This window comes from Armatimonadota bacterium (genome assembly GCA_025059775.1).
In the GTDB taxonomy this organism is placed as follows: Bacteria; Sysuimicrobiota; Sysuimicrobiia; order Sysuimicrobiales; family Sysuimicrobiaceae; genus Sysuimicrobium.
In genome coordinates this window covers 227,179-283,447 of record JANXCW010000001.1, presented here as the reverse complement: position 1 = coordinate 283,447, position 56,269 = coordinate 227,179, and the positions used below count along the sequence as shown (strand labels likewise).

At 69.5% G+C, this 56,269-nt stretch carries 56 protein-coding genes and 5 pseudogenes (2 of these 61 running past the window's edge); 56 read left to right on the top strand and 5 right to left on the bottom strand.

Going from position 1 to position 56,269, the window contains the following annotated elements; translation table 11 throughout:
• Positions 1-573, top strand: the 3' end of a protein-coding gene (locus N0A24_01455; protein MCS7172073.1) for a methyl-accepting chemotaxis protein. The gene continues 1,170 nt to the left of window position 1, outside the view; the window shows 573 of its 1,743 coding nt (coding positions 1,171-1,743); its start codon lies beyond the left edge, outside the window; its stop codon occupies positions 571-573.
• Positions 574-657: 84 nt separating this feature from the next.
• Positions 658-1,836, top strand: a complete 1,179-nt coding sequence (locus N0A24_01450) for a sigma-54 dependent transcriptional regulator (protein ID MCS7172072.1) — start codon at positions 658-660, stop codon at positions 1,834-1,836.
• A gap of 508 nt (positions 1,837-2,344) precedes the next feature.
• On the opposite strand, the pseudogene N0A24_01445 reads toward N0A24_01450, so the two are convergent.
• Positions 2,345-2,449, bottom strand: a pseudogene (locus tag N0A24_01445) (type III secretion effector protein).
• On the opposite strand from N0A24_01445, the gene N0A24_01440 reads away from it, so the two are divergent.
• From N0A24_01440 to cpaB, 8 genes are all read left to right on the top strand, one after another.
• Positions 2,401-3,264, top strand: a complete 864-nt coding sequence (locus tag N0A24_01440) for an HD-GYP domain-containing protein (protein MCS7172071.1) — start codon at positions 2,401-2,403, stop codon at positions 3,262-3,264. The pseudogene N0A24_01445 and the gene N0A24_01440 sit on opposite strands and share 49 nt — an antisense overlap.
• Positions 3,265-3,269: 5 nt before the next feature.
• Positions 3,270-3,782 (top strand): chemotaxis protein CheW, encoded by a 513-nt coding sequence (locus N0A24_01435; protein ID MCS7172070.1) that lies wholly within the window; start codon positions 3,270-3,272, stop codon positions 3,780-3,782.
• The gene (locus N0A24_01430; GenBank protein ID MCS7172069.1) at positions 3,769-5,697 is read left to right on the top strand and encodes a chemotaxis protein CheA; all 1,929 of its coding nucleotides are present in this window, start codon (positions 3,769-3,771) and stop codon (positions 5,695-5,697) included. The genes N0A24_01435 and N0A24_01430 overlap by 14 nt, the downstream gene beginning before the upstream one ends.
• Positions 5,687-6,049: a response regulator gene (locus N0A24_01425; GenBank protein ID MCS7172068.1), complete on the top strand. Its 363-nt coding sequence runs from the start codon at positions 5,687-5,689 to the stop codon at positions 6,047-6,049. Before N0A24_01430 ends, N0A24_01425 begins: the two co-directional genes overlap by 11 nt.
• Before the next feature lie 11 nt (positions 6,050-6,060).
• Positions 6,061-7,452: an RNA polymerase factor sigma-54 gene (rpoN, locus tag N0A24_01420; protein ID MCS7172067.1), complete on the top strand. Its 1,392-nt coding sequence runs from the start codon at positions 6,061-6,063 to the stop codon at positions 7,450-7,452.
• Positions 7,453-7,514: 62 nt separating this feature from the next.
• A complete protein-coding gene (locus N0A24_01415; GenBank protein ID MCS7172066.1) occupies positions 7,515-8,525 on the top strand; it encodes an Ig-like domain-containing protein in 1,011 nt (336 codons plus the stop codon).
• A 10-nt stretch (positions 8,526-8,535) separates the two neighbouring features.
• Positions 8,536-10,002, top strand: coding sequence for a hypothetical protein (locus N0A24_01410; GenBank protein MCS7172065.1), 1,467 nt, complete (start codon positions 8,536-8,538; stop codon positions 10,000-10,002).
• Positions 10,003-10,040: 38 nt separating this feature from the next.
• Positions 10,041-11,036 carry a Flp pilus assembly protein CpaB gene (gene cpaB / locus N0A24_01405; protein ID MCS7172064.1) on the top strand — a complete coding sequence of 332 codons (996 nt, stop codon included), beginning with the start codon at positions 10,041-10,043 and terminating at the stop codon, positions 11,034-11,036.
• Here cpaB and N0A24_01400 read toward each other — a convergent pair.
• Entirely contained in the window at positions 10,987-12,927 is a 1,941-nt protein-coding gene (locus tag N0A24_01400) for a diguanylate cyclase (GenBank protein ID MCS7172063.1), read from the bottom strand. The genes cpaB and N0A24_01400 overlap by 50 nt on opposite strands.
• A 118-nt stretch (positions 12,928-13,045) precedes the next feature.
• Here N0A24_01400 and N0A24_01395 point away from each other — a divergent pair, with 118 nt between their 5' ends.
• From N0A24_01395 to N0A24_01235, 33 genes and pseudogenes are all read left to right on the top strand, one after another.
• A complete protein-coding gene (locus tag N0A24_01395; protein ID MCS7172062.1) occupies positions 13,046-13,384 on the top strand; it encodes a hypothetical protein in 339 nt (112 codons plus the stop codon).
• 14 nt (positions 13,385-13,398) lie between these two features.
• Positions 13,399-13,830 carry a flagellar basal body rod protein FlgC gene (gene flgC / locus N0A24_01390; GenBank protein ID MCS7172061.1) on the top strand — a complete coding sequence of 144 codons (432 nt, stop codon included), beginning with the start codon at positions 13,399-13,401 and terminating at the stop codon, positions 13,828-13,830.
• A 2-nt stretch (positions 13,831-13,832) separates the two neighbouring features.
• On the top strand, positions 13,833-14,114 hold the full coding sequence (gene fliE, locus N0A24_01385; GenBank protein MCS7172060.1) for a flagellar hook-basal body complex protein FliE: 282 nt from the start codon (positions 13,833-13,835) through the stop codon (positions 14,112-14,114).
• A gap of 16 nt (positions 14,115-14,130) precedes the next feature.
• Positions 14,131-15,657, top strand: coding sequence for a flagellar basal-body MS-ring/collar protein FliF (fliF, locus tag N0A24_01380; GenBank protein ID MCS7172059.1), 1,527 nt, complete (start codon positions 14,131-14,133; stop codon positions 15,655-15,657).
• Positions 15,658-15,660: 3 nt separating this feature from the next.
• Positions 15,661-16,671, top strand: coding sequence for a flagellar motor switch protein FliG (fliG, locus tag N0A24_01375; GenBank protein ID MCS7172058.1), 1,011 nt, complete (start codon positions 15,661-15,663; stop codon positions 16,669-16,671).
• A 9-nt stretch (positions 16,672-16,680) separates the two neighbouring features.
• The gene (locus N0A24_01370; protein MCS7172057.1) at positions 16,681-17,337 is read left to right on the top strand and encodes a FliH/SctL family protein; all 657 of its coding nucleotides are present in this window, start codon (positions 16,681-16,683) and stop codon (positions 17,335-17,337) included.
• Positions 17,338-17,356: 19 nt separating this feature from the next.
• Positions 17,357-18,643: a FliI/YscN family ATPase gene (locus N0A24_01365; GenBank protein MCS7172056.1), complete on the top strand. Its 1,287-nt coding sequence runs from the start codon at positions 17,357-17,359 to the stop codon at positions 18,641-18,643.
• A 2-nt stretch (positions 18,644-18,645) separates the two neighbouring features.
• A complete protein-coding gene (fliJ, locus tag N0A24_01360; protein MCS7172055.1) occupies positions 18,646-19,077 on the top strand; it encodes a flagellar export protein FliJ in 432 nt (143 codons plus the stop codon).
• A 122-nt stretch (positions 19,078-19,199) separates the two neighbouring features.
• Positions 19,200-19,595, top strand: a pseudogene (locus N0A24_01355) (lytic transglycosylase domain-containing protein).
• Between the two features lie 1,115 nt (positions 19,596-20,710).
• On the top strand, positions 20,711-21,106 hold the full coding sequence (locus N0A24_01350) for a hypothetical protein (GenBank protein ID MCS7172054.1): 396 nt from the start codon (positions 20,711-20,713) through the stop codon (positions 21,104-21,106).
• 12 nt (positions 21,107-21,118) lie between these two features.
• On the top strand, positions 21,119-21,508 hold the full coding sequence (gene flgD, locus N0A24_01345) for a flagellar hook assembly protein FlgD (protein ID MCS7172053.1): 390 nt from the start codon (positions 21,119-21,121) through the stop codon (positions 21,506-21,508).
• Positions 21,509-21,535: 27 nt separating this feature from the next.
• Entirely contained in the window at positions 21,536-22,759 is a 1,224-nt protein-coding gene (locus N0A24_01340) for a flagellar hook protein FlgE (GenBank protein MCS7172052.1), read from the top strand.
• A 17-nt stretch (positions 22,760-22,776) separates the two neighbouring features.
• Complete coding sequence (locus tag N0A24_01335) at positions 22,777-22,998, top strand: flagellar FlbD family protein (protein MCS7172051.1); 222 nt, start codon at positions 22,777-22,779, stop codon at positions 22,996-22,998.
• A gap of 6 nt (positions 22,999-23,004) precedes the next feature.
• Positions 23,005-23,832, top strand: a complete 828-nt coding sequence (locus tag N0A24_01330; protein MCS7172050.1) for a flagellar motor protein — start codon at positions 23,005-23,007, stop codon at positions 23,830-23,832.
• Positions 23,829-24,578 carry a flagellar motor protein MotB gene (locus N0A24_01325; GenBank protein ID MCS7172049.1) on the top strand — a complete coding sequence of 250 codons (750 nt, stop codon included), beginning with the start codon at positions 23,829-23,831 and terminating at the stop codon, positions 24,576-24,578. The genes N0A24_01330 and N0A24_01325 overlap by 4 nt, the downstream gene beginning before the upstream one ends.
• A gap of 245 nt (positions 24,579-24,823) precedes the next feature.
• On the top strand, positions 24,824-25,804 hold the full coding sequence (locus N0A24_01320) for a hypothetical protein (GenBank protein ID MCS7172048.1): 981 nt from the start codon (positions 24,824-24,826) through the stop codon (positions 25,802-25,804).
• A 78-nt stretch (positions 25,805-25,882) separates the two neighbouring features.
• Entirely contained in the window at positions 25,883-26,326 is a 444-nt protein-coding gene (locus N0A24_01315) for a flagellar basal body-associated FliL family protein (GenBank protein ID MCS7172047.1), read from the top strand.
• Positions 26,323-27,303, top strand: a complete 981-nt coding sequence (gene fliM / locus N0A24_01310; GenBank protein MCS7172046.1) for a flagellar motor switch protein FliM — start codon at positions 26,323-26,325, stop codon at positions 27,301-27,303. The genes N0A24_01315 and fliM overlap by 4 nt, the downstream gene beginning before the upstream one ends.
• Positions 27,296-28,168: pseudogene (locus N0A24_01305) on the top strand (chemotaxis protein CheC). Before fliM ends, N0A24_01305 begins: the two are co-directional and overlap by 8 nt.
• 32 nt (positions 28,169-28,200) lie before the next feature.
• Positions 28,201-28,373, top strand: a pseudogene (locus tag N0A24_01300) (response regulator).
• Between the two features lie 25 nt (positions 28,374-28,398).
• Entirely contained in the window at positions 28,399-28,635 is a 237-nt protein-coding gene (locus tag N0A24_01295; GenBank protein ID MCS7172045.1) for a flagellar biosynthetic protein FliO, read from the top strand.
• The gene (gene fliP / locus N0A24_01290; GenBank protein ID MCS7172044.1) at positions 28,632-29,369 is read left to right on the top strand and encodes a flagellar type III secretion system pore protein FliP; all 738 of its coding nucleotides are present in this window, start codon (positions 28,632-28,634) and stop codon (positions 29,367-29,369) included. Before N0A24_01295 ends, fliP begins: the two co-directional genes overlap by 4 nt.
• Complete coding sequence (locus N0A24_01285) at positions 29,366-29,635, top strand: flagellar biosynthetic protein FliQ (protein ID MCS7172043.1); 270 nt, start codon at positions 29,366-29,368, stop codon at positions 29,633-29,635. The genes fliP and N0A24_01285 overlap by 4 nt, the downstream gene beginning before the upstream one ends.
• Positions 29,635-30,390, top strand: a complete 756-nt coding sequence (locus N0A24_01280; GenBank protein MCS7172042.1) for a flagellar biosynthetic protein FliR — start codon at positions 29,635-29,637, stop codon at positions 30,388-30,390. Before N0A24_01285 ends, N0A24_01280 begins: the two co-directional genes overlap by 1 nt.
• Positions 30,387-31,235: an HDOD domain-containing protein gene (locus N0A24_01275; GenBank protein MCS7172041.1), complete on the top strand. Its 849-nt coding sequence runs from the start codon at positions 30,387-30,389 to the stop codon at positions 31,233-31,235. Before N0A24_01280 ends, N0A24_01275 begins: the two co-directional genes overlap by 4 nt.
• Before the next feature lie 37 nt (positions 31,236-31,272).
• Positions 31,273-32,319 carry an EscU/YscU/HrcU family type III secretion system export apparatus switch protein gene (locus N0A24_01270; GenBank protein ID MCS7172040.1) on the top strand — a complete coding sequence of 349 codons (1,047 nt, stop codon included), beginning with the start codon at positions 31,273-31,275 and terminating at the stop codon, positions 32,317-32,319.
• On the top strand, positions 32,316-34,328 hold the full coding sequence (locus N0A24_01265; GenBank protein ID MCS7172039.1) for a flagellar biosynthesis protein FlhA: 2,013 nt from the start codon (positions 32,316-32,318) through the stop codon (positions 34,326-34,328). Before N0A24_01270 ends, N0A24_01265 begins: the two co-directional genes overlap by 4 nt.
• Positions 34,329-34,331: 3 nt before the next feature.
• Complete coding sequence (locus N0A24_01260) at positions 34,332-34,943, top strand: flagellar brake protein (protein MCS7172038.1); 612 nt, start codon at positions 34,332-34,334, stop codon at positions 34,941-34,943.
• Positions 34,940-35,917 (top strand): chemotaxis-specific protein-glutamate methyltransferase CheB, encoded by a 978-nt coding sequence (cheB, locus tag N0A24_01255; GenBank protein ID MCS7172037.1) that lies wholly within the window; start codon positions 34,940-34,942, stop codon positions 35,915-35,917. Before N0A24_01260 ends, cheB begins: the two co-directional genes overlap by 4 nt.
• Positions 35,914-36,321, top strand: coding sequence for a GAF domain-containing protein (locus tag N0A24_01250; GenBank protein MCS7172036.1), 408 nt, complete (start codon positions 35,914-35,916; stop codon positions 36,319-36,321). Before cheB ends, N0A24_01250 begins: the two co-directional genes overlap by 4 nt.
• Positions 36,314-37,105 (top strand): protein-glutamate O-methyltransferase CheR, encoded by a 792-nt coding sequence (locus N0A24_01245; protein ID MCS7172035.1) that lies wholly within the window; start codon positions 36,314-36,316, stop codon positions 37,103-37,105. The genes N0A24_01250 and N0A24_01245 overlap by 8 nt, the downstream gene beginning before the upstream one ends.
• A complete protein-coding gene (locus N0A24_01240; GenBank protein MCS7172034.1) occupies positions 37,098-37,583 on the top strand; it encodes a chemotaxis protein CheD in 486 nt (161 codons plus the stop codon). Before N0A24_01245 ends, N0A24_01240 begins: the two co-directional genes overlap by 8 nt.
• A gap of 2 nt (positions 37,584-37,585) precedes the next feature.
• Positions 37,586-38,296 carry a FliA/WhiG family RNA polymerase sigma factor gene (locus N0A24_01235; GenBank protein ID MCS7172033.1) on the top strand — a complete coding sequence of 237 codons (711 nt, stop codon included), beginning with the start codon at positions 37,586-37,588 and terminating at the stop codon, positions 38,294-38,296.
• A 28-nt stretch (positions 38,297-38,324) separates the two neighbouring features.
• On the opposite strand, the gene N0A24_01230 is transcribed toward N0A24_01235, so the two are convergent.
• The gene (locus tag N0A24_01230) at positions 38,325-38,621 is read right to left on the bottom strand and encodes a hypothetical protein (GenBank protein ID MCS7172032.1); all 297 of its coding nucleotides are present in this window, start codon (positions 38,619-38,621) and stop codon (positions 38,325-38,327) included.
• Between the two features lie 201 nt (positions 38,622-38,822).
• Between N0A24_01230 and N0A24_01225 the strand changes: the two genes are divergently transcribed.
• From N0A24_01225 to N0A24_01215, 3 genes are all read left to right on the top strand, one after another.
• On the top strand, positions 38,823-39,236 hold the full coding sequence (locus tag N0A24_01225; protein MCS7172031.1) for a DUF6069 family protein: 414 nt from the start codon (positions 38,823-38,825) through the stop codon (positions 39,234-39,236).
• Positions 39,237-39,411: 175 nt separating this feature from the next.
• Positions 39,412-40,794: a DNA photolyase family protein gene (locus N0A24_01220; protein ID MCS7172030.1), complete on the top strand. Its 1,383-nt coding sequence runs from the start codon at positions 39,412-39,414 to the stop codon at positions 40,792-40,794.
• Between the two features lie 607 nt (positions 40,795-41,401).
• Positions 41,402-42,415, top strand: coding sequence for an extracellular solute-binding protein (locus N0A24_01215; protein ID MCS7172029.1), 1,014 nt, complete (start codon positions 41,402-41,404; stop codon positions 42,413-42,415).
• A 229-nt stretch (positions 42,416-42,644) separates the two neighbouring features.
• Here N0A24_01215 and N0A24_01210 read toward each other — a convergent pair whose 3' ends face one another.
• The gene (locus N0A24_01210; protein MCS7172028.1) at positions 42,645-42,776 is read right to left on the bottom strand and encodes a hypothetical protein; all 132 of its coding nucleotides are present in this window, start codon (positions 42,774-42,776) and stop codon (positions 42,645-42,647) included.
• A 44-nt stretch (positions 42,777-42,820) separates the two neighbouring features.
• Between N0A24_01210 and N0A24_01205 the strand changes: the two genes are divergently transcribed.
• From N0A24_01205 to N0A24_01195, 3 genes and pseudogenes are all read left to right on the top strand, one after another.
• On the top strand, positions 42,821-43,372 hold the full coding sequence (locus N0A24_01205) for an ABC transporter permease subunit (GenBank protein MCS7172027.1): 552 nt from the start codon (positions 42,821-42,823) through the stop codon (positions 43,370-43,372).
• 103 nt (positions 43,373-43,475) lie between these two features.
• On the top strand, positions 43,476-43,847 hold the full coding sequence (locus tag N0A24_01200; protein MCS7172026.1) for an ABC transporter permease subunit: 372 nt from the start codon (positions 43,476-43,478) through the stop codon (positions 43,845-43,847).
• Between the two features lie 14 nt (positions 43,848-43,861).
• A pseudogene (locus N0A24_01195) lies at positions 43,862-44,900 on the top strand (ABC transporter ATP-binding protein).
• 41 nt (positions 44,901-44,941) lie between these two features.
• Here N0A24_01195 and N0A24_01190 read toward each other — a convergent pair.
• Entirely contained in the window at positions 44,942-46,303 is a 1,362-nt protein-coding gene (locus N0A24_01190; protein MCS7172025.1) for an FAD-binding oxidoreductase, read from the bottom strand.
• Between the two features lie 130 nt (positions 46,304-46,433).
• Here N0A24_01190 and N0A24_01185 point away from each other — a divergent pair, with 130 nt between their 5' ends.
• The 7 genes in view from N0A24_01185 to N0A24_01155 are tightly spaced (at most 13 nt apart) and all read left to right on the top strand, a layout consistent with a single transcriptional unit that may run on beyond the window.
• Complete coding sequence (locus N0A24_01185; protein MCS7172024.1) at positions 46,434-47,024, top strand: TetR/AcrR family transcriptional regulator; 591 nt, start codon at positions 46,434-46,436, stop codon at positions 47,022-47,024.
• A complete protein-coding gene (locus tag N0A24_01180) occupies positions 47,021-49,396 on the top strand; it encodes a 3-hydroxyacyl-CoA dehydrogenase/enoyl-CoA hydratase family protein (protein ID MCS7172023.1) in 2,376 nt (791 codons plus the stop codon). Before N0A24_01185 ends, N0A24_01180 begins: the two co-directional genes overlap by 4 nt.
• Positions 49,397-49,407: 11 nt before the next feature.
• Positions 49,408-50,583, top strand: a complete 1,176-nt coding sequence (locus N0A24_01175) for a thiolase family protein (GenBank protein ID MCS7172022.1) — start codon at positions 49,408-49,410, stop codon at positions 50,581-50,583.
• 12 nt (positions 50,584-50,595) lie between these two features.
• A complete protein-coding gene (locus N0A24_01170) occupies positions 50,596-52,356 on the top strand; it encodes an acyl-CoA dehydrogenase family protein (protein ID MCS7172021.1) in 1,761 nt (586 codons plus the stop codon).
• Positions 52,357-52,368: 12 nt separating this feature from the next.
• Positions 52,369-54,060 (top strand): long-chain fatty acid--CoA ligase, encoded by a 1,692-nt coding sequence (locus tag N0A24_01165; protein ID MCS7172020.1) that lies wholly within the window; start codon positions 52,369-52,371, stop codon positions 54,058-54,060.
• A 13-nt stretch (positions 54,061-54,073) separates the two neighbouring features.
• Entirely contained in the window at positions 54,074-55,807 is a 1,734-nt protein-coding gene (locus tag N0A24_01160) for an ABC transporter ATP-binding protein/permease (GenBank protein MCS7172019.1), read from the top strand.
• Positions 55,804-56,269, top strand: partial view of an ABC transporter ATP-binding protein/permease gene (locus tag N0A24_01155; GenBank protein MCS7172018.1) — the 5' end (the start) only. Its footprint extends 1,364 nt past the window's final position; the window shows 466 of its 1,830 coding nt (coding positions 1-466); its start codon is at positions 55,804-55,806; its stop codon lies beyond the right edge, outside the window. Before N0A24_01160 ends, N0A24_01155 begins: the two co-directional genes overlap by 4 nt.

The following is a 56,269-nucleotide window of genomic DNA, read 5'->3' as shown; positions in this document are numbered from 1 at the left end:
GAGCGAGGGCGGAACATCGGGCGGATCGTGAAGTTGATCACGGAGATTGCGTCGCAGACGAATCTTTTGGCGCTGAACGCGGCCATTGAGGCGGCGCGGGCTGGGGAGCAGGGGCGGGGGTTTGCGGTGGTGGCGGAGGAGGTGCGGAAGTTGGCGCAGGAGAGCGCGCAGGCAGCAGAGCAGATCGCGGGGATCCTGGAGGAGATCCAGGGGGAGACGGAGCGGGCTGTGCGAACCATGGAGCAGGGCGCGCGGGAGGTGGCGAGTGGGGTGAAACTCGTGGACGAGGCCGGGGAGGCCTTCCAGCGGATCCGCGCCAGCGTCCACGATGTCACCGCCCGGGTGGAGGGGATCTCCGCGGCCACCCAGCAGCTGGCGGCGAGCGCCCAGCAGATTGAGGGGATCGTGGCGCAGCTGCTGCAACTGGCGCAGCAGAACAGCGCCTCCGCGGAGGAGGGGAGTGCCGCCACGGAGCAGATCGCCAGCAGCACCCGGGAGGTCTCCCAAAGCGCTCAACGCCTGGCGCAGGCGGCCGGGGAGCTGGAGCGGCTCGTGGCCCGGTTCACCGTGTAGCGTCCGGACTTGCGGCACGGTTTTTGCATAATGTTCGGACGCGAGTCCCCTTGGGATCCTCGCAACCGGAACGGATCGGGCGCGATGCCGGCTGCCGCCATCACGAGCACCGCGGAATCCTTCGCGAGCCCCTTGCGGGGCCTCACCGTCCTCCTGGTGGACGGGCAGGGCCTGTTGGAGGCCGTGGGGGTGCGGTTGGAGCAGGAGGGGGCGGATGTTCTGATGAGCCGGGGGAAGGATCCGGGCTCGGCCCACGTGGTGGTCACCGTGGATCCGAGGGCGGTGCCGGAACTGGTGGCCGCCTTCCCGGGTTGCCCGGTGCTCGTGGTGCGTCCCGAAGGCACCGTGGAGGAGGCGGTGGTCGCGGTGCGCAACGGCGCCCTGGACTTCCTTGCCGGGCCCGGGTGGGAGGAGCGGCTCTTCGTCCGGGTACTGGAGCTGGCCCAGGAGCGGCGGCTGCGGGAGGAACGGGCCCGCCTGCAGGCGGATCTAGCTCGGGCGTACCGGTTCGACGGGGTGGTGGGGACGAGCCCTGCCATGCTGGAGGTCCTGCGGGTGGCCTCCATCGTGGCTCCCACGGACGCCACGGTGCTGCTGGTGGGTGAGAGCGGCACAGGCAAGGAGCTGGTGGCCCGGTCCATCCACCTGCAGAGCCGCAGAGCCAGCGGGCCGCTGGTGGTGATGCACTGCGGCGCCATCCCCGAAACCCTGCTGGAGACGGAGATCTTCGGCCACGAGAAAGGTGCCTACACCCATGCGCTCACCTCCCGACCGGGGAAGTTCGAGCAGGCCCATGGGGGCACCATTTTCCTGGACGAGGTGGGTGAGATGTCACCCCGGATGCAGGTGAAGCTGCTGCGGGTGCTGCAGGAACGGGTGGTGGAACGGGTGGGCGGCACCCGACCCATCAAGGTGGATTGCCGGGTGGTGGCGGCCACCAACCGGGACCTTGTGCGGATGGTGCAGGAGGGGACCTTCCGGGAGGACCTGTACTACCGGCTCAACGTGGTGACCCTGCGGCTTCCGCCCCTCCGGGAGCGGGTGGAGGACGTGCCCCTGCTCGCGGAGTTCTTCGTGCAGAAGTACCGGAAACAGATGGGCAAGCCCGTGCGGGGCCTGCGGGAAGCGGCCCTGCGCAAGCTCCTGGAGTACTCGTGGCCCGGGAACGTGCGGGAACTGGAGGCGGTGATCCACCGGGCCGTCATCCTGACCCAGGACGAGTGGATCGGCGCCGCGGACATCCGGCTGGACGGGGCTTCCTGAGTGGTGCACGGCACGGGAGTTGCAATCCCACGGGTAGGAGGCAGCCGCGTGGAGCCGCTGCGGTGCGTGGTGCTGAGGCCGGATCCCCTGGAGGGGGGCGGAAACGCGGTGGCCTTCCGCTGGGTCCCCACCCTGGACGCGGCGCGGGCCGCGCTTCTGAGCGGGGAGGCAGACGCCCTCGCGGTGGACGTGGCGGCCATGGGCGAGGAGGGCCTGGAGGCCGTGGCCGTGCTCGCCCGGACGTACCCGCACCTCCCCGTGGTGGCCGTGGCCCCGCCCGCGCGGATGCCAGAGGCGGTGCGACAGGGCGCGCGGGCCCTGCTGGCACCGCCTGTTACGGGCGAGGCTCTCGCGGAGGAGGTACACTCCGCGGTGCGCGCTCACCGGATCTTCCGGGAAGAGCTGCAGCTTGCGGTGCTGCGGCCGCTCCAGCGGTTGCGGGAGCTGGTGCCCGCAGACGGCAGCCCGGAGGAGGTGCTGCGGCGGCTGGTGGAGATCGCCCGGCACAGCCTGGGCGCGGATCGGGCCGCGGTGGTGACCCTGAACCCGCAGGCCCAGGACCTGGTGGTGGCCACGGTGCAGCAGGCGGGCGGCTCGCTGGCGGAACACCTGTGGACGCTCCTGCCCGACCGCCTGACCCATGCGCGCCTACCCGCAGAGGACTCGGGGGAGGTGCTTACCGCGACGCTGGCCACCGCGGGCCGTACCCTGGGAGCCCTCACCGTCTTCCGAACCCGGTCCCGCGAACCCTTCGGCCCCGTGCACCGGGAGCTGTTGAACCTGCTGGGTGTGCTGGGGGCTCTTCCGCTCCTCCAGGTGGATCTCGTGCGCCGGGTCCAGCAGGCGAACCAGAGCCTCGTGAACGCCCTGGCCTATGCCTGTGAGCTCCATGAGGCCACCCTGCGGGGGCACAGTGAACGGCTCGCGTGCTACGCGGTGGCCGTGGGCCGGCGGTTGGGGTTTTCGGAGCTCAGCCTGCAGGAGTTGCGGGTGGCGGGGATGCTGCACGATGTGGGCAAGATCGGCATCCGCGACGCCATCCTGCTCAAGCCCGGACCCCTCACCCCGGAGGAGTACGAGGTCGTCAAGCGGCACACGGTGATGGGCGCGGAGATCCTCTCCGCGGCGGGATTCGGGGAGGACGTGGTGCGCTGGGTCCTGCACCACCACGAACGGTGGGACGGCCGCGGATACCCCATGGGGCTTGCGGGAAAGGAGATCCCGGTGGGGGCCCGCATCCTGGCCGTGGTGGACGCCTTCGAGGTGATGACCGCGGGCCGCATCTACCGCCCCCCGGTTCCCGTGGAGGCCGCGATGGAGGAGCTGCGGGCCCAGCGGGAACGGCAGTTCGATCCGGAGGTGGTGGATGTCTTCGTGGAGGCCCTCCAAAGCGGCGAGGTCCGCGTGGAGCTGGAGTCAGGGAGGTGAGTGCGGTGGACCGGAAAGCCACGGGTGAGCTGGAGCAGCACCTGGTGGTGGTGCGGCTCGACCGGGAGCGGTACGGCTTCGCCATCGAGCACGTGCACGAGATCATCCGGATGCAGGAGGTGACCCGCATCCCCCGGGCACCCGAGTTCGTAGAGGGGGTCATCAACCTCCGGGGGCAGGTGATCCCCGTGCTGGACCTGCGGCGGCGGTTCGGGCTCCCCGCGGGGGAGCGGGACGGCGCGACCCGCATCGTGGTGGTGGAGATGAACGGAAGCCGGGTGGGCGTGGTGGTGGACGCGGTGCTGGAGGTGTTGCGGATTCCCGCTCGCAGCGTGGTGCCCCCGGAGGAGCTGCTGGCCACAGGCCAGGTGGCGTTCCTTCGGGGCGTCGCCAAGCACGGGGAGGGGCTCATCCTCCTGCTGGACCTGCACCGGGTACTGGAGATCGCTGAGCAGCAGGCCCTGCGGGACCTCGAGCCCGCCCTTACGCACCCGGAGGGGGACGGTGCACCTCGCTAAGCTCCTCCCCACCTTCCTCGCGGAGGCAGAGGAGCACCTGCAGATCCTGGAGGAGGGGGTGCTGCAGCTGGAGCGCGAGGGCGCGGATGCAGGGCTCGTGCAGAGCCTCTTTCGCAGCGCCCACACCCTCAAGGGAAGTGCGGCGGCGCTCGGGTTCCGACGCATGGCGGAACTCACGCACCGCATGGAGGAGGTGCTGGACGCGCTGCGAGGGGGACGCCGGAGCGCGGAGGGCTTGGCGGACCTCCTGCTCGCGTGCGTGGATGCGCTCCGATCCCTGCGGCAGGAGGTGGCGGAGACAGGCGAGGAGCGCACGGAGGTGGGGGAGCTGGTGCGGCAGTTGGAGGCCTGGCAGGAGGGAGCCTCCGCGGAGACGCTCCACCCCGTGGAGGTGCGGATCCGGCTGCGGGAGGACTGCCCCATGCGGGCAGCCCGGGCACTCGCCCTGCTGCAGATACTTCGCCGGGAAGGCGAGGTCGAACAGGTGGTGCCCTCCGAGGAGGAGATCCGTGGGGGGGCCTTGGATCTGGAGCTGAGCTGCCGGGCCCGGGTGCGGGAGCCAGAGGTCCTCCTGGAGCTCCTCTCGGGCGCAGACGTGGAATCCGTACGGGTCCTGCCCGCTTCGGAGGCCCCGCGGGACGAACGGTGGCTGGATCTGGGCCCGCAGGCTCGGGGCAAGCTCCTGCAGGATCCGGAGGTGAGCCGGCGGGCCGCCCTGCGCACCGTGCGGGTGGATGTGGAGCGGTTGGACCGGATCATGAACCTGGTGGGGGAACTGGTGGTGGATCGCATCCGGTTCCAGCAGATCGCCCACCGACTGCGCGCGGGCGAGAGGGCCCACGGCCTCCTAGAGGAGATCCTGGACGCCACGGCTCACCTGGGCCGCGTGGCCACGGACCTGCAGGCCCAGGTGCTCAAGACCCGCATGCTGCCCATGGAGCACCTCTTCAGCCGCTTCCCCCGGTACGTGCGGGACCTGGCACGACGGTCCGGCAAGGAGGTGGAGGTGGTGCTGGAGGGGCAGGACGTAGAGCTGGACCGGTCCATCCTGGAGCAGATCGGCGGCCCGCTCATGCACCTCGTGCGCAACGCGGTGGACCACGGCATCGAGTCCCCGGAGGAGCGGGAGCGGCTCGGAAAGCCGCGGACGGGCCGGCTGCGCCTGGCGGCCTACCAGGAGGACGGGATCGTGGTGGTGGTGGAGGACGATGGTCGGGGGATCGACACGGATCGGGTGCGCCGCCGGGCCGTGGAGCTGCGCATCCTCAGCCCAGAGGCCGCCGCGCGCCTGACGGAGCGGGAGGCGGTGGAACTCATCTTCCACCCGGGGCTCAGCACCGCCGCGGTGGTCACGGACGTCTCCGGCCGGGGCGTGGGCATGGATGCGGTGCGGGCTGGCGTGCAGGCGGTGGGCGGAAGCCTGGAGGTGGAGACGGAGCGGAGCCGGGGCACCCGATTCCTCCTGCGGCTTCCCCTCACCCTGGCCATCGTGCGGGCTGTGACGGTGACCTGCGGGGGGGAGCGCTATGTGGTCCCCATCTCGTCGGTGCACGAGATCGTGGAGATCCCGGCCTCCCGGGTACACCGGGTGGGTGCGTGCCGCACCACGGTGCTGCGGGGTTCGGTGCTCCCCCTGGTGTCCGTGCACGAGATCCTGGATCTTCCCGTACCTCCGGACCCAGACCGGCTCCTGTGCGTGGTGGTGAGCTTCGGCCGGCGGCGGGTGGGGCTGTGGGTGGACGGGGTGGTGGGCGAGGGGGAGGTCGTGGTGAAACCCTTGGGGAACTACCTCGGCGAGGTGCCCGGGGTGCTGGGGGCCACCATCCTAGGGGACGGGCGGGTGGCCCTCATCCTGGACCCCGCGCGGTTGGTGCGCCTCGCGGTACGAGAGGAGGAACTGGCGCATGTCGGCTAGGGTCCTGGTAGTGGACGACGCGGCCTTCATGCGGGCCATGCTCCGCGAGGTCCTCACCAACAGTGGTTTCCAGGTGGTGGGGGAGGCCAGCAACGGCTTGGAAGCCATCGAGCGGTACGAGGAGACCAAACCCGACGTGGTCACCATGGACATCACCATGCCGGAGATGGATGGAGTGCGGGCGGTGCGGGAGATCCTGCGCCGGGATCCCGCGGCCCGCATCGTCATGGTGAGCGCCATGGGACAGCAGGCCCTGGTGGTGGAGGCCATCCAGGCGGGTGCCCGGGACTTCGTAGTAAAGCCCTTCGATCAGGCACGCCTGGTGGAGGCCATCCGGAGGGCCCTTCGGTAGCGGAGGAAGGTATGGTCAGCCTGGAGCTCGCACCCGTAGCGGTGGTTCAGCCTGAGGCCCGAGCCCTGCAAGTGGTGCTCGCGGCGAACGCCATCCTGCCCCTCTCCCTTCAGGAGCTGGTGAGTCGGGTGGAGCAGGAGCTCTCGGAGAACCCGGTGCTGGAGCGGGTGCCGTGGATCTGCCCCCAGTGTGGCATGGAAGCGGAGGGCATCTCGTGCGGCCGGTGCGGCTACAGCCTCCTGGGCGGCTCGGCCCGGTTCGGGTGGGAGCGGAGGGATCCGGGCGCCCGGGAGGAACGTCCATCCCCCCTGGAGTTTGCCCGGGCGCCCACGAACCTCCTGGACCACCTGGAGGCACAGCTGCGGGTGAGCGTGCGGGACCCGAAGATCCAACGGGTGGCCCTGCACCTGCTGGGCTACCTGGATCCCCGGGGCTACCTCGACGGGGAGCTCCGGTACGTGGCCGCGGAGCTCGGGATCCCCGAGGCGCTCGCGGAGCAGGCCCTGCGGGCCGTGCAGGCCCTGGAGCCCGCGGGCGTCGGGGCCCGGGACCTGCGGGAGTGCCTGCTGCTGCAACTGGAGCGGCTTCCGGACCACCCGCTCCGCGGGCTGGCCGAGGCCCTGGTGGCTCACCACCTGGAGGATCTGGCCCGGGGGCGGCACGAGGCGGTGGCCGCGCGATTGGGGGTGCGGCCGGAGACCGTGCACGAGATCCTTCGCTACCTGCGGACCCACACGGTTCCCGCGCCCGCGGAGGCCTTCCACGCGGAGCATGAGGGGCGCGAGGTACGGCCTGAGGAACTGGCGGTTCCGGACGTGGTGATCACCCGCACGGAGGAGGGCTACCGGGTGGAACTCGTGGCCAGCGGTGCCCTCACCCTCCGCATTAACCCCCTCGTGCGGCGGGCGCTCCTGGCCGCGAACCTCACGCCTGAAGAGCGGGATCGGCTGCGGGCTCACCTGCGCCGGGGCCGGCTCTTTATCGAGGCGGTGCGCCGGCGCAACACCATGCTCTACCGGTGTGCGGAGTTCCTCGCCCGCTACCAGCGGGCATTCCTCGACCACGGCCCCCGGTACCTCCGCCCCCTCACCCTCACGCAGGTGGCTCGGGAACTGGGAGTTTGTGAATCCACGGTGAGCCGGGCGGTTACGGGCAAGTTCGTGCAGATGCCCGATGGTCGCGTGGTCTCCTTCGAGGTGTTCTTCGACGCAAGCCTCCCCGTGCGGGAGCGGATCCGGGAACTGGTGGCCGCAGAGCCCCTGGACCGGCCCCTCACGGACGAGGATCTGGTGGCGCGGCTGCGGGCGGAAGGGTATTGCCTGGCGCGGCGGACGGTGACCAAGTACCGGGAACTGGCGGGGATCCCCTCCGCACGGGTGCGGCGTCGGATGCGGTCCGCTTGACGCACGCCGGGGTCACTCGTAAGATTTCGGACGATAACCGTAAAAAGGTTCAAGGGGGCGAGGTGCACCGCACCGGAAGGCTTTCCCTGGCCCTGCTTGCGGTTCTCCTGACGTCTGGGTGTGGGCTCCTGCCGCTTCTGGCGGCGACGAATCCGCCCCCCGCACCCACCCCAACCCCCACCGCCTCTCCCATCACCCCGGCTCCCCCACCCTTCCTTCAGGTGGTTTCCACGGTACCTCGGGACGGGGAGACGGGAGTTTCTCCGCTCACGGAGATCGTGGTGCTCTTCAGCGACATCATCCGACGCACCACCGCGTGCCTGTCCATCAGCATCGACCCCCCTCCCCTCGCGGGCCCAACTTCCTGCACCCTCACCTCCGGCGGGCAGGGCGTGCGGCTGAGTGGGCTGCGGCTCGCGAACAGCACCTCCTACACGGTGACCGTGGAGCCGGGGGTGGAAGCCGTAGACGGCCGGGTCCTGCTGCAGCCGTACACGTGGCGGTTCACCACCCGGGCTCCCTCTGCCCCTGTCACCGTGGTGCTTGGGCCCGTGGTGGCGGGAACAGTGTGCAGCAACGGAGCGGTCTCCCCTGTGATGATGGCGGGAGAGGATTTTGACGCTGCGGGGCAGAACCCGTGCGGGGGGGCGAACGCCCTTGCCGCGGCCTTTGTTGCCTTCCGGGTCCCTCCGGAGCTCCAGGTTCCCGGGGCGAACGTGGTGAGCGCGGTCTATACCGGCCAGCGGCAGACGGTCACTGGCAATCCATGGGGTGCCGGAAACAACCTCTGGGCCGATGGGGTGGCCTGGCTCGATGATTCCTCCCCCGGGATCCTGGCTCCGGACGACTACCTCGCTTCTCCCCTTGCCTCCGCGATCGCGGTCTTCGGGGGAGTGCAGGCGCTTGCACCGGTTTCCTTCTCCTTCGACGCCACGAGCCTCGTGCGGGCTCAGCTCTCCCGGAGCCACATCGGGATTCGTTTCCGTTTCGCGGTGATCCCGACCCCCGGCGGTGCTGACGACCTTGAGCAGTTCTTCGCCCCCTCCCTGCAGGTGACGTACACCACCCCGTGAGGGGACCGCCATGGGAGGGCTGAGAAACCGGCGCACCGGCCTCCGGGCCGCGGCCGTGGTTGCCGCGTTCTTGCTGGCCATTCCCGTGCTGGCCGCCCCGCCCCCGGAGCCTCCGGCCCGGCTCAGGCTCGCCATTTCGCCCGGCCAGCGCGTCCCTCTTACGGTCCAGCCCGGCTACACGCTGTTTTTGCTTTTCCCACGCCCCGTGGAGTACATCGCGGTGGGAAACCAGCGGGTGGTGCGGGCGTGGGTGCGGGCCCGGGAGGGAACCGTGGCCCTGTACGCGGTGGGACGGGCCGGCGCCACGAACCTCCATGTGCGGGTGGGGGGACAACTCCTGGTGTTCTGGGTGAAGGTGGGCCGCCGCCGCACCGCGGACGTGGTAGAGATCGCTCCGCCCCGGCCTGCTGCCCCCCGGACCTCCCCGCCCCAGAAGACCCCGAGCGCTGCGGCTACCCATCGGCCGCGGGCCCAGAGGCCTCTCGCCCCTCCTCCAAGCCCGCAACCTCCACCCCCCACTCCCACGCCGGTCCCGCTCCCTCAACCCACGGCCTCCCCGCCTGCGGCACCGGTTGTGCAACCCTCTCCCCAACCGGAGGCCCGGGCCCAAGAGGACGTGGTGCCCCCTGGGCAAGGGCTTGGCCTGTTGGTACGGCTCCGCCTCCGGTATACGGGGACCAACTGGTCGGAGGCCTGGGCGCCCTCCGCGGTCTCGATTTTGCTGATCGGGCTCCCGGTGCTGCCGGCCACCCTGATCTATGAGCACGAGGCCACGGTGGAACTCCTGGGAATGCAGGCGTCGGGGCGGTTAGCCATGCGGCAGCGGTACGTGATGATGACAAAGCAGGGCCCTCCGGAAGGGACCCTGGAGGTCCGGTTGCCCGCGGGGAGGATCCTCCTGCGGGTGTGGGGGGAGGGAGAGCGGCTGCAGATGGAGATGGATCCCGCGGCCGGGGCTGGAGCCTTCGAGGGCGTCTACGGCAGGGGGGAGCTGTATCGGGTCGGGCAGGAGGGAGGTGTTGGGATATATGAGGGCGTGGTGGTGTTCGGGTGGCAGAGCCGGTCAGAAGCCCTCTCGAAGCTCCGGGCGGCCCTGGAGGGCTCGGGAGTGAGGCTCGCGGATGCCGCGGCCCGGGCCGTAGAGCAGGCACCTGCTCTCCCCCTGGGCCAACCTCGTCCCCCCTCCGATTCGGCGGGCAGGCCCGGGGAGGGCTTGGGGGAAAGGGTGGCCTGGAGGCCCGGGGGCCGTGCGGGAACCGGGGAGATAGAACTCGAGGTAGGCCGGACGGCCCGGGTTCGGGTGGTGGTGGCAGAGGGAGAAGGCTCCCGGGTGCTGTACGAGGCAGAGCACCGGGGCGCGACCTCTGTGCGGGTACCCGTCTCCTGCCCGGGGCCGTGCGTGATCCTCGTGTACGTGGACGGGAGGGTGATCGCCCAGATCCGGCCCTGGAAGGACTCCCAACCCGGAGGGCAGTGAGGATGGGTTTGGATGGGGCGAAGCGGGAAGGCGGAAAGGTGAAGCCGGTGCCCAGGCGGACCGACGGACTCGGCCCCCTGCTGGACAAGGTGCTGGTGCCCGCAGGGATGGCCCTCTCGGGCCTCGTGTTGGCCCTCTCGGCAGCCGGGGTGTGGATGCTGGCCTCGCCGGCCCACGAACCGCCCACAGAGGCTCAGGTGCTCGTGGCAGCATCCGGGATCTCCCCGGGTGAAGCAATCCTTCCTCAAGCCGTGCGGCAGGAGCGGTTGCCGCGCGACCGGGTGCCTCCGAACGCGGTCTCGGGGTTCGAGGAGGTCGCGGGCATGGCAGCGAGGCGCCCCATCGCGCCCGGAGAGATCCTCACCACGGACGCCCTCCAGCGACCCGGAGGAGTGGTGGACGTGGCAGGCTCCGTGGAGGAGGGGATGCAGGCAGTCACCGTGGTGGTGCCCGCCACGGACGCGGTCATGGGCCGGCTTCTCCCGGGGGATCGGGTGGACGTGCTCGGCACCTTCACGCGGCCCTCCCCGGTCACCCGGGTTCTTGTCCGGGGAGCCAGGGTGATCCGGGTGGACCGGTCCACAGGACAGGAACCGAGTGTGCCGGGCACCGTGGCGGTGACCCTGGAGGTGCCGGCTTCCTCGGTCCCCCGGGTCGTGCTGGCCCAGCACTCCGGGAAGGTCACCCTGGTGGCCCGATCCTCACGGGAGCCGCAGGTGGAGACGAAGGAAGGAGGACCCATGGCGGGCCTTCCGGACATCCTCCGGGGGTCGCAGGCTCCTCATGCCACCCCAAAGCCGTCTGCAATCCTGAACCGTACCACCCCCACGTCCCTTCCGCCTCCTCCTCCCCTCCCGCAGGCCGTGAAGCACCTGCCCCTCACGCCCCCTTCCTCGTCCGGAAGTAGACCGCGCCCACCGCGCGCTAAAGAGTCCGACCCGACTCTCCGAGGGGGTGAGCCTCAGTTCATCGAGGGGAGCGGGCTCAGGGAGGGGGGCTTTGTGGCTCAGAGTCCTTCCAGAGGGGGCCGGTGAAAACCGGGTTCTCCTGGGCGAACACCGCCACCCCATCCCCGCCCCGGACCTTCACCGCGTACATGGCGGCGTCCGCGGCGGTGAGGAGGCCGTCCGCGGTGGGGGCGTGGTCCGGGAAAAGGGCGATGCCGCAGCTGCAGGTGATCCGTAGGCGGGCATCGAGCTCCGCCTGCGCCCACTCCCGCACCGCCCGCACGATCCGCTCTGCGACGGTCCAGGCCCTTGCCTCATCCGCGGGGTAGAGGAGAACCCCGAACTCATCCCCACCCAGCCGCCCCAGGAGATCCGCCTCCCGCAGCCGGGTGCGGATGCAGTGGACCACCACCCGGAGTACCGTATCCCCGGTCTGGTGTCCGAGCCGGTCGTTCACGTGTTTGAATCCGTCCAGGTCCAGGAACAGCAGGGCAACCTTCTGAGCTGTGTTCCGGCCCAGGGAGATCCTGCGCTCCAGGGCCTCCTGGAAGCTCCGACGGTTGAGAGCACCCGTGAGGGGGTCGTGGCTCGCGAGGTAGGTGACCTCCAGCTCGTAGCGCTTCTGCTCCGTGATGTCCTCCACGCTCCCTTCGTAGTACACCGGGGTCCCGGAGGCGTCGCGGATGGCGCGGGCGCTCTCCCGGATCCAGATCTCTGACCCGTCGTAGCGGCGCCACCGCGTCTCGAACCCTGAGATCACCCCATGCTCGTCCACGAGTTGCCGCCACCGCTTTCGATCCGTGGGGTCCACGTAGAGCTGGACGGCGTTCGTCTGCAGGAGGGTCTCCCGGTCTGGGTATCGGAGAAGGTGCACGAGCGCTTCGTTGGCGTCCAGGATCTCTCCTGCGGGCGTGGACCGGTACAGCCCCACCGGGACCCGTTCGAAGAGCAGGCGGTAGCGGAGATGCTCCCGTACGCGAGCCACGGCCCCCGCGGCGATGCGACCGATGAGCATGCAGAACTGCAGAACCGAATCCGGAACCTCCCGGCGGGAGAAGTAGTGGGCCGTCAGAACCCCGATGGGCTCCTTCCCGGAGAGCATGGGGAGGAGCAGAACGGCCTGCACCCCGGCCTGGCGCAACCGCTCCGGGACCCGATAGGGGGCGCTGTCCAGATCCACGAGGAGGGGTTTGCCCGTGTGCAAGGCCCACGCCGGACCGTTGGCGTCCGGCGGCCGCATGGGGAGCCGGACGAACTCCAACCGCTCCCCCGGCCAACCCCACCCCGCTACCGGCTCCAGGTAGGTCTGCGAGGGATCCACCACCAGGAGGGCCAAGCGGTCGGGCGCGAGGACCTCCCGCAACACCTCGAACACCGCCTGGGCCACTTCTTCCAGGGTGTTCGCGTCCACGAGCTCCTGGGCTAAGCGGGAGATCCGCTCCTCCTCCCGCTCCCGCATCTCCTGCATCCGCGCGAGGAGCCGGGCCCGATCCACCGCCACCCCGAGCTGCTCCCCGATCATCCACAGCAGGTCTCGCTCCGCCTGGTGGAGGGGTTTTGGATCGGCCTTCGCGAGGTTGAGGATGCCGAGGATGCGGTCCCTGGCTCGAAGAGGGACCGAGACGTGCAGGCGCAGCCCCTCCGCCTTCTCAGCCAGGCCCAGGAGCCGCTCGCACTCCAGGAGATTCACGGGCTCCACGAGCCGCCCCTCCAGGGCCATCCGCTGACATGCGCAAGGGGACCAGCGCAGGGCGGCGCGGTCCTCTGCCTCCAGTCCAGACGGGAGGCCTGCCGCGGCCGCGAGCTGAAACCCCTCCTCGGTTCGCAGGGAGATCCACCCCGCGGGTACCCCCACGAGACCCAGGATCAAGGGAAGGACGGAATCCAGCATGGGCTGGAGCTCCGTGTGCCGGTTCAGGTGCTCCGCCACCGCAAGGAGGATCCGTAGACGGTCCTGGGAAGAAGCTGCGCGTTTCACCCTCGCCTCCAGCGCTTTGTGGCCGCGGAATTGCAAGATCCCTGCCGCAATTTCCCGCCCGCGCCTGCGTAGACTCTAGGATTTCCGGCACCGATCTTGCAAGGCTTCGAAGGTGGCTATGTTGGATCCCACGGGCCGGTACCTGCTGGCCTCCCTGCGGACTCTGGGCCGCAGGCAGGCCCTTCTCGCCTCGAACCTGGCCAATGCCCACACCCCGGGCTACGTGCGGGCGGACGTGGACTTCGGGGCCACCCTCCGGGCCCTGTGGGAGGAGGTGCCTGCGGACGGGGCGCCGTCGGAGGGGGTGGCCTTCGTCCGCCAGGACGGGACGGAGGTGGACCCGGAACTGGAGAGCGTGGAGATCGCACGCACGGGCCTCCTGATGATGGCCCTCACCACCCTGCTCTCCGCGAAGTTGGAGATGCTGCGGTCGGCCATCCTGGAGGGCCGGCGGTAGGACGGAGGTGTGCCGTGTCCCTCTTCCGGGCCATGGAGACAAGCGCCAGCGCCCTCACCGCGGAGCGGGTGCGCATGGAGGTGATCGCCGGTAACCTCGCCAACGCGAACACCACCCGCGGTCCTGAAGGCCCGTACCGGCGGAAGGTGGTGCTCTTCGCGCCTCTCGTGAACCGGTTCCTGGCCTCCCTGGGCCCCGTGGCCGTAGGAGAGGCCCGGGGCGTGGTGGTGGCGGGGATCGTGGAGGACCTCAGCCCGCCCCGCCGGGTGTACGATCCCGGGCATCCCGATGCGGACCCGGAGGGATTCGTGACCCTGCCCAACGTGAACCCCGCGGTGGAGATGGTCGACCTCATCGCCTCTGCCCGGGCCTACGAGGCCAACGTGGTCGCGCTCAACACCACTAAGCAGGCCATCCTGAAGGCCCTGGAGATCGGCAGGAGGTAGAAATGGAGCTTCAAGGGGTCGGCCCCCTCTCCCCGGCTTCCTTCTCTCCGCTCCGGGAGGCCCTCTCCGCGTTCGCGGAGGCCTTGGAGCGGGCAGTACGCAGCGCGGACGAGCTGCAGCGCCGCGCGGATGCCGCGGCCGCGGCCCTCGCGGACGGCCGCACGGACGATGTACACGCGGTGATGGTGGCCATGGAGGAGGCGAACCTGGCGTTGCAACTCGCCATCCAGGTGCGCAACCGCTTGCTGGAGGCCTACCAGGAGCTGATCCGGATGCAGGTGTGAGGGAGGCACCTGCCCGATGGAGGCGTTGCGGCGGTTGTGGTCCACCGAGCTCCAAAGCCACCGGCGGATTCTGGTGGCGGTGGGCCTGGGGGTGGTGGCCCTCATAAGCGCCTGGAGTTTCCTGCGCCGGCCGGAGTACGTGCCGCTGTACGGCCGGCTGGAGGTGGAGGAGGCCGCCCGGGTGGTGGAGGCCCTCCAGAAGTTGGGAATCCCATACCGGTTGTCGGGGGCAGGCACCACGGTGGAGGTCCCGCGGGAACGCTTGTATTCCGCGCGGTTGCAGCTCGCATCCCAGGGGCTCCCCCGAAGCGGGGGCGCGGGGTGGGAGCTGTTTGATCGGAGCTCCTTCGCCGCCACGGAGCTCGTGCAACGGGTGAACCTGCAGCGGGCCCTGGCCGGGGAACTCGTGCGCAGCATCGAGACCCTGGAGGTCGTGGAATCCGCCCGGGTGCACCTTACCCTGCCTGAGGATCGGCTGTTCCAGGAGGAGAGCATCCAGCCCAGCGCCTCCGTGGTGCTGCGGCTGCGCCCTGGCGCGCACCTGGCCGGGGCGCAGGTGCGCGCCATCCGACACCTGGTGGCAAGCGCGGTGGCGGGGCTCTCTCCCGATCGGGTGACGGTGGTGGATACGGAGGGCCGCCTGCTCTCCCCGGGGCAGGAGGATCCCACGGGGGCCATCGCCACCCAGCTGGACGAGCGGGCGCAGGTGGAGGCCGCCCTGCAGGGGCGGCTGCAGACCATGCTGGACCAGCTCCTCGGTCCGGGCCGGGCCATCGCCCGGGTAAGCGCGGAGGTGGACCTGAGCCGCCGGCAGGTGGAGCAGGAGAGCTTCAGTCCGGAGCAGCGGGCCCCGACCTCCGAGGTGTCCGTGGAGGAGTCCTACACGGGCCGTGGAGGGCTTCCGCCTGGCGGGCCCGCCACCAGCTCGATCCCCTCCTACGCCACGAACCCCGCGGCACAGGGCGGGGCTGAGTACCGAAGGCGGGAATCCCGCGCCACCTACCAGGTGACCCGGCGCTTGGAACGGGCGGTGAGCACGGGCGGGATCCGCCGGCTTTCGGTTGCGGTGCTGGTCGACAGCCGCGTTCCCCTGGAGGCGGTTCGGGCACTAGAGCCCTCCATCGCGGCCGCGGTGGGCTTGGACCGGCGTCGGGGAGATGTGCTGGTGGTGCAGGCGGTGGAGTTCCCCGTTGCCCGGGCTCCTTCCGAAACCCAGGCTTCTGCTGCTCCGGCCGAGGCGCGCAGAAAACTCTCCCTGACCCTCCTGCTGGCGGCCGCGGGCGGGGCCTTGCTCCTGCTCCTGTTGCTGGCCCTGTTACTCCTGCGGCGCAGGCGGTGGTCGGTCACCGTGGAGGCGGTGCAACATCCCCTCCCGCCGGCTTTGCCCGAGCCCCAGGAGGACGAGGAGGAACGGGTGCTCCAGGTGCTGCGGGAGCGGCAGGAGGAGGAGGAGAGCGCGGCCCGGCAGGAGCTGCAACGGTTGGCGCAGGAGCGGCCCGCGGAGGTGGCCGCGGTGATCAAGAGCTGGCTTGCGGAGAAGTAGGCCATGCCCGGCCGGAACACCCTGTCCGGACGTCAGAAGGCGGCCATGCTCCTGGTGTCCCTGGGCCCGGAGGCGGCCGCGAACGTGTTGCGGCACCTAGGCGACGAGGAGATCGAGGCCCTCACCTTCGAGATCGCCAGCCTCCAGCAGGTCACCCCGGAGGAGCGGGAGGAGGTTATCCAGGAGTGCTATCAACTGGCCCTTGCCCGGGGGTACGTCTCCCTGGGCGGGCTGCAGTACGCACGGGAGCTGCTGGAACGTTCTCTCGGGCCGCAGCGCGCCGCGGAGATCCTGGAGCGCCTCACCTCCTCCCTCCAGATCACGCCCTTCGATGCCTTCCGCCGCATGGATCCTGCACAGCTCAGTAGCCTCCTGCAGCAGGAGCACCCGCAGACCATCGCGCTCGTGGTGGCCTACCTGAGGCCCGCACAGGCAGCCGCGGTTCTCGCCTCCCTCCCCCGGGAGCTGCAGGTGGAGGTGGCGCAGCGGGTGGCGGTGATGGACCGCACCACCCCGGAGACCATCCGGGAGGTGGAGATGGCCCTGGAGAGCAAGCTGGTGAGCCTGCCCACGCAGGAGTTCACCGCAGTAGGCGGAGTGCAGGCCCTGGTCTCCATCATCAACCAGTCCGACCGGGCCACGGAGCGTGCCATCCTGGAGGCCCTGGAGGAGCGGGATCCGGAGCTGGCGTCCCAGGTGAAGAAGCTCATGTTCGTGTTCGAGGACCTCCTGAGCCTTGACGACCGCTCCATCCAACTCGTTCTGCGCAACGTGGACAGCAAGGACCTCGCGCTCGCGCTCAAGGGGGCCAGCGAGGAGCTGCGGGAGAAGATCTTCCGCAACATGAGCCAGCGGGCCGCGGAGGCCCTGCGGGAGGATCTGCAGCTCATGGGGCCGGTGCGGCGGCGGGATGTGGAGGAGGCCCAGGGCCGCATCGTTACCGTGGTGCGGCAGCTGGAGGAGAGCGGGCAGATCGTGCTGGTGCGGGGTGGATCGGAGGAGATCCTGGTCTAGGAGGCGGCGGTGCGGGAGACGGTGCGCGCGGTGATCAAGCAGGCGCCCCGGGAAGAGGCCCTGGTGCGCATCACCACCGCCGTCGGTCGTCCGGAGTCGGGAGCGGAGGAAGCGGAGGTGCGGGCCGCGGAGGTCCTGCGCAGCGCCTATGAAGCGGCCCGGCGGATCCGGGAGGAGGCCCGGGTGGAGGTGGCCCGGGCCGTGGTGCAGGCCCGGGAGGAAGCCCGCGCGGAGGGGGAAGCCGCCTGGCAGGAACGGCTCAGGCGGCTGGATCGGGTGGTGGACGACTTGGCCAGCCAGGGGCCCGCGGCCCTCGCTTCCTTCGCCGCGCCCGCGGTGGTGCGGTTGAGCCTGGAGGTGGCTCGCCGCATCGTGCGTCGGGCGGTGGAGCTGGAACCGGAGATCCTCCTGCAGTGGGTTCAGGAGGCCGCGGGGCGTCTCCACGGGTTCGTGGAGCTCGTGGTGCGGCTGAACCCCCGGGATCTGGCGCTGCTGGGCGATCGGGCCGGGGGTGTGGAACGACCCGGGCTGCGGGTGCGGTGGGTGCCGGATCCCCAGGTGGAAGGAGGGTGCGTGGTGGAGTCCGACGCGGGGACCGTGGACGCGAGCCTGCCGACCCAGCTCACCAGCTTGCGGGAGCGGCTGGAGGAGGTGCTCGGTGGGTAACCGCTTCCTTGAGCTCCCCCTGGAGGACCTGATCCGCGCGGTGCACCAGACGGATCCCGTGCGGGTCGTGGGCCGGGTGGTGCAGGTGGTGGGCTTGGTGGCTGAGGCCAGAGGACCCCGGGTGCACGTAGGCGAGTGGTGCACGGTCCAAACCCCCCAGGGGGAGGTGCCCGCGGAGGTGGTAGGGTTCCGGGACGACCGCTTCCTCATGATGGTCCTGGGGCCTCTCAGCGGTCTAAGCCCCGGGAGCGCGGTGATCCCCTCCGGCCGGGCCATGCGGGTGCCCGTGGGCCGGTCCCTGCTGGGTCGGGTGACGGACGGGCTGGGAAGACCACTCGATGGCCGGCCCCTTTCCCCGGAGGGCTTTCGGCCGCTGCATGCGGATCCCCCCAATCCCCTCCACCGGCCCCGCATCACCACCCCCCTTGCCACAGGCGTGCGGGCCATCGACGGATTGCTGACCCTCGGCCGGGGCCAGCGGATCGGGATCTTCGCGGGAAGCGGGGTCGGGAAGAGCACGCTGCTGGGGATGATCGCCCGGCACAGCAGCGCGGACGTGAACGTCATCGCCCTGGTGGGCGAGCGGGGCCGGGAGGTGCTGGATTTCATCGAGAACGACCTGGGGGAGGGCATTGTGCGCTCCGTCGTGGTGGTGGCCACCTCGGACCAGCCGCCCCTCGTGCGGGCGAGGGCGCCCTTCGTGGCCACGGCGATGGCGGAGGCCTTCCGGGACCAGGGGATGGACGTGATGCTCATGATGGATTCCGTCACCCGGTTCTGCATGGCCCAGCGGGAAATCGGGCTCGCGGTCGGTGAACCTCCCACCAGCCGGGGCTATACCCCCAGCGTCTTCGCCCTCCTGCCGCAGCTCATGGAGCGGGCAGGGACCTCTGAACGAGGCTCCATCACCGCCCTGTACACGGTGCTGGTGGAGGGGGACGACCTCATGGAGCCCGTGGCGGACCACGCCCGCAGCATCCTCGACGGCCACATCGTCCTCTCCCGGGCCCTCGCGGCCCAGGGGCACTACCCGCCCATCGACGTGCTGGAGTCCACAAGCCGCGTGATGCCCTCCGTGGTCCGTCCCGAGCACCTTCGGTGGGCTCAGACGGTGCGGGCGTACCTGGCCGCCTACCGGGAGGTGGAGGATCTGGTGAACCTGGGGGCGTACACCCGGGGTACGAATCCCAGGGTGGACGCGGCTCTGGACCGCATCGAGGCCATCCGCGCGTTCCTCCGTCAGCTCCCCCACGAGCGCACGCCCTTCGAGCAGACCCTCGAACAGCTCCGGGGCCTTGCGGAGTAGGCATGCGGCGGTTCCGGTTCCGGCTGGAGGGCCTGCGGCGGCTGCGGATGATCCGGGAGCGGCAGGCCCGCCGGGAACTCAGCGACCTCCTCCGGGCCCTCCGGGAGGCAGAGGTGCGGCTGGAGCGGGCCCGCAGCGAGGTTCGGGAGGCGGAGGCGCGCGTGCGGGAGGCCCAGGATGCCCGGGCCCTGCGCGTGGCCGCCGCGGTTCTCGAGCGAGCCCGGCTGGGGGCCGTAACCGCGGAGCAGAGGATGGTGGAATGGAGGACCCAGGTGGAGGCGGCTTGGGCACGGTTTTTGCAGGTCAGGACGGAGCGGCAGGTGGTGGAGCGGCTGCGGGAGCGGCGGCTGCTGCAGCACCGCCGGGAGGAGGAGCGGCGCGAGCAGGTACAGGCGGACGAAGCCGCCCTGCTGCGCTCGATGCGCAGACCATGAGCCCGAACCTGCTGCTTACCCTGAGCCGTATCCGCGCCATCGAGCGGCGGTTGGGCGGACCCGAGGGGATTGGCTCGGGCTTCTCTCCCCCCCGGCCGCAAGCGCGGAGAAACCAGCAGCCCTTCCGGGAGCTGGTGGAGGAGGCGGCCCGCCGCTACGGGCTGGATCCCGCCCTGGTGCACGCGGTGATTCACGCGGAGTCGGGCTACAACCTCTCCGCCACCTCCCCGGCGGGAGCCCAGGGCCTCATGCAGCTCATGCCCGCCACCGCCCGGGCCCTGGGCGTCCGGGATCCCTACGACCCCGCCCAGAACGTGGAGGCGGGCACCCGGTACCTCCGGGGACTGCTCGATCGGTTCGGGGACGTGCGGCTGGCCCTCGCCGCGTACAACGCGGGCCCTGGAGCCGTGGAGCGCTACCGCGGGGTGCCGCCCTACCCGGAGACCCGGAACTACGTGGAGCGGGTGCTTGGTACCTGGCAGCGGATGCGCTCCGTGGAATCCGGAGGGAACCCGTGAGGTTGCTGCCCAAGGACGCTCTCCCCCCGGAGACGACCCTGACGGGACTCGTGGCGGAGATGTACGCCGCGGCCTTCCCCTCGGTGCTGGCCCGGGTGGTCCTCCTGGGGGATCCACGGGTCCATCCCGGCCACGAACTGCCCCCGGCCGTCCTCCCAGGGTCGGAGGAGCCGCTCGCGTGGGTCCTTCCCGCGTCGAGCAGGGAGGAGCGCCTCCAGGCGCCGGAGGCAGAGGAAGCTGAGGAGGTCCGGCGGGCACTGGGGGGAACCGAAAGGAAGGAGCTCACCGGGGGACCGCCAGACCTGCAGGCTTCGGATGGATCGGAAACCCCGCAGCCGCAAACCGGGGATACCTCAGTTCCGCGGGCTATTCCGTCTGGCAGGGGAGCTCCGGAACCGCCTCCGGAGGCCCTCACAGGTCCGCCCACGGTGGTGGGCAAAGACCCGCTTCCTGCCCCGGAGACCACAGCCCCCACCGGAGCCCCAGCGGCGGTCCAGCCCTTCTTCGAGGTCCGGGAGACGGAGAAGTCCGGGCGGCCCTCCGGGAGGCCGAAAGCCGAGGAGCCGGATGGAGCCTCTGGGAAACTGCCGGCCCAGCCTTTAGTTCCCGGAACAGCACTCCCCCCTCAGTTTCCTGCGGGATCCGGGAAAGATGCTCCTCATGCGCCCCACAGGGAACCGGTGTCACCTGCGAGCAGGCGTCCGGCCGAAGCCAGGGTGCCGGACTCCTCAATCCCCGGGAGGCAGAACTCCCCGACACCCATCTCCGGGGGATTTCCCCCGGTGCGCCCAGGAGAGGCCGCGCGAGAGCCTGGGGGGGAGTGGGAGGGTGAGAAGCCGGAGGTAGTGCCCCGGGGGGTGTCCGCAGTCCCGAGGGTAGAAGGGACCGAGGGAGGCCGCACGCAACCGCCTCCACCGTCTGAGGGCGTGCCGGCGGTTTTTGGGGGGGAAAAGGGGGAAGGCGAGCGCGGGTTTGAGCGTCCGAGCGGAATGCGGAAGGAGCCGCGGTCAGACCCCCCTAGTGGCAAGGCTGGATTCCGGGAAGACGTCGGAGCTAGGCCCCACGAGGTCCCTCCGGCCAGCGCCCCTGAGAGGCAGGCCCGGGGAGGCGATCGGGTGGAGGTGCAGGGCCGGACGGAGGGGGTCCAGATTCCCGGAGAGCGACCGGAGTACGCGCCACTTCCCAACCGCCTTCGGCTGGAGTTCTCGGACCGGTGGGGAGAGCCGGTGCGGGTGGAGGTGCGGGGCCGGTCGGACGCGGTGTGGGCGAGAGTGGAGGGAGGCCCGGAGGTGGCCCGGGCGGTGCGCGTGCACGAATCCGCCCTCCACCAAGCCTTGAGCGAGCGGGGCGTTGCTCTGGTGGGGCTGGAGGTGGGCGTGCTGGCCCGGGAAGACGGCCGGCCCCCGGGCGTGCCAGAACCCCCCGAAGGCTGGCGGATCCGGCCGGCCCGCACCCCGCGCCCGGGCCGGCCGGGGCGGGGGATGGCGGGAGCCGTGGACTACGTGGTGTGAGGAGGTGCGGTGATGGAGATCCGGGCAGTACAGCAGGACACGGGGGTGCGGGTGGGGTCCAGCGTCCTCGGGAAGGACGACTTCCTGCGGCTCCTGGTGACCCAACTGCGCAACCAGGATCCCCTCGAGCCCATGAACGACCGGGAGTTCATCGCCCAGCTCGCCCAGTTCAGCGCCCTGGAGCAGATGTACAACGTGAGCCAGGCGGTACAGGAGCTCCGGTGGCGGCAGGAGGCCGCCACCGCGGTGCAGCTCGTGGGTCGGCGGGTGGTGGTGCAGAACGCGGACGGCACCACGACGGAGGACGTGGTGGCGGGCGTCCGCCACCGGGAGGGCCGGTTCGTGCTGCTGGTGGGAGGGGAGGAGTACACCCTGGACCAGCTGGTGGAAGTCGCTGGGTAAGGAGAGAACCGAAAGGAGGGAGAGCGCATGCTGCGGAGTCTGTTTGCGGGTGTGTCGGGATTGCGGAGCCATCAGGTCCGCATGGACGTGATCGGCAACAACATCGCGAACGTGAACACCGTAGGGTTTAAGGCCAGCCGGGTGAACTTCGCGGAGATGCTGGCGCAGACCATCCGGGGCGCCCAGGCACCCTCGGAGGCCCGGGGTGGGATGAACCCCATGCAGGTAGGGCTCGGGGTCCAGGTGGCGAGCGTGGACACCCTCTTCACCCAGGGCAACCTCCAGTACACGGGAGTCCTTACGGACCTCGCCATCCAGGGCGACGGGTTCTTCGTGGTGGGGGATGGGCTGCGGCGGTTCTACACCCGGGACGGAGCCCTCGTGCTGGACAGCACCGGCAACCTCGTGCACGCCAGCACGGGCCTGCGGCTGATGGGCTGGCGGGCGAACGAGGCGGGGGAGGTGGATACGAGTGGGGAGCTGGTGCCCATCCAGATCCCCGTGGGGGTCGAGATCCCGCCCAAGGCCACGGAGAACGTGGTGTTCGGCGGGAACCTGGACGCTGCCATGGAGGTGGACGGCACCTGGACCACCACCATTACCGTGTACGACTCCCTCGGGAACGCCGTCCAGCTCCGGCTGGTGTTCACCAAGACGGATGCGAACCAGTGGGACTGGCAGCTCTTCTACGGGGACGATGAGGTGGCCAGCGGGAGCCTGGAGTTCGACGAAACCGGGAAGCTCACCTCGCCCACGGAGCCCGAGGAGGTCACCGTGGACCTCCCGGATGAGCTGGGCTCCGCGGATCTGGAGCTGAAGCTGGACTTCTCCCAGCTCACCCAGTACGCCGCGCCGTCCACCGCCACCCTCCGTAGTCAGGACGGGTACCCCAGCGGCAGCCTGGAGTCCTTCGCCATCGATGGCAACGGGGTCATCACGGGCCTGTACTCCAACGGCCGCACCCAAGTCATCGGACAGGTGGCCCTGGCCCTGTTCACCAACCCCGGGGGATTGCTCAAGGCGGGGAACAACCTGTACGCGGAGTCCGCCAACTCCGGAGCCCCTTCCATCGGGGCCGCGGGCACGGGGGGCCGGGGGACGCTCGTGGCGGGGGCCCTGGAGATGTCCAACGTGGATCTCGCGCAGGAGTTCACGAACATGATCACGGCCCAGCGGGGCTTCCAGGCCAACGCCCGGGTGATCACCGCCTCGGACGAGCTCCTTCAAGAGTTGATCTCCCTGCGCCGATAACCGGAGTGGCGGAGGCCATGATCAAGGTCACACGGCTCAACGGCACGGAGACCGTCATCAACGCGGAGCTCATCGAGTCCGTGGAGGGGACCCCGGATACCGTCATCTCCCTCACCACGGGACACCGGTACGTGGTCCAGGAGTCCGTGGACGAGGTGGTGGCCCGGGTCCTCGCGTACCGGAAGGCCTGCTGTCGTTCCAGCGATTCGGCGGAATGCGTACCGGATCCCATGGGGTGATGGGCCGTGGATCTCGCAACGTTGCTGGGCCTGGTGGTGGGGTGGGCCAGCGTGGGCGCAGGAGCCATCCTGAAGGGGGGCAAGCCCGAGTACTACATCAGCATCCCCGCCTTCCTCCTCGTGTTCGGGGGTACTCTGGGCGCCACCATGGTCTCCTACTCCCTCAAGCAGATCCTGGATCTGCCCCGGGTGACCCTGCGGGCCTTCTTCCACCGGCCTCCGGATGTGCTGGGCACTATGAACCGCCTCATCCGGTTCGCGGACCGGGCTCGCCGGGAGGGACTGCTGAGCCTGGAGGGTGAGCTGCGGGAGGGCGATGATCCGTTCCTCACCAAGGGCGTGCGGCTGGTGGTGGACGGCACGGACTCTGCGGTGGTGCGGGAGATCCTCGAGACGGAGATCGAGCTCATGGAGGAACGGCACCGGGTGGGCGAGGGGATCTACAGCACCATGGCAGGATTCGCGCCCACCCTGGGCATCATTGGCACCGTGATCAGTCTCATCAACATGATGCAGAAGCTCGATGACCCGTCTAAGCTCGGCCACATGCTGGCGGCAGCCTTCATCGCCACTCTCTACGGTGTGGCCCTCGCGAACCTTGTGTTTCTTCCCCTCTCCAACAAACTCCGGGCCCGCTCCCAGGAAGAGGCCCTACTGCGGCAGATCGTCACAGAAGGGGTTCTCGCCATCCAGGCGGGGGAGAACCCGCGCCTGGTGGAGGAGAAGCTGCGGGCCTTCCTGCCACCTGCTCTCCGCGCCAAGGTGGGCCGGGAGGCGGCGATGCAGGAAGGAACCGCCCGAAGCCCGGGAGCGGCGACGGTGGGCGCACGGTGAGGCGCAGACGGAGCAGCGCGCCGGCGGGAGGGGGGCACGGCCACGGGGGGGGTGGCCATGAACGATGGCTCATCACCTACGCGGATCTCATCACCCTGCTCATGGCCTACTTCATTATGGTGTACTCCCTCTCCCAGCTGGACCTCGCAAAGTTCCGGAAGGTGGTGGCGGGGTTCCGGGCAGCTACCGCCTCCCTGGGCATGCTGGACGGGAGTCAGGGCGTGCTGCCGGGAGGAAGCGGGGTTCTGGAACTCGATGTTCCCAGTCCCGCCCCTGCAGCCGATCCGGTCTCCGAGAGCTTCCGGGCCCTGGCGAGCGGAATCCTTCAGCAGGTTACCGCCGCGGGCCTAGGCGCGCAGGTGGAGGTGCGGGTGACGCCGGAAGGGGTGCGGGTTTCCATGGCAGGACCGCTGCTCTTCGACACCGCGAGTGCGGAGCTGCGGCCCGAGGCAGAGCCCGTACTGCGGGCGGTGGCCCGGGCCATCCGGACCCGACCCGAGCTCCTCGTGCGGGTGGAAGGACACGCAGACGTCCGCCCCATCCGTACCTTTCGATACCCCTCCAACTGGGAGCTCAGCAGCGCCCGGGCCGGAGCCGTGGTGCGGCGGCTGATGCAGCTCTCCGGCGCGGACGGCACCCGGTTCACCATCGTGGGCTACGGGGACAGCCGCCCCGTCCGCCGCGGCACCTCCTCAGAGGACTTGGCCCGCAACCGCCGGGTGGAGATCCTCCTCCTGCGCCCCTAGCCGCTCCGCCCCGGGCCTGAGGGTCACCCGTGGCGCTCCCACCGGGCTTTCCCCGGTTCACTCGTCGGCCAAAATTGGAGCAGGGACTTAGTACAGGGAGACTCCTTGGACCTGGTCTATGACCAGGTCCCCGCAGAACGCAGGCACCGTGTCCGAGCGGGATATACTTAGACAGGCAGGGGGATGCAGGAGGGATCGAGCCAGAGGGTTGCGACAAAAGCGTTATGGAGATCCCATTGACTTCCGTGCTTGCGTTCGTGGCCAGCGGTGGCCTCATCGTCCTAGCCGGAGTGGCTATCGCCTGGTATTCAGAGACCATCGCAGAGACGACCGGGCTTGGCCGGATGTGGGTGGGAGCAGTGCTCCTGGCTGGGGCAACATCACTCCCGGAACTCACTACGGATATCTTTGCGGTCAGGCTGGACGCGGTTGACCTTGCCGTGGGCGACCTCTTTGGTTCCAGCATGGCCAACATGCTGATCCTCGCGGTGCTCGATCTGCTCTTTCCGCGAAAAGAGGTGCTGAGGCGAGCGACCCTTGATCACGTGCTGACGGTGAGTCTCGCGATACTCCTCACCGCACTAGCTACGGTGTTCGTGCTCGCACGCCCTGAGCTCTTGGTTTTCTGGATCGACCTTGCTTCGCTGTTGCTGTTCCTTGTCTACCTGGCCGGGGCCCGGGCCATCCATCACCACGTCAGGTACCAGAGCGCGAGGACAGAGCTGTATGCGCCCGGCTGGCAAGTAGAAACGCAGCTAGTATTGCGGCGTGCTGTGGTCGGGTGGACTCTCGCCGCGATCGGGCTGCTGGGGGTGGCCCCGGTCTTCGTCTGGTCCGCCCATGGGATCGCCGAGATCACCGGTCTAGGGGACACGTTCATAGGGACATGGCTTGTGGGTCTGACCACATCGATGCCAGAGCTGGTCACCTCTATCGTGGCAGTTCGGATGGGTGCGGTCGACCTCGCGATCGGCAACCTCTTCGGCTCCAACGCGTTCAACATGGCCCTCTTCCTGCCGCTGGACCTGGTTCAGCCGGCAAGCCTCTTTGCGGCTGCGGATCCCGACCACGTTCTCTCGGGGCTTGTGGGGATCACGCTCATGAGCCTCGGTCTCGTCGCCGTCGTCTACCGCGCGGAGAGGCGCTTTCTTCTCCTCGAATGGGGTAGCCTGCTTATGCTCGCAGCCTACGGGCTAGGTGTCTGGCTCCTCTACCGGGTACGGTAAGGGGGGACCGGACTGACAGGGGAGAGCATGGACTAGGTCCGGCACGGAAGTTGCATAGTCTCGGGCCGGAGGGAAGGGATGCGGTCCGAGCGCGGTGCCGCGAAGCTGGGGCTCGTGGCGGGCATGGTGGTGCTCCTGGCAGGGGCCGTGGCCGCAGGGGCTCTGCTCGCACGACCCCGGGGGGAGACCAAGCCCAAACTGAACCACGCCACGGTCCCCCTTGGAAGCTTCGTGGTGAACCTGGATCCCGGTGACGGGTTCCGCTACCTTAAGGTCACCCTCGCCCTCGAGGTGGAAACCCCGCTCGGCGGAGAAGCCCTTAAGGAGGCCGCGGCGGAAGCGCGGTACCGGTGGTCGGACGTGGTGGTCCGGACCCTTACCGGGAAACGGTACTCCGCCCTCCGCACCCCGGAGGGCCAGGAGCGCATGGAGCAGGAGCTGGTGCGCCGGCTCAACGAGGAAGCTCAGGCCGATCGGTTCCACGTGAAGGCCGTGTACTTCTCGGAGTTCGTGGCCCAATGACGGACGAACTCCTCTCGCAGGCGGAGATCGATCAACTCATCTCGGCTCTCCGATCGGGTCAGGTGGCCCCGGAATCCACGACTCCCCAGGAAGAGCGCCGGATCCGGCCCTACGACTTCCGCCGTCCGGACCGGTTCTCCAAGGATCAGCTCCGCACGGTGTCCGTCCTCCACGGGGCCTTCGCCCGGATGGCGGGCATGGCCCTCTCCGTGCACCTCCGGAGCCCCATCGCGGTCAGCGTGCGATCCGTGGAGCAGCTCAGCTATGAGGAGTTCGTGCGCTCCATCCCCTCCCCCACGGTCATCGTGCTGTTCCGGCTGGAGCCCCTGGAGGGGCGGGCGCTGCTGGAGTTCAGCAACAGCCTGGCCCTGGCCATGGTGGACCGGCTCCTGGGCGGCCCCGGTCGGGCGGATCAGCCCCTGCGGCCCCTCACGGAGCTGGAGCGGGGCTTGGTGGAGCGGCTCATGCAGCGGCTGCTCCCGCTGCTGCACGACGCGTGGCAGTCCGTGGCGGACGTGCGGCCCGTCCTTTTGGGGCTGGAGACGAACCCGCAGTTCGCCCACATCGCGGGCCCCACGGATGTGGTACTGCTCGTGTACTTCCAGGTAGACACCTCCCATCAGTCCTACCGCATGAACCTGTGCCTCCCGTATCTCCTGCTGCAGCCCATCCTGAGCCTGCTGAGCGCCACTACCCTGTTCCGGGCGCCTTCCCGCTCTGTTCAGACGGAGCTGCTGCAGCGGGCGGTGGAGGACACCCACGTCCCCGTGCAGGTGGAGCTGGGCCGGGCGTGGGTTCCCCTGGGAGACCTCCTGAGCCTGGGGCCCAACGACGTGATCCGCTTGGACCGCCGGGCCCACGATCCCCTGGAGGTGCTGGTGGAGGGAATCCCGGTGTTCTCCGCTAGGCCGGGCCGGATGGGAGGCCGGCTCGCGGTGCAGATCCTGGCGCAGGAGGCAAGCTCCCGCCATGGCTAATCCGTACCCGGTGGACCCCCTGGACCTGCTGGCGGAGCTCTCCAACATCGGCATGGGCTCCGCGGCCACCACCCTCTCGCAACTGGTGCGGCGGCGGGTGCGCATCACCGCGCCCAGGGCGGAGCTCCTCCGCTGGTCCGAGGTGGATCGGAGCTCCCTGGTGGGACACGTGGGGGTATGCGTGCACACCTCCGGAGCCGTCACGAGCCGCAGCTACCTGCTCCTGCGGGAGGAGGACGTCCGGGTGCTCGTGGATCTCATGATGGGCGGGGATGGATCCGTGGCCCGGCCTTTGGATCAGGAGCTCCTGCTGAGCGGGGCCGGGGAGGCCATGAACCAGATGATGGGCTCCGCGAGCACCGCCCTCGCGGAATTTCTGGGTTCCCCCGTCACCATCTCACCGCCTCAAGTGGTGGTGCTGGAAACCGAGGAAGCGGTGGAGCGGCTCCTCCAGCCGGCAGACCAGGTGGTCCTGGTGACCTTCCGCCTGGACATGGAGGGGTTTCTGGAGACCACCTTCTACCAGATCTACGAGGCCTCCGTGCTCCCGCAGCTGGTGGAGCGGAGCGCCCAAGCTGCCCGACGCGTGGCGGGCTCTCCTTCGCCTCCCCCACAGGTCCCTGCGGCACCTCATACCCCTGCGGTGCGGCCCGTGGAGTTCGAACCCCTGGAACCGCGGCGCACCACCAGCCCCGACCGAAACCTGGACCTGCTGCTGGACGTCCCCCTCCAGGTCACCGTGGAGCTGGGCCGCACCCGGATGCGGATCCGCGACGTGCTCTCCCTGGGGATCGGGGCGGTGATCGAGCTCGAGCGGGCCGCGGGGGAGCCCGTGGACCTGTATGTGAACGATCGGCTCTTTGCCCGGGGCGAGGTGGTGGTCATCGAGGAGAACTTCGGGGTCCGGGTTACGGAGATCCTCAGCCCCGAGCAGCGCCTGCGCACCCTGAGCCGAGGCCCGGAGGACCGTCCGTGAGCCTGCTGCTTGCGGCCTCACCCCCTGCCCCGGAGATCCACCCGGCCTCCCTGCTCCTCCGGGCCCTGGCGGGTCTTGTCCTGGTGGTGGGGCTTGTGCTCCTTACCCGCTACCTCCTGATGCGGATGGGGCCCGGGGGGCATTCCTCCACGGTGCGGCTGCGGGAGGTGGCCCGGTTGAGCCCTCACCACGTGCTGTACGTGGTGGAGGTGGGCGAGAGGCGGCTGCTGCTCGGAAGCCACCTCTCCGTGCTCGCGGAGCTGGGGCCCGCGCCTGCCCAAGAGACGGAGAGCTTCGGGGAGAAGCTGCGGGCGGCCGCGCGACGTCTGCGGCGGGTGGGAGGAGAGCCACGGTGAGACGAGGGGTTCTCGTGCTCCTGAGCGTACTGGTCCTCTCAGCGCCCGCCTTTGCTGCGCCGCTCCCTGTGGTGGAGCTGCGGGTGGGAGCTTCGGACTCCCCGCAACAGGTCTCCGGCACCCTGCAGGTGCTCCTGCTGCTCACCGTGCTCGCCACAGCCCCCGCCCTCCTCATCCTCATGACCTCCTTCACCCGCATCGTGATCGTGCTCTCCCTGGTGCGCAGCGCCATCGGGGTGCCCACGATCCCGCCCAACCAGGTGGTGGTAGGGCTGGCGCTGTTTTTAACCCTCTTTACCATGGCGCCTACCCTGGACCGCGCGAACCGAGAGGGCCTGCAGCCCTACCTCCGGGGGGAACTGGGCCAGCAAGCGGCCTTGGACCGGACCCTCCGGCCCTTCCGGGAGTTCATGCTGCGGCAGACCCGGGAGGAGGATCTGGCCCTCTTCCTCTCCATGGGGCGCTTTCCGCGCCCCCGCCGGCCAGACGACGTGCCCACCTACGTGCTCATCCCCGCCTTCGTGGTGAGCGAGCTGCGCACCGCCTTCCTGCTGGGCTCCCTGCTGTTCCTCCCCTTCCTGGTGGTGGACATGGTGGTCAGCAGCGTGCTGCTCTCTCTGGGCATGCTCATGCTACCCCCCGTGCTCATCTCCCTGCCCTTCAAGCTGCTCCTGTTCGTCTTCGTGGACGGCTGGCACCTAGTGGCCCGGGCCCTTGTGGGGAGCTTCCGATGAGCCTGGACACCCTGATGGCCCTTGCCCAGCAAGCCGCTACGGTGGCTGCCCTGGTGGCCCTGCCCATGCTGCTCACCGCCCTCCTGGTGGGAGTGGCGGTGAGCCTCCTGCAGGTGCTCACCCAGGTGCAGGAGGCTACCTTATCCTTCGTCCCCAAGATGGTGGCGGTGGGCGTGGTGGCAGTCCTCTTGGGGCCGTGGATGGCTCAGCGGCTCTTGGGGTTCACCGCTGCGCTCCTTCGGGCGCTTCCGGAGCTGGTGCGGTGATGCCGGATTCGGGAGGGTTGCTGCCGCTGCTGCTGGGGGCCGCCCGGGTGTCTGGCTTTCTCCTGGCCCTTCCGATCCTTGGGGGACCCCGGGTGCCTGTCCCGGCCCGGGTAGGGCTCGGCCTATGCTTGGCCGCCACCGTTCCCGCGGCCCGGGTACCGGTCCCGGAGGCCGCTTCGGTGTTCGGGGCCCTGGTGGTAAAGGAGGTGAGCGTAGGCCTCTTCTTGGGATGGGGGGTGGCCCTGGCCTTCGCCGCGGTCCAGGTGGCGGCCCAGGTGGCGGAGTTGAGCCTGGGGCTCGGCACGGGGCACCTCGTGGATCCGGTACACGGTACGGAGTCCACGGTCCTCGCACAGCTGTGGACGGTCCTGGCCACTGCCCTGTACCTCGCCACGGACGCCCACCACCATGCCCTGCGCCTGGTGGGGACCAGCTTCCACCGGCTTCCCCCCACGGCCTTCCTGCCCGCGGGCCCGGTGGGGAGGTGGGCCGTAGAGGTGGCCGCCGCGAGCTTTTTGAGCGGGGTGCAGCTCGCCGCGCCGTTCCTCGTGGCCTCCCTCGCGGTGGAGGTGGGGATTGCCCTGGTGGCGAGGGCGGCCCCGCAGGTGAATGTGTTCCTTACAAGCCTCCCCCTCAAGGTGGGAGTGGGACTGGTGCTGGTGGGGCTGTTTTTGCCGTACCTGTTCGGGGGCATGGAAGCGGAGTTCACCCGGACCCTGTGGGCCGCGGCACAGCTCCTGCGGAGGGGGCCGTGAGCCGCATCCCCGACCGGATCCTGATGGCGTTCGAGACCCTGAAGCCCTTTCCCGCGCACGTGGTGGAGGCGATGCGGCTCCTTGACGATCTCAACACCTCCGCGGAGGAGGTGGCCTCGGTGCTCGGGAGGGATCCCGTGCTGGCGGCCCGGATGCTCCGATTGGCGAACTCCGCCCTGTACCTCCGCGCCAGACGCGTGGCGACCCTGCGGGAGGCGGTGGTGCTGGTGGGGTTCGCCGCGGTGCGTAGCCTGCTGGCGAGTGCAGTGGCCTACGATGTTTTCCGATCCGGGGCCCCCGGCTACGGCCTGGACCGGGTGCAGCTGTGGCAGCACTCCCTGGCGGTGGCCACCGTGGCGCGCCACCTGGGGGGAAGCCGGGGACGGGATGGGGAGGCCGCCTTCGTAGCGGGGCTGCTGCACGACATCGGCAAGCTGGCCCTCAGCAGCGCCCTCCAGGAGCAATACCCGGCGGTGCTGGAAGCCGTGGCAAGCGGCATGGACTTCGTAGAGGCGGAGCGGGCTGTGCTGGGCTGCGACCATGCCCAGGTGGGCGCGGAGGCAGCCCGGCGGTGGAACCTACCGGATTCCCTCATCACCGCCATCGCGTACCACCATCGGCCCGATGAGTCAGAAGATCCCGGGCTTGCGGATGCGGTGCATGTGGCGGACATCCTGTGCCTCATGCTGGGAGTGGGCGTGGGGGCGGATCAGCTGCTGCATCGGTGCAGCGAGGGAGCCCTCCGGCGTCTGGGGCTCAGCGCGGACGAGATCCCCCTCCTGCTGGTGGGGCTCGCGGACCTGCTCGTGGAGGTCTCGAGCTTTGCCACCGAGGACCTCGCCTAGGTCCCGGCACGACCTTTGCATACCCCTTTAAGGTGCCATGGCGAGCCAGCGCACGGAACCCGCGACCCCGAGGCGGCGCCAGGAGGCCCGACGCCGGGGGCAGGTGGCCCGGAGCCACGACCTCACACAGGGCGCGGCCCTCCTGGCTGCGGTGGCGACGGGGGCTCTTGCCCTTCCGGGTGGGTTCGGAGCGTATGCGGAGTACACCCGGCGCGTGCTGAGCTCCCCGGATCCGCATCAGCTCCCGGCCCTGGTGGCCGAGGGCGTGGTGGCCGCTGTGTGGCTTATGGGTCCCGTGGTGGGCGCGGCCCTTGCAGCCGGGCTCGCGGCGGGCGTGGCGCAGACCGGGGGATTGTTCAGCGGCAAGCCCCTGGAGCCGAGCCTGGACCGCCTCAACCCCCTGCGAGCCCTGGAGCGGCTTTTCTCCCTGCGCTCCGTGGTGGAGGGCTTGAAGGCCCTGCTCAAGGTGGCCGCGGTGGCCGTGGCGGTGTGGGGGCCGCTCCAGAAGGCTGTATTGGAGACACCTCCCGCGATCCTCTCTCCCTCGGCACTTGCCGTTTGGATAGGAAGGACGGTGTACGCGGTGGCCCTGCGGGGGGCTATTGCCCTGGCCTTTCTTGGGGGATTGGACTATCTCTACCAGCGCTTTGAACACGAGCGCGCCCTGCGCATGACCAAGCAGGAGGTGCGGGAGGAGCTGCGGGAGACGGAGGGCGATCCCCTCGTGCGGTCCCGACAGCGGGCCCGGGCCCGGGAACTCGCGCGACGCCGGATGCTGCGGGACGTGGCCCGGGCCACGGTAGTGGTCACCAACCCCGTGCACGTGGCCGTGGCCCTCCGGTACGCTCCGCGGGAAGCGCCCGCGCCCGTGGTGGTCGCGAAGGGGGCTCGGAAGATGGCGGACCGCATCCGGGAAGAGGCAGTCCGCCACCGGGTGCCGGTCGTGGAGAATCCGCCCCTCGCGTGGGCCCTCTACCGGGGTGTCGCGCTGGGCCGCATGATCCCACCCGCCCTGTACCACGCGGTGGCGGAACTGCTCGCGGCGCTGTACCGCTCGGGCCAGCTGCGGGAGGTGCCCTGGTGACCTTCGGCCGGCGGCTCGTGCAGAGCAGCGACCTGGGACTGGTGGCGTGCCTGCTGCTGATCACCGCCACCCTGGTGGTTCCCCTTCCCACCCCGCTCGTGGACGTCCTGCTCATCGCGAACCTGGCCCTCTCCGTGGTGGTGCTGCTCGCCACCGCGTACGTCACGGATCCCCTGCAGCTATCGGTGTTTCCCTCCCTGCTGTTGGCCGCGGCCCTGGGACGGCTGGGTCTCAACGTGGCCATGGCCCGCCTCATCCTCACCCAGGGATCCGCGGGGAGTGTGGTGGCCGCCTTCGGGGGCCTCGTGGTGGGCGGAAACCTCGTGGTAGGCCTGGTGATCTTCACCATCCTGCTCCTCGTGCAGTTCCTGGTGGTCACCAACGGCACCAGCCGCATGGCGGAGGTGGCGGCCCGGTTCGCCCTGGACGCCATGCCCGGCAAGCAGATGAGCATCGACGCGGAGCTCAACGCGGGTACCCTCACGGAGGAGGCGGCCCGAGAGCGGCGGCGGCAGGTGGAGCGACAGTCCGACTTCTTCGGCTCCATGGACGGGGCCAGCAAGTTTGTGCGGGGGGATGCCATCGCGGGCCTGTTGATCACCGCCATCAACCTCCTGGGCGGGTTCGGAGTCGGCCTGGGCCGCGGCCTCTCGCCCGGGGAGGCCGCGCAGGCCTTCGCCCTCCAGGCGGTGGGGGCCGGGCTCGCGCTCCAGATCCCTTCCTTGTTGCTCTCCGCCGCAAGCGGCCTCATCCTCACCCGCACCGCGGGTGGGGACCACCTGGGTGCGGACCTCGTGGCCCAGCTCACGGCCCGGTGGCGACCGCTTCTGGCCGCGGGCGGCATCGTGGCCGCAGTAGGGCTGTTTCCAGGCCTCCCCAAACTGGCGTTTCTGCTCGTGGGAGGGGTTCTGGCCGCGGTGGGGTGGGCACTGCGGGCCCCGCAGAACCCGCCCGAGCCGCAGGCGCCGAGCGCGCCCCCCCAGGAGGCCGTGCACGGCCTCACAGAGGTGGATCCCCTCTGCGTGGAGATCGGCTACGGCCTCATCGAGCTGGTGGAGCCCACCCGGGGTGGGGATCTATTGCAGCGCATCGTGGCCCTGCGCAGGCAGGTGGCCGCTCAGATGGGCCTCGTGATCCCGCCCGTCCGGGTGCGGGATGAACCCACCCTGGGTTCCCGGGAGTACCGGATTCTCCTCCGGGGCGTAGAGGTGGCCCGGGGGGAGGTAATGCCCGGGGGGTTACTGGCCATCCGGACCGCCCCGGAGGCACCGGAACTGCCCGGCGTACAGACCACGGATCCTACCTTCGGTACCCCCGCGGTGTGGATCTCGGAGCACGAGCGGGCGGTGGCGGAGGCGAGCGGCTACACCGTGGTGGAGCCCTCCGTGGTGGTGGCCACCCACCTCGCGGAGGTGGTGCGGCGCCACGGGTGGCGCCTGCTGAGCCGGCAGGATGTCCAGGAGATGCTGGATCGGCTGCGGGAGCGGCAGAAGGCCCTGGTGGAGGAGCTGGTGCCTCAAGTCCTGAGCGTGGGCGAGGTGCAGCGGGTGCTGCAGCTGCTCCTGCAGGAAGGTGTGCCCATCCGGGACCTCGTCACCATCCTGGAGACCCTGGCGGATCATGGACGATCCGTGAAGGAGCCTGAACGACTTGTGGAGCTCGTGCGGCGGGCCCTGGGTCGGGGCCTCTACCAGCACCTGCTGGATGAAGCACGCCGCCTGCACGTGCTGGTCTTGGACCCCAGTGCGGAGGCCGCGCTCGTGGATGGCGCCCAGGGCAAGCGGGTGGATGCGGAGGTCCTGCATCGGCTGCAACAAGCCATCCGAACCGCGTGGGAGGCCGCCTCTCGAGGAAGCCCCCACCCCGTGCTCCTGTGCTCCGGGGTCGTGCGCAGCGCGGTGCGGCGGCTCGTGGAGCACGTGGTCCCGCAGATCCCGGTGATTGCCTTCGAGGAGCTGGAGCCGGACCTGAACCTCCACAAGCTGGGGATGGTCAGCATAGACGGATAAGCCATGGAGCTGCGGGAGAACCAGCGGGTGGAGCTGTGGGTGGGCGGGAGAGCCTACCCCGTGCGGGTGGAGGAAGTGGGCGCGGGCCAGGTTCTCCTCAGCGCCCCCATGGAGCGAGGACAGCCCTTCCTGCTGCCCGCCGGAACCCGGGTGCGGGGTCGGCTGTACGGGGAGGGTGGGGCCTGGGAGTTCGAGGGGACCGTAACGGAGTGCGTGCGGCTGCCCGTGGAGGCGGTGTGCGTGCGACTGGCGGGACCGCTGCGCCCCGTGGATCGGCGGGCTCTGCCCCGTCGGCCTCTGTCCGCCCGTGTGTACATGGCCCGCCTGGATCAGCACCCCACGCGACTCGTAGAGGCGTGGCTGGTGGATCTCTCCGCGGGAGGGTGTCGCCTGGAGCTCGTGAACCCCTGGCCGGAGCCCAGACCCGGCGAGCAGGTGCTCGTCACGGTTCCGGGACGGGCGGGGGCTTCCCTCGTAGGCCGGGTGGTGTGGAGCCGGCCGCAGTTCGATCGGGCTCGGTCCTTCGCGGTGGGCATCCAGTGGGATCCCTTAAGCGCGGCCGCGGCCCGGAGGGTTCTCACGACGCGGGAGGAGATGTGGCGGTCCAGGAGATGAGGCGGGTCCGGGTGGTGGTGGTCGACGACTCCCCTACCTTTCGAGGACTGCTCTGCTCCGCCCTGGAGCAGGATCCAGAGGTGGAGGTAGTGGGCTTAGCCGCCCACGGTGCCCAGGCCGTGGAGCTGGTCCGGAGGCTGCGACCGGACGTGGTAACCCTGGATCTGGAGATGCCGGTAATGGACGGGTTGGTGGCCCTGCGAACCCTTGCCCGCGAGCTCTGGACTCCCGTGGTGGTGCTGAGCGCCCACACCGTCCGGGGGGCGGATCTCGCCCTCAAGGCCCTGGAAGCGGGGGCAGTGGAGGTGGAGGCGAAACCTTCGGGCCCCCTGTCGGTGCGGGATCTCCACCCGCTGGTGCAGAAGGTGAAGGCCGCGGCCCAGGCCCGCCTTCCCCGGCGGCAGAAGAAGGCCCGGGTGCGGGTGGTGGCCGTGGCCGCCTCCACGGGGGGTCCCGCGGCCCTCACCGTATTCTTCTCCCACCTCCCGCCCCTCCCGCTCCCCTTGGTGGTGGTGCAGCATATGCCCCCCGGGTTCACCGCGAGCCTGGCGCGGCGGCTCCACGAGGTGGGCCGGATCCGGGTAGAGGAGGCGGAGGACGGGGTCGCACCGCAGCCCGGAGTGGCTTACGTGGCACCCGGCGGACGGCAGCTGGTGGTGCGGGACGGTCGGTGGGCCGTGGTGGAGCCAGAACCTTCGGAGATCCTCCGACCATCCGCGGACATCACCTTCTCCTCCCTCGCGGAGACCTACTCCCCGGTCCTGGGGGTGGTGCTCACAGGCATGGGGCGGGACGGGCTGGAGGGCTGCCGGCGCATCAAGCGGACGGGCGGGCTCGTAATCGCCCAGAACGAGGAGACCAGCGTGGTGTACGGGATGCCGCGGGCCGTGGTGGAAGCGGGGCTCGCGGACTTCGTGCTGCCCCTGGAGCGCATCGGGGAGGAGGTGGCCCGGATCGTGGGAGAGGGGGTATGAGGGAGCGCGCGGTCCGCGCGTGTCGGGAAGCCCTACGGCGCCTGCGGGCGGAGGTGCCCTTCGACCTGGGGACCGTCTGGCTCCGCACGCACGCGGGCACCATCCCCGCGGTCTCCATAGGGCGTCCCCTGGACCTCCTGGAGCAGATCCCCTTCCAGGCCGGGATGGGCCTCCGGGCGTGGATCCTCGAGACCGGGCAGACCATCCGCGTCCCCTCCCGGGGCCGAGGCCTTCGCGCCGGTTCCCTCCGGGGGTTCCTCGCGGTCCCCGCGGAGCACGCCGGGCAGCGGGTGGCGGTGGTGGTGCTGGGACGGGTGGGAGGGGTCTTCACGGAGGCGGAGGAACGGGCAGTGCGGGCCGCGGCGGAGGAGCTGGCGCGCGCCCTGGGAGCTCCCCATGCGTGAGTACGCGACCCTGATGCATCTCCTGAAGCAGCGCACGGGCCTGGACCTCGCTCGATACCGACCCGACCAGATTGAGCGGCGGCTGGTGGGTGCCCTGCACCGCATGGGCCTGCGCTCCGCGGAGGAGTTCGTGTCCCGGGCCCGGCAGGACCCTGCTCTGCTCGCGGACCTGGTGGATCGCCTCACCGTCCACGTCTCCGAGTTCTTCCGGAATCCGGAACTCTTTGCGGTGCTCCAGCGTCGGGTCCTCCCGGAGCTGCTGGCCCGTTTCCGGGAGCTGCGGGTGTGGAGCGCGGGCTGCTCCCACGGCGCGGAGGCCTACAGTGTGGGGATCCTCCTCCTGGAGCTGAACCCCTCGGGAGGATGGTCCGTGCTGGGCACGGACATCGATGGCCGCGTCCTGCGGCAGGCCGAAGAGGGGTTCTACGAGGAGTCGGACATCCGGAACGTGTCGCCACCGCGGCGGGCACGGTTTTTCGTACGGGAGCAGAATCGGTGGCGGGTAAGCCCGGAGCTCCGGCAAAGGGTGCGGTTCCGGCGCCACGATCTCCTCTCCGACCCCTTCAACGGCCCCTGGCACCTCATCCTCTGCCGGAACGTGGTCATCTACTTCACGGAGGAGGCCAAACAGGACCTGTACCGCCGGTTCCACCAGGCCCTGGCGCCCGGCGGGTACCTCTTCGTGGGCGCCGCGGAGCAGATCTTCGCCGCGCGGGAGATGGGATTTGAGCCGCTGTACCCCTTCTTCTACCGAAAGGCCCAGGGGAGGAGAAGCGGTGCGTGAGGGGCGGGTGATCCGGGTCGGCATGGGGGAAGGGGTGGTGGAGCGGGATGCGGGGGCGGTGCTCCTAGCGGGCGGGTTGGGTTCGTGTGTGGCCGTGGTGCTGCACACTCCATGCCCCCGCGTGGGCGCCATGGCCCACGTGATGCTCCCTCAATCCTTCGGATGGGACACGGCGCCCTTCAAGTTCGCGGACACCGCGATCCCCGCCCTGCTGGAGTCCTTCCGGCGGGCCGGCGGAGACCCGGCCTCCGCGGTGGTTTGGGTTGTAGGGGGCGCTGGGATGTTCGGGATGGCAGCCAGCAGCGTCCTGAACCTGGGCGCCCGAAACGTGGAGGCGGTCCGGGAAGCCCTGCGAAAGCAAGGCCTGCGGCCCCATGCGGAGGACGTGGGCGGAAGCGTGAGCCGGACGGTGGCCCTGCACGTGGGCACGGGCCGGCTGGTGGTGCGCACCGCGGGCGGGCCGGAGCGGGAGCTGTAGACATGCCGCGGCCGGCTTCCCCGGAGCGAGAGGCGCAGGTTCTGCGGTATGCGGGGCTCGTGCGCGCGGTCGTACAGCAACTCGCTCCGGGGCTTCCCTCCCACGTGCCCCGGGAGGATCTGGAGAGCTGTGGGATGCTGGGGTTGCTGGAGGCCCTGGACCGCTACGATCCCTCCCACGGGGTACGGTTCGAGACCTTCGCCTGGTATCGCATCCGCGGTGCCATCCTGGATTACCTCCGCAGCCTGGACCCCGCCAGCCGAGCGGACCGGCAGCGGGCCCGGGAGTTGGAGCGGGCGCACGAACGGCTCGTGACCTCCCTGGGCCGAGAACCCACCCGGGAAGAGCTCGCAGCGGAGGTGGGCTGCTCCCCGCAGGAGATCCTCGCAGACTTGGAGCGGCTGCACGGATACGTGGTGGCCTCCTTCGAGGACCTGGTCCGGCGGGCCACGGAGCGGGGGGAGCCTGCGGCGTCGGACGCTGGACCGGAGGAGGCAACAGAGCAGCGGGAGCTGCTGGAGGCCCTGCGTCAGGGCCTGGGAGCGCTCTCCGAGCGCGAGCGGCTGGTGGTGGGCCTGTACTACTACGAGGACCTGACCCTGGCGGAGATCGGAGAGATTCTGGACCTCACGGAGTCCCGGGTCTGCCAGATCCACGCACAGGCCCTGCTCCGGCTGCGAACCTACCTCGTGCAGCGTGGGTTCGGCCGATAGGTGAGACAGAGGGGGAACGCCACACGGCCTACTTCCGGAGCCAGCGAGCCAGTTCCCCGAGTCCGGACCACACCAGGCCCAGGGCGCCCCGAACCGTCTGGTAGAGCCAGCTCAGCAGCCGATCCAAAAATACGGGGGGTGCGGGGGACTGTGGGGTGGGAGGGGTGGTGAACTGGGGGGCTCCAGGCCCGGTGCGAGGGGTGCTGGAGGACGGGACAAGACCGACGGTTCCCACAGCCCGCACCCGCTGCAGGGCGTAGAGGAATCCGGGGCCGGAAGCAGGGCCGGGTGGCTGCGGCTCATAATCCACAGGACGGACCTGCATGGAATCACCTCCGCTCCCTCGCCCTGCACACTCCGTGCCACTCCCGGGAGTCTACGAGGTATCCAGGGGGTGAGAGTCCAATCTGGCCGGAGGGGACGGCGCTGAAAGGACACGGGAAGGCCGCAGGAGGAAGCGGAAGACTTTGTGAAGAATCTCGCGTAAGAGTACTCGAGGCACAGGGGCTGGGCGTGGAAGGGAGCCATGCGAAGGGTGCTCGTACCAGGAGGAATCGTGCGGGCTTGGGGAGTGGCTTTGGTCGCCTCCGCATCGGTGAACGAGCTGCTCCGGTCGATCCTGGAAGGACTGCTGGACATTCCACCCACGTTCGAGCCCTTCACGCGGCCGGCGGTGCTGTTTTTGACAGCGGTCGGGGTAACAGCGGGCGCGTTGACCTTCGTCCTGGTGGTCCGGTGGGCCAGAGAACCCGTCCGGACCTACCGATGGCTGGCATTGGCAGCGTTGCTCGTCTCGTGGGTACCTAATATCCTCCTCCCCGGCTCTCCACGATTCCCCCAGGCCACGTGGCCACTAGCCATGGGACTGGCGCTGCTCCACATCCCCCCCGCCCTCGCCTGCCTGTGGCTGTTTCCCCGTTGGGGCCTAAGGGTCCCCTAGGTGTCTCTCTCCAGACGTCGGGGGATCGGCTGCGGGATGTGCATTGTCCGCGGCGGATCCTCCCGGGCGGAAACACCGACGAAGGGTCCCGGTGCCGGCCGCCGCAAGGAGGCTCCAGATACGGTACCCTGTGGACGAACCGGAAGGAGCGGACGGGGACGAGTTGGTGGAAACCGTGAACCTCTGGTGGATCCGCAGGGATCTGCGGCTACATGACAACCCCGCACTCCATGCAGCCTTGCAGAGCGGCGGAGTGATCCCCGTATTCATCTTAGATCCCCGCCTGCTCACCCTCAGCCGGCGCAGAACAAGCTTCCTGATCGCTAACCTCCGCACCCTGGATCGCGCTCTGCGCACTCTCGGATCCTCCCTGGTTGTCCGCCACGGCGATCCCTCCCAGATCCTCCCCCGACTCGTCGAGCAGACCGGGGCCCAGGCAGTGTATGCTCACGCGGACGTTTCCCCCTTCGCTCGGCGACAGGAGTCCGAAGTCGCTCGCCACGTGCGTCTTCAGCTGGTGGGCTGGCCGAGCATGGTTCCGCCACCTGCGATTCGGACCGGGAGGGGGCGGGGCTATACCGTGTACAGACAGTTCTATCAGCGACTGAGCTCCCTCACCCTCCCTGAGCCCCTCCCCCCTCCTGCCCGGCTGCCGCCCCACGGGGTCGTCTCGGAGCCCCTGCCGGAGGTCCCGCCCCCATGGCCGCCCGGTGAGGAGGCAGGCTTCCGGAGGCTCAAGGACTTCATCGCAGGTCCCATTTTTCAATACCACCGGGAACGTGACCGGATCGATCTGGAGGTCACCTCCCGTCTATCTCCCTATCTGCGCTTCGGAGTGCTCTCCCCCCGCGTGGCCTTCCATCTCGCCCGTCAGGCGATGGACGCCGCGCACAACTCCGAGTCCCGGAAGGGTGCTGCCCGCTGGCTGGACGAGCTCCTGTGGCGGGAGTTCTTCGCACACCTGTTGTTTCACTATCCGCACAGTCGCCGAGAGCCCCTCCGGCAGGACCTGCAGGAGCCCGAATGGGACAACGACGAGCAGATCTTCCGGACATGGTGCGAGGGCCAGACAGGCTATCCCCTGATCGATGCCGCCATGCGGGAGCTGCGTGAAACCGGATGGATGCACAACCGGGCCCGCATGGTGGTTGCCTCCTTCCTGGTGAAGAACCTGCTCCTGGATTGGCGGTGGGGGGAACAGTACTTTTTCGAGCACCTGTTGGACGGCGATCCTGCGTCTAACAGCGGCAACTGGCAGTGGGTGACTGGGATTGGAACCGATAGGAGGCCCTACCTCCGAATCTTTAACCCCGTGCTCCAGGGGCTGAGGTTCGACCCTGCCGGTGCCTACGTTCGAAGGTGGATCCCCGAGCTCGCACGGGTGCCCGCACCGTACGTCCACGCTCCCTGGACGCTTCCGCGGGACGACCAGATTGCCTACCGCTGCCGCGTCGGACGCGACTATCCAAGGCCGGTGGTCGACCTCGCCGCTTCCCGCCAACGGGCCCTGGATCGTTACAGGGCTATCCGGGCGGCTCAGCGCCGTCCCTCACGGTAGATTCACCGAGGCACAGGTCCCTCCCGGGGGCATCTGCCGGTCGAGGACCGCATGCGAGACTCAGCACAGTGGGGTCGGTCTTGGATCGCCGCGACCCCAGCGGGCTAGGCCTGCGGGATTCCTCCGGAGCGAAAGGGCAGGGCCCTCCCAACTCCCGATCAGCGCGCCGCATTCCTCGAGCTGGCCCCTGCTCTTTGACCATGCCTGGAGTGGCGCCGCGGCGGACGGGGAGGCCTTAGGCCTCCCGACGCTCTGAGGGCGACTCTGATGACCGTGGGGGAGGGGACGCGGGCCTCGCTTTTCCCGGCTCGCCGATTCGGGAAGCCAGCGGGCCGGGTGTGGGCCTCTCGTCACTCCCTCGTACCGGCCGACGGGCCCGCCGGGAGCCTAGATAGCCAGAACAGCCGTGGAGGGTTGATCCCCTGCGAGCACTCAGCCGGAGTACGTGCAGGGCCGTGACGGTCCTCTCCAACGAACAATTCGCCAGCGAAGCAGACTGAGAGTCTTGCTCCAGGATGGCCCAAATTGTCCACTCCGGAGAGGGGCGGGAGACCCATCGAATCCCGTTGGACCGTCAGGCGAAACGACCTAAGAGGGAGGTGAGAGGGTGCGGCGGTGGTGGACGCTCGTGTGGCTCCTTCTGGTGGCGTCCGCGGTTCCTGCGAGCGGGCAGGCAAGACGGATCGTGGTGTGCTCCGCGCTGCCGGACTTGGAGACGTCATTGATCAACCGGGAGTTTACTCGCAGAACCGGGATCGCCGTGGAAGCCGTCAGTGTCGCGGCTGCGGGGACTCTGGCAGCCCGGATTCGCGCGGAGCGGGACCGGCCCCGGGCGGACGTCTTCGTGGGAGGTTCCGCGGACTTCCATGCTCCTCTGGCTCGGGAGGGCCTGGTGGTCTCTTACCGGTCCCCCGTAGCCCGCGAGGCGCGGATCAGCCCGGCGTTCCTGGATCGGGATAGCTATTGGCATGGCTGGTACTTGGGCATCCTTTCCATCTTGATCAACACCGAGCGGTGGGATCGGGAGATGACGCCGCGCCGGGTCCCCGAACCGGCCACATGGGATGACCTGCTGCGGCCGGACTTCGGCGGTCAGTTCATCATGCCGAGTCCCGTTACGACCGGAGCGGAGTACATCTTCGTGGCTGGGCAGATCTTCCGGCTGGGGGAGGACCGCGCGTGGGCATATCTCCGGGAGCTGAACCGGAATGCTGTCCAGTACACGCCCACCGCGCCCGGCACCGTCACCCTGCTGGAGCGCGGCGAGGCCATCGTGGCTGTGATGTGGGCGCACGAGGGCATCGGGGCCCGACGGATGCGCTCCCAGCCCCTGGAGTTGATCGTGCCCCCGGACACCGCGTTCGAGATCGGTGCGGTCTCCATCCTCCGCGGTGGACCGAACCCCGAAGGCGCGCAGGCGTATGTAGACTTCCTCATGACCCGAACGCCCCAGGACATTAATGCCCAGTACGGGTTCCGCTACCCCGTGCGGGCTGATGTAGAACCCCCCGCGGGAGCTCCGCCCTTTGACTCGGTGAAGTTCGTCCGGTATGACCGGGAGTGGGCGATCGCGAACATAGAGAGGGTCCGGGAGCGGTGGTCTCGCGAGATTGGCCGCTGAACAGAGGGTGCCCGCGTCTCAGGACAGCCAAGCACAAGCGCTGATCCCCAGGAGGCGGCGCCGGTCACCCCGGGTCAGGGCGGGAGGGCTGCGTGGGAGCCGGAGCTGAGGCCAGGAGGCAGCTGGCAGACCCGGGACTGGCTCTGGCCTTTTTCGTGGGGGTGACCGCCCTAGGCCTGTTCGTGCTGTACCCCACCGTGCGGGTGCTGGTCTACCCGAGCATTCCGGATTACCTCAGCCTCCCCCAGGGCGCCCGCTGGATACAGGCGGCCCGCAACACCCTTGTGAGCACCGTCCTGTCCACCCCCACTGCGGTAATGGTGGGCTTGGTCTTCGCCTTCGCCACTACGCGGACGGACATGCCCGGCCGGCGGTTCTTCCGAGCCGTAGCCCTGTTGCCGCTGTTTGCGCCGCCGTTCATGGTGGCCTTTTCGTACGTCCTGTTGTTCGGTCGCCAGGGCTTGGTCACGCGTCATCTGTTGGGGCTGGAGGCGAACATCTTCGGTCTCCACGGGCTTTGGCTCGTCCAGACAGTGGCGTTCTTCCCCCCTGGCGATGCTCGTCATCGCGGGCGTGCTGGAGAGTATCCCCCCCAGCTTGGAGCATGCGGCCCGCAGCCTGGGCGCCGACGAGTGGCAGGTAGCACGCTCCATCACCCTGGCTCTAGCTCGGCCGGGTGTCGCGGGAGCGGCTCTGGTGGTGGCCATCTCGGCGCTCGCGGATTTCGGGAACGCCGTCGTCATCGCGGGCGGGTGGCCTCTGCTGGCCACCGAGGCGTGGTTTCGAATGGAGGGGATGGCCGATCTGAGAGGCGCCTCCCTGGTAGTGGCAATGCTCGTCGTCCCCACCATCGTGCTGTTCCTGCTGGAGCGCTACGGGGTCGGGCAAAGGCGGTATACCACCGTCACCGGCCGTGGCGGCGGACTCGAAAGACCCCCCACCTCCCCCCCCCGTTGAAGTGGGCTGCGTTCGCGATCTGCAGCGGGGTAAGCCTTCTTGTATTACTGGTCTACCTGGGAGTGCTGGCGGGAGCGTTCACAGCAGTGTGAGCTTCTAGCATTTGCCGTTGGGCTACCAGGCGGCCATGGCTCAACTACAGCAGGTTGACCGTTCTATCGAGGAAGCTGCCAGCAATCTTGGGGCCCGAGGCCTGCACCTGCCGCGGGAGGTGTACGTGCCTCTGCTGGCCCGAGCGTTCGCAGAGGGCTTCACGCTGTCCTTCGTGCGGGCGGTGACGAACGTAAGCATCGCGGTGTTCCTGGTCTCTCCCGGGAATGTGGTAGCCACCTTCGCGATCCTGAACATGATCGGCAACGGGATCTGGGGTGGGGCTGCAGCACTCACCACCATGCTGCTGGTAGTGACCTTCACCGGGCTGGCTTTGGCCCGCCTGGCTGCGGGGCGGGCGCTGCGACCCGTGGGGATGGGGTAGTGGTGGCCGCGCACCTGAGCTTGGTGGACGTGGTCAAGCGGTTCGGCGCGACTACCGTGGTGGACGGGGTCTCCCTGGACATCGAGGAAGGGTGTTTTTTCACCCTCCTCGGCCCCTCGGGCTGCGGGAAGACGACCCTGTTGCGGATCGTGGCCGGGTTCCACCTGCCGGACGGGGGCGACGTATATTTGCGGGACCGCCGCATCACCCAGCTGCCCCCCCCACACACGCGGGACGGCTATGGTCTTCCAGGAGTATGCCCTGTTTCCCCACATGACGGTGGAGGAGAACGTGGGCTACGGCCTGCGGATGCGCCGCGTGCCCCGGACGGAGGCGCGGGAACGGGTGCACCAGATCCTCGATCTGGTGGGCCTTACCGGGCAGGAGCGCAAGTACCCCCACCAGCTAAGCGGAGGCCAGCAGCAGCGGGTGGCCCTCGCCCGCGCATTGGTGGTGGAACCCGAGGTGCTGCTGCTGGACGAGCCTCTGAGCAACCTGGACGCGAAGCTGCGTCTCCGGGTCCGGGAGGAGTTACGGGAGCTCCAGCGCCGACTGGGGCAAACCACCATTTACGTCACGCACGATCAGGAGGAGGCACTGGCCCTGTCGGACCGTATCGCGGTGATGAACGACGGGAGAATCCTGCAGGTGGGGACACCGGAAGACGTGTACCTCCGACCCCGCAACCGGTTCGTGGCAGAGTTCGTCGGACTCGCCAACTTCCTCGAGGGGCGGTGGGTAGGGCCGGGACGGTTTGAAACCGGCGGTGTGGTGCTGCAGGTGGCCGACGTGGGAGCCCCGGGGGCACGGGCGGTGCTGGCGGTCCGGCCCGAAGAGGTCCGTGTCCACGTGGACGCGCCCGAGGGAAGCCCCAACCTCCTGCGCGGCCACATCCGGTCCATCACCTTTTTGGGCTCGGTCCGCCGATGCACGGTGGAGACCGACGGGTCGCGGTGGTTGGTGGACGTGCCGCGGGACCTGCGGCTACAGACCGCGCAGGAGGTGTACGTAGACGTGCCCCCGGACCGATTGCGGGTGGTGGAAGGAGCCTAGAAGGCTGGGGAGACCGGTCTTGGGAATCCGGAGGGCACAAGTTACCCCGCACCCTTGCCTGGATTCAGAATTCCATCAGGATCCAGGAGGGCTTTGATCCGCCGCATCCACTCGCGCGCCGGCCCATGCTCCACCTCCAGGTACTTCCGCTTGCGCAGCCCCACCCCATGCTCCCCGCTGGCCGTCCCGCCCACCTCCAGAGCCCTGCGCACGAGCCGTTCGCTGTAGGCCTCCGCCCGATCGTACTCCTCCGGTCGCACCGCCACCAGCACGTGGAAGTTGCCATCCCCCACGTGCCCCACGATCCTGCCCGGCAGCCGGAACTCCCGGAGTAGGGCCTGGGCGAAGGCCACCATCTCGGGCAGTCGGGAGAGCGGCACCGCCACATCCGTGGTGAGGAACCGGTGGCCGGGGAACTGGTGCGTAAATGCCCAATACGCCCGGTGCCGGGCCTCCCACTGGGCCGACCGCTCCTCCGGTGTGCGGGCCACGTCCAAAGACGTCGCCCCGCAGCTGCGCACCAGCTCCAGCGCGGTCTGTGCTTCCTGGCGCATGGCCGCTTCGCTGCTGGCGTGGAACTCCACGAACAGGGCCGGCTGCTCCAGGTAGTTGCGGTGGAGGAAGGCGTTGATGGCCGCCATGGCCGCCGCATCCAGGAGCTCCAGCCGGGCCACGGGCAGGCCCGAAGCCATGAGGGCGTACGCAGCCTGAGCGGCTTCCAGCACGGAGGGGAAAAATGCGCGCACGGTGTGCACATGGACAGGTAGGGGGTGGAGGCGCACCACCAGGCGCGTGATCACCCCCAGGGTCCCCTCCGAGCCGATGAACAGGTCCTTCAGGTCGTATCCGGAACTTGTCTTGCGCACGCCCCGTCCCAGCTCCAGCACCTCCCCGGAGGCCAGCACCACCTGGAGGCTCAGGACGTTCTGCCGCATCCCGCCGTATCGCACCGTCATGGTGCCGCTGGCGTTGGTGGCCGCCATCCCCCCAAGCGTTGCCTCGGCCCCGGGGTCCACGGGGAAGAAGAGCCCAGCCCGCCGCACGGCCCGGTTGAGAGCCACGTAGGTGACGCCGGGCTCTACCACCGCGAGGAAATCCTCGGGCCGCACCTCCAGGATCCGGTTCATGCGGGAGAGGTCCAGGCTGATGGCGGCTCCCAATGGGACCAGGGCGCCTTCCAGGCTCGTGCCGGCCCCAAAGGGAATCACGGGCACCCGGAACGCCCGCGCCACCCGCAGCACCGCCTGCACATCCGCCAGCCGCTCCGCGAACGCCACGGCCACGGGCGGCCGCGCCTCCGGGTACCCCTCGTCCCGGCCGTGGGCGTCCAGCACGGAGTCCGTGGTGCTGACCTTCTCGGGCCCCAGGGCCTCCCGGAGAGCTCCCACCACCCCGCACTCCATCTCTTCCCTCCGCCTTCCGGCCCATTGTAGCGCGGGCCCGGCTGGAGCCGCGCCTCAGGAAAGGTCTGCAGTGTTTGACACGACCCCCGGGTGGTCCTACCATGGTCCTACCAAACGTTCGGTAGACACCGTGGTCCAAAGCTTGGTCCGTCCCCGCCACGAGGAGCTTCTGGCCGCGGCGGTGCGGCTGTTCCGGGAGCGCGGGTACCACGCCACCTCCATGCAGAACCTCGCGGAGGCCCTCGGGATCCAGCGGGGAAGCCTCTACCACTACATCGCGGCCAAGGAGGATCTGCTGTGGGAGATCATGGACCGGGCCATGTCGCGTCTGATGAGCGCGGTAGAGCCCATCGCCAGAGCTCCCTCCTCCGCCGCCCGTCGCCTCCAGGACGCCATCGCCGCCCACCTGGCGGTGGCCGCCAGCCTCCGGGATGAGCTCACCATCCTCCACGTGGAGCTGAAGTCCCTCTCTCCGGCACGCCGCCGGGAGATGGTGGCACGCCGGGATCGGTACGAAGCCCTGTTCCGGGAGGTCCTGGAGGAGGGTGTTGCCCGCGGGGAGTTCCGGGAGGTGGACGTCAAGGCCGCCAGTTTCGCCCTCCTCGGGGCCTGCAACTGGTTCACCCAGTGGTTCCGGCCGGACGGCCCACAGGGGCACGCCCACTTCGCCCGGTGGTTTTCGGACCTCTTCCTGCGGGGGCTGGAAAGGAGGGAGGCATGAGGGTCGCCATCCAGCGCGCCGCGGTGTTGGGGGCCGGGACCATGGGGTCGCAGCTCGCGGCCCTCTTCGCGAACGCGGGGGTCCCGGTGCTGCTGCTGGACATCCTGCCCCCGGAGCTCTCCGAGGAGGAGAGCAGCGACCCGGAGGCCCGCGACCGGCTGGCCCGGGAAGGGCTCGAGCGTGCCCTCCGCATGCGGCCCGCGGCCTTCACGGTCCCGGAGCGGGCGCGGCTGGTGGAGGTGGGCAATCTGGAGGACGGCCTCCCCCGCATCCAGGAGTGCGGCTGGGTGGTGGAGGCGGTGGTGGAGGATCTGGCGGTAAAGCGGGCGGTGCTGGAGCGCGTGGAGCGGTACTGGAAGCCCGGGATCGTGGTGAGCACCAACACCAGCGGCCTCCCCGTCCGGGAGATGGTGCAGGGGCGCTCGCCCGCCTTTCGGGCGCACTTCCTCGGCACCCACTTCTTCAACCCACCCCGCTACCTGAGGCTGCTCGAAGTCATCCCAACCGAGGACACCGATCCGGAAGTGCTGCGGTGGGTCGAGGAGGTGGCCCACCGCCGTCTTGGCAAGGGGGTGGTGCGGGCGAAGGACACGCCCAACTTCATCGCGAACCGCATCGGCACCTTCGCATTCCTACACACGGTGCGGGTGATGGTGGAAGAAGGACTCTCCATAGAGGAAGTGGACGAGCTCACCGGCCCCGTGCTGGGACGGCCCCGCAGCGCCACCTTCCGCACCGCGGACCTCGTGGGCCTGGACGTCCTGGCTCACGTGGCCCGCCACGCCTACGAGCGACTAGGGGGAGACGAGGCCCGAGAGGTGTTCCGTCTGCCGGAGTTCCTCGAGGAGATGATCCGGCGGGGATGGCTTGGGGAGAAGACCGGAAAGGGGTTCTATCGTCGGGAGGACGGGGAAATGCTCGTCCTCGACTACACCACCCTGACCTACCGGCCGCGGAAGCGGCCGCACCTCGGGAGCGTGGAGCTGGTGCGGGGCATGGACGACCTTCCCCGCCGGCTGCGGGCCCTGCTTGCCTCCGGCGATCGCGCGGCGCGGTTTGTGGAACGGATTCTCCTGGGCGTGCTGGCGTACACCGCCCGCCGGATTCCGGAGATCGCGGATCAGGTGGTGGACGTGGACCGGGCCATTCGGTGGGGGTTCGGGTGGGAGCTGGGACCGTTCGAGCTGTGGGACGCCCTAGGGGGGCGGGAGCTCGTCGGCCGCCTGGAACGCCATGGCATCCCCGTTCCCCCCCTCGCGCGGGACGTGCTGGAGCACGGAGAGGGGACGTTTTACCGGCGGCGGGACGGTATGCTCGAGGTCTTCGATCCCCTGCAGAAGGCGTACCGTCCGGTTCTCTGGCCTCCGGGGGTGATCGTGCTCTCGGAACGAAAAGCGCAGGGTGCCGTGGTGGCCAGCAACGCGGGCGCGAGCCTGGTGGACCTGGGGGATGGCGTAGGCTGCGTGGAGTTCCACAGCAAGCGCAACGTCATCGGAGAGGATACTCTGGTGATGCTGCACCGGGGCCTGCGGGAGCTCGGGAACCGGTTTGAGGCCTTGGTGATCGGCAACCAGGGCCCGGACTTCTCCGCGGGCGCCAACCTGGCGTTGCTCCTGCTGGAGGCCCAGGAGGGGAACTGGGACGAGCTGGAGCGGGCGGTGCGCACCTTCCAGCAGCTCAACTTGGCCATCAAGTACGCCCCCGGACCCGTGGTGGTGGCTCCGCACGGTCGCGTGCTGGGGGGAGGGTGTGAGCTGGTGCTGCACGCTCCTGCGGTGCAGGCGGCGCAGGAGACGTATCTGGGGCTGGTGGAGGTCGGAGTAGGCCTCATCCCCGCGGGCGGCGGGACGAAGGAGATGGCCCTGCGGGCCTCCGAGCGCCTCCCGGAAGGGATGGAGGTGGACCTGTTCCCCCTGGTGCGGTACGCCTTCGAGACCATCGCCCTTGCGCGGGTGGCCACCTCCGCGGAGGAGGCCCGGAGGCTGTGGTACCTGCGGGAGGGGCACGGGATCACCGCGAACCCCGACCGGCTCCTGGCAGACGCCAAGCGGGTAGCCCTGACCCTGCTGGAGACGGGGTACCGGCCGACCCTGCGCCGGAAGATCCGGGTGGGCGGGGAGCGGGTGCGGGCTGCCCTGTGCGCGGGGTTGTACAACCTGCGGGTAGGCGGACAGATCACGGACTACGACGAGCACATCGGACGCAAGCTGGCGTACGTGATCACGGGGGGAGATGCTCCGGAGGGCACGTGGGTGGAGGAGGAGTACCTGCTGGATCTGGAGCGGGAGGCGTTTTTGAGCCTGTTGGGGGAGCGGAAGACCCAGGATCGGATTCGGCACATGCTGAACACCGGAAGGCCCCTGCGCAACTAGGAGGGGAGACCATGCGGGAAGCGGTGATCGTGACCGCGGTGCGATCCGCGGTGGGTAAGGCTCGCCGGGGCACGCTGAAGGACGCGCGGCCGGACGAGCTCGCCGCCCAGGTGATCCGCTCCGCTCTGGAGCGCACCCCGGGGCTGGATCCGCGGGAGGTGGACGACGTCATCCTGGGGTGCGCGTTCCCCGAGGGCGAGCAGGGGTTCAACGTGGCCCGGGTTGCCGCGCTGCGGGCGGGGCTGCCGGAGTCCGTCCCCGGGGTTACCGTGAACCGGTTCTGCGCTTCCGGACTGCAGGCCATCGCAGAAGCTGCCGCGCGGATCCGCGCAGGCTGGGCGGAGGTGGTGGTGGCGGGTGGGGTGGAGAGCATGAGCCTCATTCCCATGACGGGGTGGCGTTTCGCCCCGCACCCAGGGCTTGTGGAGAGCTGGCCGGAGGTGTACCTCTCCATGGGCAACACCGCAGAAGTGCTGGCCCGCAGGTTCGGAGTTTCGCGGGAGGAGCAGGACCGCTACAGCCTCGAAAGCCACCGCCGGGCTGCGGGGGCGATCCGGGAGGGCCGGTTCCGGGAGGAAATCGTGCCCGTGCGGGTGCGGCGGTGGACGGAGGCAGACGGACGGCCGCGGGCCGAGGAGGTGACCTTCGAGGTGGATGAGGGCGTGCGCCCCGACACCTCCCTGGAGGCTCTGGCGAAGCTCCCCCCCGTCTTCGCGAAGGAAGGGACCGTGACCGCGGGCAACTCCTCCCAGATGAGCGACGGGGCCGCCGCGTGCGTGGTGATGAGCGACCGGAAGGCGCAGAGCCTGGGGCTGCAGCCCCTGGGGGTGTTCCGGTCCTTCGCGCTGTCTGGGGTGGCTCCCGAGCTGATGGGGATCGGTCCGGTGGAGGCCGTGCCCAGGGCATGCCGGCTCGCGGGGATCGACCCCTCGGAGGTGGACCTCGTGGAGCTCAATGAGGCGTTCGCGGCCCAGACGCTGGTGGTGATGCGCCTGCTGGAACTGGACCCTGCCCGCACCAATCCCAACGGCGGGGCCATCGCCCTGGGGCACCCGCTCGGCGCCACGGGCGCCCGGCTTACCGCCACCCTGCTGCATGAGATGCGCCGGCGCGGCGTCCGCTACGGAATCGTCACCATGTGCGTGGGCGGAGGTATGGGAGCCGCAGGCGTGTTCCTACGGCCTTAGGAGGTGAGGGAGATGGAGGCCAAGGCGGCGCTTCCCGGAGGGGGGTTTCTCCTCGCGCGCACACCCCCGGAGGCGGTGTTCACCCCGGAGGACCTGGGGGAGGAGCACCACCTGGTCCGACGGACCGCATCAGAGTTCTTCCAGCGGGAGGTCCTGCCCCGCGTGGAGGAGATCGAGCACCAGAACTGGGAGGTCACCCGGCAGCTGCTGCGCCGGCTGGGGGAGCTGGGATTTCTGGGCGTGGGGATCCCGGAGGTCTACGGCGGCAGTGGCCTCGATCACCTCACCTCCCTGGTGATCGCGGAGGAGATCTGCGTGGGCTCCTTCCCCGTGACCTTCGGGGGGCACGTGGGCATCGGAATGCTGCCCATCGCCTTCTTCGGCACGGAGGAGCAGAAGCGTCGCTACCTCCCGGCCATGGTCCGGGGCGAGAAGATCGGAGCCTATGCCCTCACGGAGCCCACGGCGGGATCGGACGCCATGGCCATTCAGACCCGGGCGGTGCTCAGCCCCGATGGCCGCCACTACCTCCTGGTGGGCCAGAAGCAGTTCATCACCAACGCGGCCATCGCGGACGTGTTCATCACCTACGCGAAGGTGAACGGTGAGCACTTCACCGCCTTCATCGTGGATCGGGACACGGAGGGCCTGAGCCTGGGAGAGGAAGAGCACAAGATGGGAATGAAGGGGTCCAGCACCCGCAGCGTGTTCTTCGAGAACGCTCGGGTGCCCGTGGAGAACCTCCTGGGAGAGATCGGCAAGGGACACCGCGTCGCCTTCAACATCCTCAATCTGGGCCGGTTCAAGATCGGAGCCTCCTGTGCGGGCGCGGCGAAGTACGCCCTGCAGCTGGCCACCAAGTACGCCCTGCAGCGTGTTCAGTTCGGTCGGCCCATCGCGGAGTTCGGACTCATCCGCCAGAAACTGGCCCGCATGGCGGTGGAGATCTACGCCACGGAGAGCATGGTGTACCGCACCGGAGGGCTCGTGGAGGGCTCCATCGGCGGCATCCGGGACGGAGCGGAGGTGGTACGGGCCCTGGAGGAGTACGCCATCGAGTCCTCCATCAACAAGGTCTTCGCCTCGGAGATGCTGGGCCGGGCGGTGGACGAGCTGGTGCAGATCTACGGCGGCTACGGGTACATCGAGGACTACCCCGCGGCCCGGGCCTACCGGGATGCCCGCATCAACCGCATCTGGGAGGGGACCAACGAGATCAACCGGCTCCTCATCGTGGACATGCTCAGCAAGCGTGCCCAGCGGGGACGTTTGGACCTCCTGGCAGCAGTCCAGCGGGTGGCAGAGGGGCTCACGTCCCCGGAGGGGTTGGAGGCCCCCGGGGAGGGACCGCTCGCGGAGGAGGCGGCCCTTGTGGAGGGGATCAAACAGGTGGCCCTGCTGAGCACCGGGGTGGCGGTGCGGAGGTACCTGATGGAACTGGAGGAGCAGCAGGAGATCGTGGGGTGGCTGGCGGATCTCGCCATGGAGGTCTTCGCCGCGGAGAGCGCGGTGCTGCGGGCCCAGAAGGCTATGCTGCGGCAGCACCCGCGCTCGTCGATCCATGCCACCCTGGCCCGCGCCTACCTCCACCTGAGCCTGCCTCGGGTGGAGGCCACCGCACGGAGCATCCTCGCCGCGTCGCAGGAAGGGGACGAGCTGCGCACCGCGCTCGCGGGGCTACGCCGGCTGCTGCGGTACACGCCCGTGAACCTCGTGCGGCTGGGGCGGGAGGTGGCACAGGCCGTGGTGGCGGCGGAGGGGTATCCGCTGTGAGGGGGTGAGGGGATGGCGGTTCAGGCGGAGGCGGGGTTTGAACGGCCTTGGATCCGGTTCTACGATCCCGGGGTTCCGGCCACCCTAGGGTATCCGGATCTCCCGCTCGGGGCGCTGCTGCGGGAGGCGGCGCGGAAGTACGGGGACCGCACCGCTTTGGTGTTCTTCGGCCGGCGCATCTCCTTTCGGGAGCTCGATGTCCTCACGGATCGGTTCGCCGCGGGCCTCCAGCGGCTTGGAGTGCACAAGGGAACCCCCGTCTCCTTGCATCTTCCCAACTGCCCCCAATTCGTGATCGCCTACTACGGGATCCTCAAGGCGGGCGGGGTGGTGGTTCCCCACAACCCCCTCTACACAGAGCGGGAGATCGCCCATCAGCTTCAGGATAGCGGGGCGGAGGTGGCCATCACCCTCTCCCTGATGTACCCCAGGGTGGCGGCCGCATCCCGCACAAGCCGCGTGCGGGAGATCGTGTACACGGGGATTCACGAGTACATGCCCCCGCTGCTTCGCCTGCTGTATCCCCTCAAGGCCCGACGGGAGGGGCAGTGGGTGGAGGTCCCGCGGAAGGCAGGGGTCCGGCCGTTTGGGGAACTGGTGCGGGATGGAGCCCCGCGGCCTGTGGAGGTGGCTCCCGACGACCCCGCGGTGTACCTGTACACCGGCGGGACCACGGGAACGCCTAAAGCCGCGGTGCTGACCCACCGGAACCTCGTCTGTAACTGCCTCCAGACCGCGGCGTGGAACAGCGACTTCCGTCCCGGGGAGGAGCGGGCCCTGGCGGTGATTCCCTTCTTTCACAGCTACGGGATGACCGCGGTGATGAACTATGGGATCTGGAGCGGGGTGACGGTGATCCTACTCCCTCGGTGGGAGCCCCGGATGGTGCTGGAGGCCATCCGCAGATACCGGCCCACCATGTTCCACGGAGTCCCCACCATGTACATGGCCCTGCTCGGCAACCCCGAGCTTGCGAGGTACGACCTGCGCAGCATCCGGGTGTGCATCAGCGGGGCCATGGCCTTGCCCCAGGAGGTGCAGCGGCGGTGGGAGGAGGCCACGGGCGGCAGGCTGGTGGAGGGCTACGGGCTCACGGAAGCCTCGCCCGTCACCCACTGCAATCCCATCCTCGGCCATCGCAGGCCCGGCAGCATCGGGGTGCCGCTGCCGGACACGGATGCCCGGGTCGTGGACCCGGAGACCGGGGAGGAAGTGCCGCCGGGGGAGGTGGGGGAGCTCGTGGTGCGGGGGCCGCAGGTGATGCGGGGCTACCTCAACCGACCGGAGGAGACCGCGGCGGCCCTGCGGGAAGGGTGGTTGTTTACGGGCGATATGGCGTGGCGGGATGCGGATGGCTTCTTCTATATCGTGGACCGCAAGAAGGAGATGATCAACGTGGGCGGGCTCAAGGTGTACCCGCGGGAGGTGGAAGAGGTCCTGTATCGCCACCCCGCGGTGCAGGAGGCTGCCGCGATCCCCGTACCGGACCCGGAACGGGGAGAAGTGGTGAAGGCCTTCTTGGTCCTCCGGCCGGGGATGCAGGTGAGCCCGGAGGAGCTGATTGCTCACTGCCGACGGGAACTCGCGCCCTACAAGGTCCCCCGGATGGTGGAGTTCCGGGACCAGCTCCCGAAGAGCCTTATCGGAAAGGTTCTGCGCCGGGTCCTCGCGGAGGAGGAGCGGGCCCGGGCCGCGGGGGCTTGAGGCGCCCGCGGGGATGTTCCGCTCCCGGTTCTGGGCTGCCCTCCACCGCCACCGCCGCCGGTACCTCCTCGGATACGCGGCCGCCCTGGGCTCCATCGGCATGGCGCAGCTCGCCCCCTGGATCCTCAAGGCCGCGGTGGATGGGATCCAGAGGGGGGAAGGCCGCCTGCTGGAAGCCGCGGTGGGCCTGGCGACGGTTGCCCTCCTGGAGGCGGCCCTCAGCTACGCCATGCGCATGCAGATCCTCGGAGCAGCGCTCTGCATTGAGACCGAGCTCCGCCGGGAGCTCTTCCAGCACCTGGAGCGCATGGATCCGGCTTTCTTCCACCGGTGGCAGACGGGAGACCTCATGGCCCGGGCGGTGAACGACCTCCGGGCGGTGCAGCGGTTTGTGGGAATGGGCCTCATGCGGGCCGTGCACACTGCGGTGATGGTGGCCCTCTCCGTGGCCTTCATGCTGCGCATGAGCACCTTCCTCACCCTCTCCACCCTCCCCGTCCTCCTCCTCATCCCCGGGCTGTTTGGAATCCTGGGCCGGGAGATCCGCCGGCGGTTCGAGGAGGTCCAGGCGCTCTATGGCCGCCTCTCCTCCCGGGCACAGGAGAACTTCAGCGGCATCCGGGTGGTGAAGGCCTTTGCCCAGGAGGAGGCGGAGGTGGCGCGCTTCCGGAGGGAGAGCGAGGCGCTCGCCCACGCGAACGTGCGGCTCAGTCGCATCCAGGGTCTTTTGTGGCCCGCAGTAGGCTTCCTCCTGGGCGGGTCCGCGGTCCTCCTGTTGTGGATTGGGGGAGGGGAGGTGATCCGGGGACGCATCACCCTGGGCCAGCTGGTGCAGTTCTCCTACTACCTCGCCCGCCTGAGCTTCCCCGTGATCGCCACGGGGTGGGTGCTGAGCCTGTGGCAACAGGGTCGGGCGTCCATGGAGCGCCTGGAAGAGATCTTCCGGATCCGGCCCGCCATCGCGGACCCGGAGGATCCCGTGCGGCTGGAGACCGTGCGGGGGGAGATCGAGTTCCGGGACGTGTGGGTCTCGTATGAGGGAAGGCCCGTGCTGCAGGGGATCAGTCTGAGGATCCCTGCAGGGAGCACGGTGGCCATCGTGGGTCCCACAGGTTCGGGCAAGTCTACGCTTCTCCTCCTGATCCCGCGTCTGCTGGATCCCACCTCCGGACAGGTCCTGCTGGACGGGGTGGACCTCCGGCGGCTGCCGCTCCGGACCGTGCGGGAAGCCGTGGGACTCGTGTCCCAGGACCCGTTTCTCTTCAGCGACACCCTGTGGGAGAACATCGCCTACGGGGCGGACTCCGGGGACGGAAAACGGGTGCAGGAGGCCGCCCGGATCGCCCGCCTGGTACAGGATGTGGCCGCGTTCCCCCACGGATTCGAGACGGCGGTGGGGGAACGAGGGGTCACCCTTTCCGGCGGCCAGAGGCAGCGGGCGGCTCTGGCCCGGGCCCTGGCCCGGGATCCCCGGATTCTGATCCTGGACGACGCCCTGAGCAGCGTGGACGCCCAGACAGAGGAGGAGATCCTGCAGGCCCTGCGGCCGGTGCTGCGGTCGCGGACGGTCCTGCTCGTCTCCCACCGGGTCTCCACCCTTCGGGACGCGGATCGGATCGTAGTCCTGGACGGCGGCCGGATCGTGGAGCAGGGCACTCCGGAGGAACTGCTGCGGCGCGGGGGGATGTTTGTGGAGCTCTACGAGAAGCAGCGGTTGCGGCAGGTTCTGGAGGCGGAGGAACCGTGAGCGGACGGCTGGCTGAGGAGGAGCTCCTGGATCGGCCCTACGACCACCGGCTCCTGCGGAGGCTGCTGGCCTACATGCTTCCCTACCGGACCACCGTGGCCGCAGCGCTCGTGCTCCTCCTCCTCGCCTCCCTGCTGGAGCTGGCGGGCCCGCAGCTGTACCGGATTGCCATCGACCGGGCCATCGTTCCTTCCCTGGAGCGCGGTACCGTGGATCGGGGGACCCTCTCCGCCCTCGCCCTCCTCTACCTCCTCGCCCTGGCCGCAGGCTTCGGCGCCCGGTGGCTGCAGCACTACCTGATGCAGACGGTGGCCCAACGGGCCATGGCGGAATTGCGTTCGGAGCTCTTCTCCCACCTCCAGCGGCTGCCCCTGCGCTTCTACGAGGGAAACCCCGTGGGGCGGCTCGTCACCCGGGTGACGAGCGACGTGGAGACCCTCAACGAGCTGCTCACCTCAGGTC

Bases quoted from the DNA above. Each gene is read 5' to 3' on its own strand.
- N0A24_01450 (MCS7172072.1), top strand. From the start codon at position 658: ATGCCGGCTGCCGCCATCACGAGCACCGCGGAATCCTTCGCGAGCCCC.
- N0A24_01230 (MCS7172032.1), bottom strand. From the start codon at position 38,621: ATGCAGGTCCGTCCTGTGGATTATGAGCCGCAGCCACCCGGCCCTGCT.
- N0A24_01250 (MCS7172036.1), top strand. From the start codon at position 35,914: ATGAGGGAGCGCGCGGTCCGCGCGTGTCGGGAAGCCCTACGGCGCCTG.
- N0A24_01285 (MCS7172043.1), top strand. From the start codon at position 29,366: ATGAGCCTGGACACCCTGATGGCCCTTGCCCAGCAAGCCGCTACGGTG.
- cheB (MCS7172037.1), top strand. From the start codon at position 34,940: ATGAGGCGGGTCCGGGTGGTGGTGGTCGACGACTCCCCTACCTTTCGA.
- N0A24_01160 (MCS7172019.1), top strand. From the start codon at position 54,074: ATGTTCCGCTCCCGGTTCTGGGCTGCCCTCCACCGCCACCGCCGCCGG.
- N0A24_01180 (MCS7172023.1), top strand. From the start codon at position 47,021: ATGAGGGTCGCCATCCAGCGCGCCGCGGTGTTGGGGGCCGGGACCATG.
- fliG (MCS7172058.1), top strand. From the start codon at position 15,661: ATGCCCGGCCGGAACACCCTGTCCGGACGTCAGAAGGCGGCCATGCTC.
- N0A24_01170 (MCS7172021.1), top strand. From the start codon at position 50,596: ATGGAGGCCAAGGCGGCGCTTCCCGGAGGGGGGTTTCTCCTCGCGCGC.
- N0A24_01340 (MCS7172052.1), top strand. From the start codon at position 21,536: ATGCTGCGGAGTCTGTTTGCGGGTGTGTCGGGATTGCGGAGCCATCAG.
- N0A24_01210 (MCS7172028.1), bottom strand. From the start codon at position 42,776: ATGTCCGTCCGCGTAGTGGCGAAGGCGAAGACCAAGCCCACCATTACC.
- N0A24_01280 (MCS7172042.1), top strand. From the start codon at position 29,635: ATGCCGGATTCGGGAGGGTTGCTGCCGCTGCTGCTGGGGGCCGCCCGG.
- N0A24_01295 (MCS7172045.1), top strand. From the start codon at position 28,399: ATGCGGATGGGGCCCGGGGGGCATTCCTCCACGGTGCGGCTGCGGGAG.
- fliM (MCS7172046.1), top strand. From the start codon at position 26,323: ATGACGGACGAACTCCTCTCGCAGGCGGAGATCGATCAACTCATCTCG.
- N0A24_01425 (MCS7172068.1), top strand. From the start codon at position 5,687: ATGTCGGCTAGGGTCCTGGTAGTGGACGACGCGGCCTTCATGCGGGCC.
- fliF (MCS7172059.1), top strand. From the start codon at position 14,131: ATGGAGGCGTTGCGGCGGTTGTGGTCCACCGAGCTCCAAAGCCACCGG.
- N0A24_01225 (MCS7172031.1), top strand. From the start codon at position 38,823: ATGCGAAGGGTGCTCGTACCAGGAGGAATCGTGCGGGCTTGGGGAGTG.
- rpoN (MCS7172067.1), top strand. From the start codon at position 6,061: ATGGTCAGCCTGGAGCTCGCACCCGTAGCGGTGGTTCAGCCTGAGGCC.
- N0A24_01410 (MCS7172065.1), top strand. From the start codon at position 8,536: ATGGGAGGGCTGAGAAACCGGCGCACCGGCCTCCGGGCCGCGGCCGTG.
- N0A24_01165 (MCS7172020.1), top strand. From the start codon at position 52,369: ATGGCGGTTCAGGCGGAGGCGGGGTTTGAACGGCCTTGGATCCGGTTC.
- fliE (MCS7172060.1), top strand. From the start codon at position 13,833: ATGGAGCTTCAAGGGGTCGGCCCCCTCTCCCCGGCTTCCTTCTCTCCG.
- N0A24_01175 (MCS7172022.1), top strand. From the start codon at position 49,408: ATGCGGGAAGCGGTGATCGTGACCGCGGTGCGATCCGCGGTGGGTAAG.
- fliJ (MCS7172055.1), top strand. From the start codon at position 18,646: ATGCGGCGGTTCCGGTTCCGGCTGGAGGGCCTGCGGCGGCTGCGGATG.
- N0A24_01235 (MCS7172033.1), top strand. From the start codon at position 37,586: ATGCCGCGGCCGGCTTCCCCGGAGCGAGAGGCGCAGGTTCTGCGGTAT.
- N0A24_01245 (MCS7172035.1), top strand. From the start codon at position 36,314: ATGCGTGAGTACGCGACCCTGATGCATCTCCTGAAGCAGCGCACGGGC.
- N0A24_01395 (MCS7172062.1), top strand. From the start codon at position 13,046: ATGTTGGATCCCACGGGCCGGTACCTGCTGGCCTCCCTGCGGACTCTG.
- N0A24_01260 (MCS7172038.1), top strand. From the start codon at position 34,332: ATGGAGCTGCGGGAGAACCAGCGGGTGGAGCTGTGGGTGGGCGGGAGA.
- flgD (MCS7172053.1), top strand. From the start codon at position 21,119: ATGGAGATCCGGGCAGTACAGCAGGACACGGGGGTGCGGGTGGGGTCC.
- N0A24_01190 (MCS7172025.1), bottom strand. From the start codon at position 46,303: ATGGAGTGCGGGGTGGTGGGAGCTCTCCGGGAGGCCCTGGGGCCCGAG.
- N0A24_01335 (MCS7172051.1), top strand. From the start codon at position 22,777: ATGATCAAGGTCACACGGCTCAACGGCACGGAGACCGTCATCAACGCG.
- N0A24_01315 (MCS7172047.1), top strand. From the start codon at position 25,883: ATGCGGTCCGAGCGCGGTGCCGCGAAGCTGGGGCTCGTGGCGGGCATG.
- N0A24_01270 (MCS7172040.1), top strand. From the start codon at position 31,273: ATGGCGAGCCAGCGCACGGAACCCGCGACCCCGAGGCGGCGCCAGGAG.